Source organism: Rhizobium sp. TRM95796, from assembly GCF_025779995.1.
Classification (GTDB): domain Bacteria; phylum Pseudomonadota; class Alphaproteobacteria; order Rhizobiales; family Rhizobiaceae; genus Rhizobium_E.
In genome coordinates this window covers 1-55873 of record NZ_JAOXHE010000018.1, presented here as the reverse complement: position 1 = coordinate 55873, position 55873 = coordinate 1, and the positions used below count along the sequence as shown (strand labels likewise).

At 61.3% G+C, this 55873-nt stretch carries 54 protein-coding genes and 6 pseudogenes (1 of these 60 cut by a window edge); 33 read left to right on the top strand and 27 right to left on the bottom strand.

Annotated features, from left to right (window positions below; genetic code table 11):
- Positions 1 to 489, bottom strand: the beginning of a protein-coding gene (locus tag OCK01_RS25465; protein WP_263826392.1) for a trans-sulfuration enzyme family protein. Its footprint begins 726 nt before the window's first position; the window shows 489 of its 1215 coding nt (coding positions 1–489); its start codon is at positions 487 to 489; its stop codon lies off the left edge, out of view.
- A gap of 110 nt (positions 490 to 599) precedes the next feature.
- Between OCK01_RS25465 and OCK01_RS25460 the strand changes: the two genes are divergently transcribed.
- Positions 600 to 1475, top strand: coding sequence for a LysR substrate-binding domain-containing protein (locus OCK01_RS25460; protein ID WP_263826391.1), 876 nt, complete (start codon positions 600 to 602; stop codon positions 1473 to 1475).
- Positions 1476 to 1506: 31 nt separating this feature from the next.
- Here the strand turns inward: OCK01_RS25460 and OCK01_RS25455 are convergent, their stop codons facing one another.
- The 5 genes from OCK01_RS25455 to OCK01_RS25435 all read right to left on the bottom strand — a co-directional run bounded on the left by OCK01_RS25455 (position 1507) and on the right by OCK01_RS25435 (position 6167).
- Positions 1507 to 2283, bottom strand: a complete 777-nt coding sequence (locus tag OCK01_RS25455) for an amino acid ABC transporter ATP-binding protein (RefSeq protein WP_263826390.1) — start codon at positions 2281 to 2283, stop codon at positions 1507 to 1509.
- 3 nt (positions 2284 to 2286) lie between these two features.
- Entirely contained in the window at positions 2287 to 3132 is an 846-nt protein-coding gene (locus tag OCK01_RS25450) for an amino acid ABC transporter permease (RefSeq protein WP_182829995.1), read from the bottom strand.
- Between the two features lie 70 nt (positions 3133 to 3202).
- A complete protein-coding gene (locus OCK01_RS25445) occupies positions 3203 to 4099 on the bottom strand; it encodes an ABC transporter substrate-binding protein (RefSeq protein WP_263826389.1) in 897 nt (298 codons plus the stop codon).
- A gap of 268 nt (positions 4100 to 4367) precedes the next feature.
- The gene (locus OCK01_RS25440; protein WP_263826388.1) at positions 4368 to 5522 is read right to left on the bottom strand and encodes a Fic family protein; all 1155 of its coding nucleotides are present in this window, start codon (positions 5520 to 5522) and stop codon (positions 4368 to 4370) included.
- Positions 5523 to 5690: 168 nt separating this feature from the next.
- On the bottom strand, positions 5691 to 6167 hold the full coding sequence (locus OCK01_RS25435; protein ID WP_263826387.1) for a MarR family winged helix-turn-helix transcriptional regulator: 477 nt from the start codon (positions 6165 to 6167) through the stop codon (positions 5691 to 5693).
- A gap of 253 nt (positions 6168 to 6420) precedes the next feature.
- On the opposite strand from OCK01_RS25435, the pseudogene OCK01_RS25430 reads away from it, so the two are divergent.
- Positions 6421 to 6844, top strand: a pseudogene (locus OCK01_RS25430) (helix-turn-helix domain-containing protein); the annotation flags it as partial.
- Positions 6845 to 6922: 78 nt separating this feature from the next.
- Here OCK01_RS25430 and OCK01_RS25425 read toward each other — a convergent pair.
- Complete coding sequence (locus OCK01_RS25425) at positions 6923 to 7816, bottom strand: AraC family transcriptional regulator (RefSeq protein ID WP_263826386.1); 894 nt, start codon at positions 7814 to 7816, stop codon at positions 6923 to 6925.
- 363 nt (positions 7817 to 8179) lie between these two features.
- Between OCK01_RS25425 and OCK01_RS25420 the strand changes: the two genes are divergently transcribed.
- From OCK01_RS25420 to OCK01_RS25405, 4 genes and pseudogenes are all read left to right on the top strand, one after another.
- Positions 8180 to 8935: an SDR family NAD(P)-dependent oxidoreductase gene (locus tag OCK01_RS25420; RefSeq protein ID WP_182829968.1), complete on the top strand. Its 756-nt coding sequence runs from the start codon at positions 8180 to 8182 to the stop codon at positions 8933 to 8935.
- A gap of 165 nt (positions 8936 to 9100) precedes the next feature.
- Positions 9101 to 9217 (top strand): annotated as a pseudogene (locus OCK01_RS25415) (HTH domain-containing protein); the annotation flags it as partial.
- Positions 9218 to 9639: 422 nt separating this feature from the next.
- Positions 9640 to 9792, top strand: a complete 153-nt coding sequence (locus OCK01_RS25410; protein ID WP_263826399.1) for a WYL domain-containing protein — start codon at positions 9640 to 9642, stop codon at positions 9790 to 9792.
- The gene (locus tag OCK01_RS25405) at positions 9780 to 10238 is read left to right on the top strand and encodes a DUF1330 domain-containing protein (protein ID WP_263826385.1); all 459 of its coding nucleotides are present in this window, start codon (positions 9780 to 9782) and stop codon (positions 10236 to 10238) included. Before OCK01_RS25410 ends, OCK01_RS25405 begins: the two co-directional genes overlap by 13 nt.
- A 60-nt stretch (positions 10239 to 10298) precedes the next feature.
- Here the strand turns inward: OCK01_RS25405 and OCK01_RS25400 are convergent, their stop codons facing one another.
- Positions 10299 to 11186, bottom strand: a complete 888-nt coding sequence (locus OCK01_RS25400) for a LysR family transcriptional regulator (RefSeq protein ID WP_263826398.1) — start codon at positions 11184 to 11186, stop codon at positions 10299 to 10301.
- A gap of 100 nt (positions 11187 to 11286) precedes the next feature.
- On the opposite strand from OCK01_RS25400, the gene OCK01_RS25395 reads away from it, so the two are divergent.
- From OCK01_RS25395 to OCK01_RS25380, 4 genes are all read left to right on the top strand, one after another.
- Entirely contained in the window at positions 11287 to 12372 is a 1086-nt protein-coding gene (locus OCK01_RS25395) for an aldo/keto reductase (RefSeq protein WP_263826384.1), read from the top strand.
- A 173-nt stretch (positions 12373 to 12545) separates the two neighbouring features.
- Positions 12546 to 12854, top strand: a complete 309-nt coding sequence (locus tag OCK01_RS25390; protein ID WP_263826383.1) for a hypothetical protein — start codon at positions 12546 to 12548, stop codon at positions 12852 to 12854.
- A 2-nt stretch (positions 12855 to 12856) separates the two neighbouring features.
- The gene (ligD, locus tag OCK01_RS25385; RefSeq protein WP_263826382.1) at positions 12857 to 15490 is read left to right on the top strand and encodes a DNA ligase D; all 2634 of its coding nucleotides are present in this window, start codon (positions 12857 to 12859) and stop codon (positions 15488 to 15490) included.
- Between the two features lie 55 nt (positions 15491 to 15545).
- On the top strand, positions 15546 to 16055 hold the full coding sequence (locus tag OCK01_RS25380; protein WP_263826397.1) for a DUF4334 domain-containing protein: 510 nt from the start codon (positions 15546 to 15548) through the stop codon (positions 16053 to 16055).
- A 23-nt stretch (positions 16056 to 16078) separates the two neighbouring features.
- On the opposite strand, the gene OCK01_RS25375 is transcribed toward OCK01_RS25380, so the two are convergent.
- The 3 genes from OCK01_RS25375 to OCK01_RS25365 form a co-directional block, all read right to left on the bottom strand.
- A complete protein-coding gene (locus tag OCK01_RS25375) occupies positions 16079 to 16888 on the bottom strand; it encodes a Ku protein (protein ID WP_263826381.1) in 810 nt (269 codons plus the stop codon).
- A gap of 15 nt (positions 16889 to 16903) precedes the next feature.
- Positions 16904 to 17785 carry a Ku protein gene (locus tag OCK01_RS25370; RefSeq protein ID WP_263826380.1) on the bottom strand — a complete coding sequence of 294 codons (882 nt, stop codon included), beginning with the start codon at positions 17783 to 17785 and terminating at the stop codon, positions 16904 to 16906.
- A 227-nt stretch (positions 17786 to 18012) separates the two neighbouring features.
- Complete coding sequence (locus tag OCK01_RS25365; protein ID WP_263826379.1) at positions 18013 to 18711, bottom strand: FadR/GntR family transcriptional regulator; 699 nt, start codon at positions 18709 to 18711, stop codon at positions 18013 to 18015.
- Positions 18712 to 18865: 154 nt separating this feature from the next.
- Between OCK01_RS25365 and OCK01_RS25360 the strand changes: the two genes are divergently transcribed.
- From OCK01_RS25360 to hydA, 5 genes are all read left to right on the top strand, one after another.
- Positions 18866 to 19663 (top strand): ABC transporter substrate-binding protein, encoded by a 798-nt coding sequence (locus OCK01_RS25360; protein ID WP_263826378.1) that lies wholly within the window; start codon positions 18866 to 18868, stop codon positions 19661 to 19663.
- Between the two features lie 63 nt (positions 19664 to 19726).
- Entirely contained in the window at positions 19727 to 20398 is a 672-nt protein-coding gene (locus OCK01_RS25355; RefSeq protein WP_263826377.1) for an amino acid ABC transporter permease, read from the top strand.
- Positions 20398 to 21147 (top strand): amino acid ABC transporter ATP-binding protein, encoded by a 750-nt coding sequence (locus OCK01_RS25350; RefSeq protein ID WP_263826376.1) that lies wholly within the window; start codon positions 20398 to 20400, stop codon positions 21145 to 21147. Before OCK01_RS25355 ends, OCK01_RS25350 begins: the two co-directional genes overlap by 1 nt.
- A 30-nt stretch (positions 21148 to 21177) precedes the next feature.
- Positions 21178 to 22443 (top strand): cysteine desulfurase-like protein, encoded by a 1266-nt coding sequence (locus OCK01_RS25345; protein WP_263826375.1) that lies wholly within the window; start codon positions 21178 to 21180, stop codon positions 22441 to 22443.
- 22 nt (positions 22444 to 22465) lie between these two features.
- Entirely contained in the window at positions 22466 to 23893 is a 1428-nt protein-coding gene (gene hydA, locus OCK01_RS25340; protein WP_263826374.1) for a dihydropyrimidinase, read from the top strand.
- Positions 23894 to 23971: 78 nt separating this feature from the next.
- Here hydA and OCK01_RS25335 read toward each other — a convergent pair whose 3' ends face one another.
- Positions 23972 to 24862 (bottom strand): LysR family transcriptional regulator, encoded by an 891-nt coding sequence (locus tag OCK01_RS25335; RefSeq protein WP_263826373.1) that lies wholly within the window; start codon positions 24860 to 24862, stop codon positions 23972 to 23974.
- 105 nt (positions 24863 to 24967) lie between these two features.
- On the opposite strand from OCK01_RS25335, the gene OCK01_RS25330 reads away from it, so the two are divergent.
- The 8 genes from OCK01_RS25330 (at position 24968) to OCK01_RS25295 (ending at position 32059) form a co-directional block, all read left to right on the top strand.
- On the top strand, positions 24968 to 25837 hold the full coding sequence (locus tag OCK01_RS25330; protein WP_263826372.1) for an NmrA/HSCARG family protein: 870 nt from the start codon (positions 24968 to 24970) through the stop codon (positions 25835 to 25837).
- A 32-nt stretch (positions 25838 to 25869) separates the two neighbouring features.
- On the top strand, positions 25870 to 26343 hold the full coding sequence (locus tag OCK01_RS25325; protein ID WP_263826371.1) for an AtaL-like protein: 474 nt from the start codon (positions 25870 to 25872) through the stop codon (positions 26341 to 26343).
- A gap of 454 nt (positions 26344 to 26797) precedes the next feature.
- A complete protein-coding gene (locus OCK01_RS25320) occupies positions 26798 to 27412 on the top strand; it encodes a glutathione S-transferase family protein (protein WP_263826370.1) in 615 nt (204 codons plus the stop codon).
- 58 nt (positions 27413 to 27470) lie between these two features.
- The gene (locus OCK01_RS25315; RefSeq protein ID WP_263826369.1) at positions 27471 to 29537 is read left to right on the top strand and encodes a pyridoxamine 5'-phosphate oxidase family protein; all 2067 of its coding nucleotides are present in this window, start codon (positions 27471 to 27473) and stop codon (positions 29535 to 29537) included.
- A gap of 135 nt (positions 29538 to 29672) precedes the next feature.
- Positions 29673 to 30221, top strand: a complete 549-nt coding sequence (locus OCK01_RS25310; RefSeq protein WP_263826368.1) for a carboxymuconolactone decarboxylase family protein — start codon at positions 29673 to 29675, stop codon at positions 30219 to 30221.
- A 64-nt stretch (positions 30222 to 30285) separates the two neighbouring features.
- Positions 30286 to 30750, top strand: coding sequence for a nuclear transport factor 2 family protein (locus tag OCK01_RS25305; RefSeq protein ID WP_263826367.1), 465 nt, complete (start codon positions 30286 to 30288; stop codon positions 30748 to 30750).
- Between the two features lie 16 nt (positions 30751 to 30766).
- On the top strand, positions 30767 to 31072 hold the full coding sequence (locus OCK01_RS25300) for a hypothetical protein (RefSeq protein ID WP_263826366.1): 306 nt from the start codon (positions 30767 to 30769) through the stop codon (positions 31070 to 31072).
- Between the two features lie 96 nt (positions 31073 to 31168).
- Positions 31169 to 32059 (top strand): LysR family transcriptional regulator, encoded by an 891-nt coding sequence (locus OCK01_RS25295; protein WP_263826365.1) that lies wholly within the window; start codon positions 31169 to 31171, stop codon positions 32057 to 32059.
- A gap of 161 nt (positions 32060 to 32220) precedes the next feature.
- On the opposite strand, the gene OCK01_RS25290 is transcribed toward OCK01_RS25295, so the two are convergent.
- From OCK01_RS25290 to OCK01_RS25265, 6 genes are all read right to left on the bottom strand, one after another.
- Positions 32221 to 33219, bottom strand: coding sequence for an ABC transporter permease (locus OCK01_RS25290; RefSeq protein WP_263826364.1), 999 nt, complete (start codon positions 33217 to 33219; stop codon positions 32221 to 32223).
- A complete protein-coding gene (locus OCK01_RS25285; RefSeq protein WP_263826363.1) occupies positions 33212 to 34705 on the bottom strand; it encodes a sugar ABC transporter ATP-binding protein in 1494 nt (497 codons plus the stop codon). The genes OCK01_RS25290 and OCK01_RS25285 overlap by 8 nt, the downstream gene beginning before the upstream one ends.
- Complete coding sequence (locus OCK01_RS25280) at positions 34702 to 35688, bottom strand: sugar-binding transcriptional regulator (RefSeq protein ID WP_263826362.1); 987 nt, start codon at positions 35686 to 35688, stop codon at positions 34702 to 34704. The genes OCK01_RS25285 and OCK01_RS25280 overlap by 4 nt, the downstream gene beginning before the upstream one ends.
- The gene (locus tag OCK01_RS25275; protein WP_263826361.1) at positions 35685 to 37202 is read right to left on the bottom strand and encodes an FGGY-family carbohydrate kinase; all 1518 of its coding nucleotides are present in this window, start codon (positions 37200 to 37202) and stop codon (positions 35685 to 35687) included. Before OCK01_RS25275 ends, OCK01_RS25280 begins: the two co-directional genes overlap by 4 nt.
- Positions 37203 to 37261: 59 nt before the next feature.
- Positions 37262 to 38284: a galactitol-1-phosphate 5-dehydrogenase gene (locus OCK01_RS25270; protein ID WP_263826360.1), complete on the bottom strand. Its 1023-nt coding sequence runs from the start codon at positions 38282 to 38284 to the stop codon at positions 37262 to 37264.
- Between the two features lie 96 nt (positions 38285 to 38380).
- Positions 38381 to 39364: a substrate-binding domain-containing protein gene (locus tag OCK01_RS25265; protein WP_263826359.1), complete on the bottom strand. Its 984-nt coding sequence runs from the start codon at positions 39362 to 39364 to the stop codon at positions 38381 to 38383.
- Positions 39365 to 39971: 607 nt separating this feature from the next.
- Here OCK01_RS25265 and OCK01_RS25260 point away from each other — a divergent pair.
- Complete coding sequence (locus OCK01_RS25260; RefSeq protein ID WP_263826358.1) at positions 39972 to 41312, top strand: amidase; 1341 nt, start codon at positions 39972 to 39974, stop codon at positions 41310 to 41312.
- Positions 41313 to 41423: 111 nt separating this feature from the next.
- Positions 41424 to 42815 (top strand): annotated as a pseudogene (locus OCK01_RS25255) (IS3 family transposase).
- Between the two features lie 74 nt (positions 42816 to 42889).
- Here the strand turns inward: OCK01_RS25255 and OCK01_RS25250 are convergent.
- The 5 genes and pseudogenes from OCK01_RS25250 to OCK01_RS25230 all read right to left on the bottom strand — a co-directional run.
- Positions 42890 to 42994, bottom strand: a pseudogene (locus tag OCK01_RS25250) (IS110 family transposase); the annotation flags it as partial.
- Positions 42995 to 43069: 75 nt separating this feature from the next.
- Positions 43070 to 44015 (bottom strand): annotated as a pseudogene (locus tag OCK01_RS25245) (IS630 family transposase).
- A gap of 126 nt (positions 44016 to 44141) precedes the next feature.
- Positions 44142 to 44606 (bottom strand): hypothetical protein, encoded by a 465-nt coding sequence (locus OCK01_RS25240; protein WP_263826357.1) that lies wholly within the window; start codon positions 44604 to 44606, stop codon positions 44142 to 44144.
- A 144-nt stretch (positions 44607 to 44750) separates the two neighbouring features.
- A complete protein-coding gene (locus OCK01_RS25235; protein WP_263826356.1) occupies positions 44751 to 45662 on the bottom strand; it encodes a DNA-methyltransferase in 912 nt (303 codons plus the stop codon).
- Positions 45663 to 46044: 382 nt separating this feature from the next.
- Positions 46045 to 46337, bottom strand: a pseudogene (locus OCK01_RS25230) (IS630 family transposase); the annotation flags it as partial.
- Between the two features lie 744 nt (positions 46338 to 47081).
- Between OCK01_RS25230 and OCK01_RS25225 the strand changes: the two are divergent.
- The 4 genes from OCK01_RS25225 (at position 47082) to OCK01_RS25210 (ending at position 50867) form a co-directional block, all read left to right on the top strand.
- Entirely contained in the window at positions 47082 to 48605 is a 1524-nt protein-coding gene (locus tag OCK01_RS25225; protein WP_263826355.1) for a hypothetical protein, read from the top strand.
- Entirely contained in the window at positions 48602 to 49675 is a 1074-nt protein-coding gene (locus OCK01_RS25220) for a hypothetical protein (RefSeq protein ID WP_263826354.1), read from the top strand. The genes OCK01_RS25225 and OCK01_RS25220 overlap by 4 nt, the downstream gene beginning before the upstream one ends.
- 213 nt (positions 49676 to 49888) lie before the next feature.
- On the top strand, positions 49889 to 50431 hold the full coding sequence (locus tag OCK01_RS25215) for a hypothetical protein (RefSeq protein WP_263826353.1): 543 nt from the start codon (positions 49889 to 49891) through the stop codon (positions 50429 to 50431).
- Positions 50424 to 50867: a hypothetical protein gene (locus OCK01_RS25210; protein WP_263826352.1), complete on the top strand. Its 444-nt coding sequence runs from the start codon at positions 50424 to 50426 to the stop codon at positions 50865 to 50867. The genes OCK01_RS25215 and OCK01_RS25210 overlap by 8 nt, the downstream gene beginning before the upstream one ends.
- Before the next feature lie 28 nt (positions 50868 to 50895).
- On the opposite strand, the gene OCK01_RS25205 is transcribed toward OCK01_RS25210, so the two are convergent.
- Positions 50896 to 51114 (bottom strand): hypothetical protein, encoded by a 219-nt coding sequence (locus OCK01_RS25205; RefSeq protein WP_263826351.1) that lies wholly within the window; start codon positions 51112 to 51114, stop codon positions 50896 to 50898.
- Between the two features lie 43 nt (positions 51115 to 51157).
- On the opposite strand from OCK01_RS25205, the gene OCK01_RS25200 reads away from it, so the two are divergent.
- From OCK01_RS25200 to OCK01_RS25185, 4 genes are all read left to right on the top strand, one after another.
- Positions 51158 to 51640 carry a hypothetical protein gene (locus tag OCK01_RS25200; RefSeq protein ID WP_263826350.1) on the top strand — a complete coding sequence of 161 codons (483 nt, stop codon included), beginning with the start codon at positions 51158 to 51160 and terminating at the stop codon, positions 51638 to 51640.
- Positions 51637 to 52158 (top strand): hypothetical protein, encoded by a 522-nt coding sequence (locus OCK01_RS25195; RefSeq protein ID WP_263826349.1) that lies wholly within the window; start codon positions 51637 to 51639, stop codon positions 52156 to 52158. Before OCK01_RS25200 ends, OCK01_RS25195 begins: the two co-directional genes overlap by 4 nt.
- Before the next feature lie 258 nt (positions 52159 to 52416).
- The gene (locus tag OCK01_RS25190; RefSeq protein ID WP_263826348.1) at positions 52417 to 53061 is read left to right on the top strand and encodes a hypothetical protein; all 645 of its coding nucleotides are present in this window, start codon (positions 52417 to 52419) and stop codon (positions 53059 to 53061) included.
- 231 nt (positions 53062 to 53292) lie between these two features.
- Positions 53293 to 53613 carry a hypothetical protein gene (locus OCK01_RS25185; protein ID WP_263826347.1) on the top strand — a complete coding sequence of 107 codons (321 nt, stop codon included), beginning with the start codon at positions 53293 to 53295 and terminating at the stop codon, positions 53611 to 53613.
- A gap of 155 nt (positions 53614 to 53768) precedes the next feature.
- On the opposite strand, the gene OCK01_RS25180 is transcribed toward OCK01_RS25185, so the two are convergent.
- The 3 genes from OCK01_RS25180 to OCK01_RS25170 form a co-directional block, all read right to left on the bottom strand.
- Positions 53769 to 54359: a hypothetical protein gene (locus OCK01_RS25180; protein ID WP_263826346.1), complete on the bottom strand. Its 591-nt coding sequence runs from the start codon at positions 54357 to 54359 to the stop codon at positions 53769 to 53771.
- Between the two features lie 257 nt (positions 54360 to 54616).
- Entirely contained in the window at positions 54617 to 54931 is a 315-nt protein-coding gene (locus OCK01_RS25175; RefSeq protein ID WP_263826345.1) for a WGR domain-containing protein, read from the bottom strand.
- Between the two features lie 391 nt (positions 54932 to 55322).
- On the bottom strand, positions 55323 to 55661 hold the full coding sequence (locus OCK01_RS25170) for a hypothetical protein (RefSeq protein ID WP_263826344.1): 339 nt from the start codon (positions 55659 to 55661) through the stop codon (positions 55323 to 55325).
- Positions 55662 to 55873 lie beyond the last annotated feature (212 nt).

Sequence of the window (55873 nt, the reverse complement as noted above, 5' to 3'; positions counted from 1 at the left end):
CGGCAAATCGCTGATTTCCATCGTGGTCGATCCGGGACTTTCGCACCAGACGATCCGCGTCGATTTCCGCATCTTGGATGCGACGTCGTCTGGAGACCGCGGATCGAAGAAGTCGACCTCCACACCGAGACGATGCAGATCGGTTTCAGCCAGGTCGCGCATCGGCGGATAGGCGGTGTCGGCGATCAGAATGTGATCGCCGGCCGCCAGGAAAGGAAGAACCGCCAGTGCGTTGGCCGCCTGACCCGATGGCGTAAGAAATGTCCATGCGCCACCCTCGAGGCGCGTCAGCTTGGCCTCCAGCGTGCGCGTCGTCGGCGTGCCGTAGAGGCCATAGGAATAGCCTTCACGACCACGCTCGCCCCGGGACGCATAGGCGGCGGCGTCTTTGAAGACGATCGTCGAGGCGCGATGAACGCCCGCGCCGAGCGGCGCGAATCCCTCCGTCGGCACTTCGGGCGTGAGGACGCATTGGGTGAGATCGCTCATGGAAAGGCCTTTCGAAACAAACGCGACGCACTCACGGAAATTAATTCCGAAAATGCAAGTTTCGCGCTACTGCTATTCATTGAAGTTATTGATGTGAGAGGAGCCCGCCCGTGAACCTGAGGCAGGTGGAAGTCTTCAGAGTAGTGATGACGAATGGTACCACAGCGCGCGCCGCCGAAGTGCTGCATGTCTCCCAACCCGCCATCAGCAAGATGATCCAGGAGTTGGAGCGCTCTCTGGGTTTCGACCTGTTCAAGCGGATCAAGGGACGGCTGCAACCGACCCAAGAGGGCCAATTGTTTTTTCGGGAGGTCGAGCAGGCCTTTCTCGGCCTGTCCCACCTTCGCGGCGCGGCGGCCCGAATTCGCGACTACGGTTCCGGGGAAATCAGGATCGCCTGCCTGTCCGCCTTGTCGACGAATGTCCTGCCGCGCGCGCTTCATGACTTCATGGCCGCCAACCCGAACGTCGCCGTCACATTCCAGGCGCGCATGTCTTCGAACGTGCGCGACCTCGTGGCGTCCGGCCAGTTCGATCTCGGAATCGTTGCCGACGAGATCGACAGAACCGGCGTCGAAGTCGAAGAATTCGCCCGGTTTCGCGTGGCGATCGCGCTGCCCAAGGGACATCCGCTCGAAGCCCTCGATGTCGTTCGTCCTGCCGATCTCGCCGGACAGCCCTTCATCGCGCTCGCGCCCGAGGACACGACCCGTCGCGAAGCCGAGATCGCCTTCGCAAAGGAAGGCGTCGCCGTTCGCACGGTGATGGAGACGCCCTATTCGACGACGATCTGCGCGATGGTGGCGGCTGGCATCGGCGTCGGCCTCGTCAACCCGCTGACGGCCGAACCGTATGACGGACACGGATTGTCGCTTCGGCCCTTCGAGCCGGCGCTTCATTTCCGGACGCTTCTCATCACGCCGCCCAATCGCCTTCCATCCACAATTCTGGAAGACTTCATCCGGGTGCTGCGTCGCGCGATCTGAGCGCTTTGCCGTGTTCATGCGCATGCCCGCCTCAAAGCACCTTGGACAGAAACGCGGCCGTGCGCGGATTTTGTGGATTGGCGAGCATGGTGCGCGGATGTCCTTCCTCGACGATCTGGCCCTGATCCATGAAGACGAGATGGTTTCCCACTTCCCGGGCGAAGCCGATTTCATGCGTGACGACGACCATCGTGATGCCGCTCAACGCCAGATCCTTGATGACATCGAGGACCTCGCCGACAAGCTCGGGATCGAGCGCCGAGGTCGGTTCGTCGAACAACATCACCTCCGGCTCCATCGCCAGCGCGCGGGCGATGGCGACGCGTTGCTGCTGGCCGCCGGACAGCTGCGCCGGATAGCGGTTTCCAAAGCCGTCGAGCCCGACGCGCCGAAGCAGGTCGTCGGCCTTTCGGCGCGATTGCTCCCTCGACCAGCCCTTGACGTGCCGGGGGCCCTCCATGACGTTTTCCCGCGCGGTCATGTGCGGAAACAGGTGGAAGCGCTGGAACACCATGCCTGTCAGCCGCCGTTGCGCCGCGATCTGTCCCGGCGCAAGCGGATGAAAACGACCCTCCCGCTCGGTGAAACCCTGCAATTGACCCTTGAGGAAGACGCGGCCGGCCGAAATGCTCTCCAACTGATTGATGCATCGAAGCAGCGTCGATTTTCCGGAGCCGGACGGGCCGATGGCCACGCAGACCTCGCCGCGTCGCACGCGCAGATCCACCCCCTGCAGGGCGTGAACGGGGCCGTAGAATTTGTGAATGTTCTGCATCTCGACGCAAAACTCGGAAACTTGTGCGTTCATGGCCTACTCCGCCCGTGTCGGGTGAACGGAAACGCCCTTGCCGAAATGGCGTTCGAGGAAATGCTGGCCGACCATCAGCAGGCTGGTGATGGCGAGATACCAGGTGCCGGCGACCAGCAGCAGCGGGATCGGCAGATAGAGGCGATTTGAAATCGCATTGGTCGCGAAGGTCAGGTCCAGGGTGAAGGGCACGGCGAGGACCAGAGAGGTCATCTTCAGCATGCCGATGGTTTCGTTTCCCGTCGGCGGAATGATCACCCGCATCGCTTGAGGCATGAGGATCCGCCACCAGATCTTGGCGGGTTTCATGCCGAGCGCTTGCGCCGCTTCGGCCTGGCCGCGATCGAGAGAATTGAATCCGGCCCGAAAAATTTCGGTCAGATACGCCGACTCGTTGAATCCGAGGCCGAGGATCGCGGCCATGGCCGGCGTGACGATATATTTGGTCTCGACGCTGACGATGTCGGGCCCGAAAGGGATCGCGAGGCTCAAACTGGGAAAAAGCACCGCGAACAACCCCCAGAACAGCAACTGCGTATAGATGGGAGTGCCCCGGAAGAACCATACCCAGGCATAGGCGATGCCGCGTAGAATGGGATTGTCGCCGTCCCGCATGATGACGAGCAGAGCTGCGACCAAGATGGCCACCGTCATTGCGACGACCGTCAGAAGCAGCGTCCAGCCGACCCCGCGAATGACTTGCGGGGCAAAAAGATAGGTCAGGTAGACGTCCCAGTGGAAATTGGGATTGGCTGAGACGGCCTGAACGATCTGCAGCGCCAGAATTGCCAGAATGGCGACGGCGAGCCAACGGCCCGGATGGCGGCGCGGGACGACGACGTTGCGCATGATCGCCGCCTTTGGGGATGGAACCGGCTGAAAGCCGGTCCCGGTAGTGTCCACGGTGGAGCCCATTGGTTCAGATCTTGACTTCTGGGTTGACGAGAGCCTTGTCGACGATCACAGAACCGACGCCCCAGGTGTCGAGCAGCGCCTTGTAGGTGCCGTCGGCGATGAGAGAATTGATCGTGTCGGCAATCAGTTCGGTCAGCGCCATGTCCGACTTGGCGACGGCGATGCCGTTCGGACCATGTTTGCTCAATGCGCCGCCGTTCGGCTTCATGGTCTCGAAGGCGCCGTTCGACTGCTTCGCGGCGTAACCGATGCCGGCTTCGCCCGAAACGGTCGCGTCAGCGCCCCCGGCGGCGACGCGGGTCAGTGCTTCGGGCTGCTTCGAGAAGGGCAGGATCTCGATTTCGGCCTTGCCGGCCGACTTGCAGAGATCGCTTTCGGAGATCACCGCTTTTTCGTGATAGCTGCCCGACTGAACTGCGATCTTGCGGCCGCAGAGGTCGCCCGGATCGAACTTGGCCGGATTGCCCGCTTTGACGGCCCACATGCTGCCCGTATCGGCGTAACTGACGAAATTGACGGCTTTCATGCGTTCGGTGGTGATCGAAAACGCCGAAACGCCAAGATCGAATTTGGAGCCGAGTGCCGGCAGGATGGCTTCAAAAGCGGATGTCTGAAACTCGATCTTGACGCCGAGCTTCTTTCCGATGGCGTTCGCGATATCGACATCGATGCCCTCGGGCGTCTGGCCGTCCTTCTCGCTCAGGAACTCCCATGGCGCATAGGCGGTGTCGGAGCCGATCGTCAGGACGCCGGCGGCCTTGATCTTCTCCGGCAACCGGGCCGCCAGAGAATCCTCCACCTCGATCGTGGAGGTATCGAAACTTTGCGCGGCGCTCTGGCCGCCCATGGACATCACGGCGAGCGCGGCAAACATCGGCAGGCAAGTCAGTGTTTTGAACATTGTTGTTCCCCATTTTTGTTCGGCGACGGATTGAGGGGGCGCTTGGGAGGAGCGACATCTTGACCCGACGCCGACACTATGAAACCCGAGGAACAGTCCGTCCAATAATAAGATCCGGCTATTCTATTCTCACAGGTTATCGATGGGAGGATACAGTATCGCCGCTGACGTAGCGGTTTTCGTTTCGTCGGATGACAGGACCTCGTAGGCGCCGAAAATCCGATGAAGCGTTTCTCCGCCAGCGGAAGCGTCTCTCAGTTGAGACAGATTACCGGATCGCCGGATAGAGACGCGGAAGCCATCGCTCTATGATGTCGACCGGGAAACCGAGACGGACTTTCCCCTTGGGACTGGGCGACGTCAGCACACCACGCTCCAGGAGACCGGAAAGGACCGTGCGGGCTTGCCGTTCTTGATATCCCGTCAAAGACGGCGCCTGCGAACGCGGGAACTCCCCGGCGAGAACGGCTTCCCGCAGCAAAGGCCAGCTGCCTTTCGGGAGCCGCTGCATCTGAACCTCTTCGGCGCACCACACCTCGATGCGATTCAACAACTCGTCCGGCCTCAGAAGGCTCTCCATGAAGGTGACCTGATCCAGGCAACACCTCAGAAAGAAGGTGGTGAATTCAGCCAGGCCGGCTTGCGTCAGGTTTCCCCGTCCATCGAGATCTCCCCGTCGCGGTTGATCGGCCTGGGCAAGCAGACGCTTGTAATCCGAGACATTCCTTGCAAGGCCCCGAGACACCGACCAGAGCTCCGAACCGATCCCGAGATCTCGAAGGAGCGCATGCGAAACCAGCCGCGTGACACGGCCGTTGCCGTCGAAAAACGGATGAATCCAGGCAAGGCGATGATGAGACGCCCCAACCCCGATGATTTTCTGCAACTTTGACAGCATCTTGGATGAATAAGCGTCGACGAACCTGTCGATCAGCGGCCGGATCATATCCGGCTCCGGCGCAATATGCTCTCCGACCTTCACGTAAAGCGTTCTCAGCTGGCCGGGAAGCATTCTGATTGTTTCACCGCTGTCCGGATTGCGCATGATGAGCAGTTCATCGGGCAGCCGCCGGCAGAATTCCCCATGTATCCAGCAGATGCCGTCGAGCGACAAAACAGGGAAAGGCATTTCACCGTTGTCTATCAGCTGCTGGACTTCGATATGGGCGCGCGCCTCGAGCTGAAGGTTCCGCTTCTCCGGTTCCTGGGCATAGTCGCCGGCCATCGCACGGTCGATGTCGATGGGAAGCGTATTGTGTCCCTCGATGAGATTCGAGTAGTAACAGTTCATCGACCGCACGAGATCGCCGACCGACGCCCGCATAATCGGCTGCAGCCGCGCCGCGAATCGACTGGCCGCCGAGGTGAGTTCGATGGCGACGTCTTCCAACTCTTTGCTGCTGTCCGGAAGCAGCGGTTCCATGCTCGCAGATGTAATCATGTTTCGCCGATTTCTACGCCGTAAAATTCCTCTTTGAGAACATATCGATAGGTTGTTTCACAAGCAAACGTTTTGCCGGTATTTTCGCCGGTCTTCCAGCCTGATCTGTGCATTCGGCTCTGCTCTAGCCGCCGCTGTGGAGCGCAGCGCTCAGGTCTCGTCCGTCTCACCGGCAGCCGCCGCGACTACAGCGCCCGAGAGGCGATTCAGATTGACGATCAGCCGGTCGAGAAGCTCTACCAACCGTCGCTCATCTTCGTCCGAAAAGCCTTCCATGGCGTCTCGGTTGCCCTGGAAGAGCGTCGCGGAGGCTTGCGGCAGCCGCTCCCGAGCCGCAGGCGTCAGATCGATCCGGCTGCTGCGCCCGTCTCGGGGATCGCGGGTCCTCGTGATCAGTCCGTCGCGCTCCATCCGCGCCAGCATCTGCGCCATCGGCGGCTGCTCTACTCTAGCGAAACGAGCGAGGTCGCGCTGCGTATTCGCGACGCCGTTTCCGAGCGCGACGAGGACAGGGAGATGACCCACCCCGAAACCCAGAGGCCCGAGCCGCTCCTCGCTGAGGCGGGCGAAAGCGCGGGCCGCAAGGCTGACGAGATGGCCGGGCGTCCGGAGTACTTTTTCATCCATATCTGGTCCCCAATGCTGCTTGACCAAATTTACATATGCACATATGCATTTTGATGTCGAGCCGCTGTGCGCCTGACATCATCCATCGCTGTCTAGCGGAGACCAAGACATGAACGAAGACGACAACAGGATCATCGACGAGATTTACATCCGCTTCAACGCTCGCGACATCGATGGCGTGCTGGAAGCCCTCGACGAGGACGTGGCGTGGGCGAATGCGATGGAGGGCGGCCACGAACAGGGACACGAGGCGGTGAGAGCCGATCCGCATGGCGAGTTGGTCGTGGAGGATGGACTGGCGCAGATCGTGCTGAAGGATGCCGGATCCGTCCGCTCCGCCTTTGCCTACCGGACGTTCTGGATCATCGTGCATGGCGTCAATTGCTGGCTTGTCCGCCGTCGGCTGCCGATCCGCTGGGTGGATTTTCGTTGCGGCGCGCCGGCCGTCGGCGCCGACTTTGCGCCGCAGATTGCAGCTCGAAGGCCAGACCTATTGCTCGATCAAGGACGATATCCGGCGGTCATTGGCGACGGAGGCTCTTATGGACGGGAACACCGGCATCGCCGATCTCGCAACCGCCCTCGGATTTTCCGAACCAAGCGCCTTTCACAGCGCGTTCCGAAAGTGGACGGGTCTGACCCCGGCGCGCTTTCGCAGGGATGCGAGCAACCGTTGAGCGGTGCGACTGAAGACCATGTCACTCCGTATCGCATCCAGATAACCAGGAGCGTCGACCCTCGTCACATCGACCGTTTCATGCCGCGACGTGAACCTTGCCGAAACTCTGCCGCACATCCCGTGCGGGTGATGTCCCGAACAAGCGACCATATTCGCGCGTGAACTGGGGAATGCTCTCGTAGCCAACCGCATAAGCCGCGTTGCTGATCGGCGCTCCTTCGGACATCATGATCCGTCTCGCCTCGATCAGGCGCAACTGCTTCTGAAACTGCAGGGGGGACAGCGATGTGACCGCGCGAAAATGGTGGTGGAAGGAAGAAAGGCTCATACCGGCGACTTCGGCCAACCTATCCACCGACAGGCTCTGAGAATAGTCGCGTCTGATGAGCGCGACGGCGCGCCCGATCCGGCTGGCATGGCTGTCGGTTAGGCCCAGCGCCCGAATGCCGGCGCCGTGGCGCCCCGTCAGCAGCCAATAATGCAGTTCGCGGATCAGCTGGCGTTGCAGGACCGGGATCGACGCCGGGCGATCAACAAGGCGCATCAGCCGCAATGCGGTATCGGCGACTTCCGCTTCGGTCGGATCGACACGGATGGGAACGCCGGCTTCCGCCTGGGCGATGCCGATGTCCACCACGAGCGATTGCGTCACCGCCGGATCGATATCGAAAACCAGCGAATAATAGGGAACGCCGACGGTGGCCTGCGTGATCTGGCTGACATTGGGGACGTCGGCGGCAATCAACAGGGAGTCTCCGGCGCCGAAATCGAAGGTCGCGTTGCCTGCCGTCACGCGCTTGCCGCCCTGAAGCACGAGCGCCACGAGAGGCTTGGAGATCGCATACTGCATTTCGCTCGGCGACGTCGCCCGCATGGCGAAAAGCCCGGCGATCGGCGTGCGCGCAACGCCATATGCGTCGGCCTGGGCGTCAGCGAAACGGCGCACGCAATCTAGCAGAGTGCTGTTCATTGTGGTGCGCTCCAATCATGGCAGGCGCACATCTTAAAGCCGGTCGGCGTCTGACAGCAACCCCACTCGGCGAATTAGGCAAAGAAGCACGGTCCAAGGCAGTGATGATCGGGCTCGGCTGCAGCCTCGGCGGCGGCGGCGATCGGTCTTGCGGATGTGACCCGGCGCACCGATCCCGCCTGCGTTCATCGACGGCCCAGCTTATCATGTCGGCTCTGCCTTGCGGATCGACGCGTTCATCCAGCAGGCTCATGGATCGAATTGGAGAATCAGGCAAAAACCGCCGAGGATCCGGCAACCGTCGCGCCGAGCGCCATGTCATGACATCCCAGTCACCAACAAACGGATTGAAGGACACCAGACATGAATACAGTTTCCATCGTCACCGGCGGAAGCCGTGGCCTCGGCCGCAACACCGCGGTCAGCATCGCCCGTCATGGCGGCGACGTGATCCTGACCTACCGTAGCGGCGCTGCGGACGCGCAAGCCGTCGTGGCCGAGATCGAAGCTCTCGGGCGCAAGGCCGTCGCGCTTCAGCTGGACGTCGCCGACGTCGCCTCGTTCAGGGCGTTTAAGGACAATGTTCGCCAGGCTCTGTCGTCCACCTGGGGCCGCGACACGTTCGACCATCTGATCAACAATGCAGGCCAGGGCGAAATGGCGAGCTTTGCCGAGACCACCGAGGCTCAGTTCGACGCTCTTTTCGACACTCATGTGAAGGGCGTTTTCTTCCTCACCCAGGCGCTGTTGCCGCTGTTGGCCGACGGCGGCAGGATCGTCAATTTCTCCTCGGGCCTCACGCGGGTCTCGGCCGCGGGTTTCTCCGCTTACTCCGCCGCCAAGGGAGCTGTCGAAATCCTGACCATATACATGGCCAAGGAACTCGCGGCCCGCGGCATTACCGCCAACACGGTGGCGCCGGGCGCGATCGAAACAGATTTTCTCGGCGGGGCCGTTCGCGACATGCCCGATCTCAACACACAGTTCGCCGGAATGACCGCACTCGGTCGCGTGGGCGTTCCCGATGATATCGGCCCCATGGTCGCGAGCCTTCTGGGTCCCGACAACCGCTGGATCACCGCGCAGCGGATCGAAGTCTCCGGCGGACAGACCATCTAAATTACGGCGCCGGGACGCCGCTGCGCGATATGCGGCGGCGTTTCGGGTTACGCTCACGGTAAGGCCAATGTCTTGCCGCCTCTTGATAATTCAATCGGTCGCCATGACATTCACGGCGGCTGGTTGACGTTTCGTCACGGCCAGAACGCGAACTTGGATTGATCGATGTCGAGAACGGGTCGGCTGTTCGAATTGATAAGCCTGCTCAGGGGACGCAGAACGCCGGTCACGGCGACGTTTCTCGCCGGTGAATTGGGGATCTCGGAACGGAGCTTGTACCGGGACATCGATACGCTTCGTTTGCTGGGAGCGCCGATCGATGGCCAGGCCGGCGTCGGCTACTGTTTGAGGCAGGGCTTCTTCCTCCCCGAATTCGCCTTTTCGCCGGATGAACTGGACGCGATCGCGCTCGGTTTGGGATGGGTGCAACAGCGCGCGGACCCAGCTCTCGCCCGAAGTAGCGAAAGCGCTTTGGCAAAAATTCAGTCCGCCCGAAAAGATGGTCTCGTGACAGGCCAGGAGCCGCCCGCGCTCCTGACCGCCGCTCCCTTGTCCGGAACCAGCGATCCCGCTGACGCGGCGCAATTGCGAGACGCCATCCGTCGGCAGAGAAAGGTGGCGATCATCTATGAAGACGCGCAGGGCGCGTTTTCGGACCGAACAATCTGGCCGGTTGCGATCGTTTATTTCGACGGTGCCCGCGTGTGCTGGCGGCCTGGTGCGAACAGCGATCGGCCTTTCGTCACTTTCGGCTGGATCGATTTCACGCTTGCACGGTCTTGGAGGAGCGATATCCCGGACGACGCCACGTCATCGTGGAGCGTTGGCGACAACAGGATCGGGATTGGCGTTCCTGACAGTTTCTGACAGGCGACGATGCTATCGACCGGCTGTCGCACGCAACTCACGCGTCAAGCCAAGGGATAATCAGATGGTTTCATTGTCGCCCGCCGCCCTCGATCATTTTTTTGCCGAACCAGACGATTCCGCAGTCGTCATGCTGAATCTCATGCAGTTCCATCCCGACGGCGGGCGGGAAAGGCATCTGGAATATTTGAAGTTGGCCGAGCCGATCCTCGCACGATTCGGGGCGAGGATCCTCTTCCGCGGCAAGGGTCTGCCGGCCCTCACGGCGGGAGACCTGGAAGGATGGGACGCCGTCATGCTGGTGCAATATCCGCGTCGGTCGGCGTTTCAGGATATGATCGCGGATCCGGACTATCAGAAAGTCTTTCAAGTCGGGATCTCCGCGATCTCCGATATCGTCCTGCAGCCGCTGAAGCAGCTTCACAGCCTGGATTGAATTGCGATGACGACCAGCGCGACGCCCGAGGGCATGAAGGTGATCGAGTCTGGTCGTCAATCACGCTCTCAGCGCGGCGATCAGCGCCTTGAGCGCCGGCGGAGATTGACGCCTGCCCGGATGGTAGAGGTGAAAACCCGCGAATGGCTGACACCAGTCGGCCAGCACCTGAATCAGCCGCCCGGCCGCGATATCCGCTGAAACGTCCTGCTCCATCAGGTATCCCAACCCCACGCCGGCGCGCACAGCCGCCGCTGCAAGCCTGCCGTCATTGGCGACGAAAACACATCTGGGCCGAATGATGACCTGCTTGCCGTCTTTTTCGAACTCCCATGGCAGAAGGCCTCCGGACTTGCTCAGGCGGTAGCCTATGCAGTCATGCGCGCTGAGGTCTTCAGGCGCGTGCGGCGCCGGTCGGCGTTCGAAATAATCGGGTGTTCCGACGATCGCCGACCTCAAGGGCGGCCCCAGGCGCACAGCCACCATGTCCTTTTCGACAGTGTCGCCGAGCCGTATGCCGGCATGGAAACCTGCCGCGACGATATCGGTCAGCCCGTCATCCACATTGACCTCGACGCGCACCTGCGGGTGGGACAGCAAAAAGGCCGGAAGCCTAGGCGCCAACACCAGCTCGGCGGCATAGGCGAACGTGGTGATGCGCAGCGCGCCTGCCGGTTCGCCGCGCCATTCGGCAAGAGCATCCAAGCCTTCGCGTATCTCGGCCATGGCGGGGTTCAACGATCGGAGCAGCCTTTCTCCAGCCTCCGTGGGCGATACGCTGCGGGTCGTCCTGGCAAGAAGTCGTACGTCCAGGCGCTCTTCGAGGCTTTTCATCGCATGGCTGAGCGCTGACGGGGAGATGCCGAGCACGGCTGCGGCGCGCGTGAAGCTGCGTTCCCGCGCGACCGCGGCGAAAGCCAGGAGATCATTGAATTCACCGCGTGTCATTGCTGCAAATAATTCACAAACCCACGCGATCGGCAAGATCTAATCGGAGATGCGGCGACAGGATAGATACGGGATATCGCAGCAGGATCGGAGAATGATCATGGATCTCACCCATTACAGAACGCTCGGAAGATCAGGGCTGATCGTCAGCCCGCTCGCCCTCGGAACGATGACCTTCGGCGCCGGTCGCTGGGGCGCCGATCAGAAGACCGCGCATGCGCTCTTCGATGCTTACATTTCCGGTGGCGGCAACTTCATCGACACCGCGGACATCTATTCCGGCGGCGCCAGCGAGGAGATGATCGGAGAATTCATGGCCGACGCCGGCAACCGCGATCGCCTTGTCGTGGCTACGAAAAGCGGGTTCTCGCGGGGCGGGCCAACCCCGCTCTGGAGCGGAAATGGAGCCAAGAATTTCCGCCTGGCGCTCGAAACGTCACTTCGTCGGCTGAGGACCGAATATATCGATATGTATTGGGTGCATGTCTGGGATCGGACGACGCCTTGCGAGGAAGTGCTCCAAACGCTGGTCGACGCCGTCCGTGCCGGCAAGATCCTCCATTACGGCTTCTCCAACACGCCATCCTGGTATGTGGCGAAAATCGCCACTTTGGCCGATGCGCATGGACTGCCGAAGCCGATCGGTCTGCAATACGCCTATTCCCTGATCGATCGCGGGGTGGAGCTGGAAATCCTGCCGCTCGGCGAAGAATTCGGCCTGGGCATGGCCCCGTGGAGCCCGCTTGCCGCCGGCCTGCTCACGGGAAAATACAGTCGCGAAAAACTGAATGACGCGGGTCTCGCGCCGGCGCTTCCCGATAAGGCGAGCGATGGGCGAGGTGGAGGCGGCGACGGTCGGTTGAACGGCGACAATCCCTTTGGCGGCATGCTGTTCACGGAACGAAATTTCGGCGTGGTCGATGTGCTGAAAGAGGTCGCATCCGAGATTGGTCGGAGCCCCGCCGAAGTCGCGCTGAAGTGGGTCGTGGAACGCAAAGGCGTATCCTCCGTTCTGGTCGGCGCAAGCCGCGTCGAGCAGTTGCAACACAATATCGGGGCGCTGGATGTCGCGATCTCGGCTGAGCAAACGCGCCGCCTGAACGATGCGACGGCCCTGCCGCCCATCAATCCCTACTTCATCTTCCAAATGCCGATAGACAGCCTGTTCGGCCGTCGGGTCAACTGACGGCAACAGCAGATCGGCGCTGCGGCTCATGCGTCAACGTCCGGAAAAGCAAGGGCCTGGCTTTCCGATCTCGTCATCGGAATGATCTGGATCGAAGACGGGCATTTCAGACGGCAACCACTGTCCGCCGGATACGTTTACCGCCTGTATCTCTCATGATCAGGAGCGTTCCGATGGCCGACGACAGCACGACGACAATCCGAGCCACTTTCAAAACGCGCGAGGCGGCCGAACTCGCCGTCGAACGCCTCGTGCAACAATATGGCATATCGCGGCCGGATGTGTTCATCCAACCCGTGAGCGATCGGAACAGCGCGGGATCAGCGCCCTCGGGAGGGGACGCATCCCATGCGGACGGGGCAAGGCGCGATGCGCCGCTCCGCGGCGACATCGAGGTGTCGGCGGACATCGCGCCGGACCAACTCGCCGCCGTGCGGCGTAGCTTCGAGGAAGCGGGCGCGGTCGAACTGTCGGATCAATGACGATGGCCGATACGCTTTCGACCTATCGAAGCAAGCGCGATTTCGAAAAGACGCGCGAGCCCAAGGGCGAGGCATCCGTCAAGCCATCCAAACGGCTGCGCTTCGTGATCCAGAAACATGACGCCACCAGACTTCACTACGACCTGCGGCTAGAGCTCGACGGCGTCTTCAAGAGCTGGGCCGTAACCCGCGGCCCCTCGCTTGACCCGCACGACAAGCGTCTTGCGGTGGAGGTCGAGGATCACCCGCTCGATTACGGCGATTTCGAAGGAACGATCGCCAAGGGCCAGTATGGCGGCGGCACGGTGATGCTGTGGGATCGCGGTTACTGGCGGCCCGAGGGCGGCCTGTCGCCCGAAGAAGCCTTGGCGAAAGGCGATTTCAAGTTCACGCTTCAGGGCAAGCGGCTGCGCGGCGGCTTCGTCCTGGCGCGGATGCGCCGGGATCGCGAACATGGCAAGAGAACCAACTGGCTCCTGATCAAGCATCGCGACGACCATGCGGTTACAACAGACGGCGCCAGGATCCTGGATGAAAACGCCACATCCGTCGCCTCTGGCCGTAGCATGGAGGAGATCGCCGAAGGCCAGGGCCGCAGGCCGCGCCTCTTCATGACCGCCAAGGCCGATGTCGCCGCGGATGCGATGTGGGACAGCGCACAAGGCCTGGCGGCGGAAAAACGAAGGAAAAAAGTTCGTAAGAATGGAACGCCGACGTCGAAGACCGTTCCACAGTTCATCGCGCCGCAGCTATGCGGACGTCTCACACGCCCGCCGACGGGAAAGAACTGGCTGCATGAAATCAAGTTCGACGGTTACCGAATTCAGATGCGGGTCAAAGCCGGCGCCGTCACGCTCAAGACGCGCAAAGGCCTCGACTGGACCTCGAAGTTCGCGGACATCGCCCGCCTCGCCGCGGATCTTCCGGATTGCATCATCGACGGCGAGATCTGTGCGCTCGACGAGCGCGGCGCCCCTGATTTCGGAGCCTTGCAAGCGGCGTTGTCGGACGGCGACAGCGGCGGCCTGGTCTATTTCGCCTTCGATTTTCTTTTCGACGGAGCGGAAGATTTGCGAGCTTTGCCTCTGATGGAGCGAAAGGAGCGCCTGCAAAAACGGCTCGCCGATGCAGTCGATACTCCCGCGATCCGCTATGTCGAGCATTTCGAAACGGGCGGAGACGCCGTGCTTCGATCCGCCTGCAAGCTCAATCTGGAGGGGGTCATTTCCAAGCAGAACGACGCGCCCTATCACTCCGGACGCAGCGACGCTTGGGTGAAATCGAAGTGTCGGTCGGGGCATGAGGTGGTGATCGGCGGCTACGCCAAGACCAATGGCAAATTCCGATCCCTCCTCGTCGGGTTGCATCGCGGAGAGCAGTTCATCTATGTCGGCCGCGTCGGAACCGGCTACGGCGCTCGCATGGTCGAGATGCTCATGCCGAGACTGAAGGCTATGGAGGCGGACAGATCGCCATTCACCGGAGTGGGCGCGCCGAAGCAGCAGGCCGAGGTGGTGTGGTTGAAGCCCGAACTCGTCGCCGAAATCGAATTCGAAGGATGGACAACCGACGGGCTCGTCCGGCAGGCGGCGTTCAAGGGCCTCCGCGACGACAAACCTGCGCGGGAGGCGCAGGCCGATGAGCCGGCGTCGCCGGCGCAGGTGAAAACCCCCGAACTGGAGACGACAGCCGATACCAGACCCGCCCGACGCAAGGGCGCGAAAGCGGAGGTCATGGGCGTCTTGATCTCCAATCCGGACAAAGCCCTGTGGCCGGACGCGGGGGATGGCGAGCCCGTCGCCAAGGAAGATCTGGCGCGCTATCTCGAAAGCGTCGGCGCCTGGCTCCTCGACCATATCCGGGGGCGGCCCTGTTCCATCATTCGCGCGCCCGACGGCATCGGCGGTGAGCAGTTCTTTCAGCGCCATGCGATGTCCGGGACCTCCAACCTCGTCGAATTGATAAAGGTCGCGGGCGACAGTAAACCATATCTGCAAGTCGACCGGATCGAAGGCCTGGCGGCGATCGCGCAGATCGGCGGGCTGGAACTGCATCCCTGGAATTGCCGACCGGGCAAACCGGAGATACCCGGTCGTCTGGTGTTCGATCTGGACCCGGGCCCGGATGTCCCTTTCAGCAAGGTGGTCGAGGCCGCCCGCGAATTGCGCGATCGTCTGGACGATCTCGGCCTGATCGGCTTCTGCAAGACGACAGGCGGCAAGGGGCTGCATGTGGTCGTTCCCCTCGCCGCGGAAAGGCGCCAGTCCCTGACATGGGATGTCGCCAAGGCTTTCGCCCATGACCTTTCAAAGAGAATGGCGCGCGACAACCCCGATCGCTACCTGATCAAGATCACCAAGAGTCTGCGCCAAGGCAGGATCTTTCTCGATTATCTCCGCAATGACCGTATGGCCACGGCGGTTGCGCCTCTGTCCCCACGAGCAAGGCCGGGCGCCACCGTATCCATGCCCCTTTCCTGGACGCAGGTCACATCAGCCCTTGATCCGAAGCGTTTCACCATCCGCACCGTCCCCAAGTTGATGGAAAAAACATCAGCATGGCAGGATTATCCGGACGCTGAACGCTCGCTCGAACAGGCGATCAGGCGTCTCGCCAAGATGAAAGATGCCGGGTGACGCTTTACAGGAAATGCCGGCAATGAGTTGTGACGACATTGCGGGGGATGTTTACATGCCAGACCAGCAAAGGCGGTTGGAGGAATTTCGGAAGTTGGACGCTGTCGCGTGCCGAGATCTCATCGGTCTCTGGGCCGGTCGCGGCATCGCCGCCGGTCATCCGCTGGATGGGGTGCTTGAAAATCTCAGTTGGTTCGGCAAGCGGTTCCGACCGGATATTCGGGCCGACGCCCTTTTGTTTCGCGCCGGCGATCAGCGTCTGGTCGCCGTCGATCCCAAATGGATCCCGCTGCATCTGGCTATGCGCTTGCAGGCTTTGGGCCGGACACGCATGGCATATAACCTGTTTTCCTATCTGCAGGGTCGGCTTCGGGCGAGAGGGCCGGTCGCTGAGATCGGTATCCGGACGTTTCACGGCGTCGAAAGTGCCGCGATGATTTATGACCGTCAGCCGATCACGGATCACTTCAGACGCATCGACGACCGCAGGATCATGGGAGCGATGATGGTGGCCGGCGAAAATCTCTTCTATTTCTTCGAATTGGAGCGTGTCGAGGGAAGCTGACGCGGCAGCCGGCAAGCCGCCGCTCATCGCCTGCTCCGCGTCTCGGCGGCAATCGATTTTTTCAGCGCGTCCATAATGTTGACGACATTGGTCGGCTCGGCGGCCGGCTGCGTCCTGGCGTTGCCCCTGGCGGGTTTCTTTTGGGCTTTCTTCTTCGCGTCGATGATGTCCAGCAGCCGCTCCTGGACCGGATCGGCGACCATGACGGGGCTCCATTCCTTCGTCTGCTTCTTGATGAGCTTGCGCATCAGCGGCATCGTCTTGGGATCGGCCCTGGCGTCGCCGATGTCCTCGAAATACTCGCCCTCCCCACGGACCTCGTCGCCATAGCGCAGGGTCCAGACGACGATGCCCTTGCCGCGCGGCTCGAGCATGACGGCCCGTTCGCGCCGGGCGATCACCAATTGCGATATGCCGACCATGTTTTCCGCAGCCATGGCGTCTCGAATGACGGAAAACGCCTCTTCCCCGATGGATGCGTCGGGGGACAGGTAGTAAGGTTTGTCGAGCCAGATCCATCCGATGCTGTCGCGCGGCGTAAACAGGGAAATGTCCAGCGTTCTCGCGCTTTCGAGCGCGACATTTTCCAGTTCCTCGTCTTCGAGGACGACATATTCGTTCTCGGCCTGCTCATAGCCTCTGACTTCGTCTTCCTGCTTGACGGCCTTGCCGGTGACGCTGTCGATATAACGACTGAGGACGCGGTTGCCGGTCTTGCGATTGAGTGTGTGGAACCGGACTTTCTCCTCTTCGGAGGTGGCCGGCGTCATCTGCACCGCACAAGTCACCAGCGACAGCTTGAGATAGCCTTTCCAATAGGGGCGTTGCGCCATAGTCGGCTCCTTCGGTCAACGAGCGCGCCGTGCAGGCGTCGCGGCCTTCTTGTCCTCGCCCTGCTTCTTCCGGGCCGCCTTCTTGTTGGCGTTTGCAGCGCGCTTGGGCTTCAGCTTTTTGACGCCGGAGCCTGCGCTGTCCCGCAGCACCTGAAGCAGATCGCCGGGCTTGGAAGCGACCGGCGCGGCTCTTTTCGGCAAAGCGCGACCCTCGATCTTGGCCTTGACCAAATCCGCCACCGCTGCCTCATAACGATCGTCGAATGCGCTGGCGTCGAAGCGCCCTCTCTTGGCCCCGATGATATGCTTGGCCAGTTCCATCATCTCGCCTTCGATCTTGAGATCGGGCAAATCCTCGAACGCCGTTTCGGCCGAGCGCACCTCATAGTCGAAATTGAGCGTCGAGGCGACCAGCCCCCGCCCATGCGCCCTGATGAGCACGGTGCGCATTCGACGAAAGAGCACCGTATGGGCGATCGCCACGACGCCCTCCTTCTGCATGGCGTCGCGCAGCAACACATAGGCGTCGCGACCAACGTCGTCGGGCGCGAGGTAATAGGGCTTGTCGACATAGGCGGTGTCGATTTGCGAGCAGGGAATGAAGGCCTCGATCGCCAACGTCTTGTCGCTTTCCGGCACGGCCGCCACAACGTCCTCCGGCTCGAGGACGACATAGTCTCCGCTGTCGAGTTCATAGCCCTTGACCTGCTCTTCACGGTCGACGATCGCGCTCGTTTCGCTGTCGACGAATTCGCGTTTAACTCGATTACCGGTCTTGCGGTTGAGCGTGTGAAAGGCGATCCGTTCGGCAGTCGACGCAGCCGTATACAGCGCGACCGGAAAACTCACGTCGCCAAACCTGATATGTCCTTTCCAATTCGCTCGGTGACCCGGCATGCGACAACCCTCCAGACTGAACTCGTCAATCAAGTAGGCACAAGCGAGATCGTTCCCGAACGAGAGTGAGTTTGTTGCCCCTCCTGCGCCGCCGGGGATCGTGTCCCAGCACGTGGCGTCTAGATCCAGTTTCCAGTCGAGAAGGAGCAGTTGATTTTGCTCCTACCGCCACAAGTTCATGGGTGGACATCGAACTGGCGTGTTCTGAGCGGCAATTTGCCCGTGTGTCACGGCTCCAGGCCTGCGCAACGCGCAGTATTGCGGATATGCGCCTCCATCTCGTACTTCGCCTGCGCGCTGTCATTGGCGCGGAGCGCGCGGATGATCTTGCGGTGTTCGGCGATCGAATCCCGCATGCGCTCCGGATCGGTGATCGGTATTGGCTGACGCTGGGTTTCCGTCACCTGATCGCGCACCGTCTGGTAGAGCGCCTTGAGCATGGCGTTGGAGCAGGCGGATACGATGGCGGCGTGAAATTCGAGATCGGCCTCGACATTGGCCAAGAGGTCTTGGCTTGCCCAGCACTCCTCCATCGTCCGTGTCGCCTGTTCCATCTTGTCGAGCTGCATCTGCGTCAGGCGCCCGGCCGCCAGCCGTGCGATCTCGCCTTCGAGCAGGATGCGGGTCTGGAAGACGTCGAAGACGGAATAGCTGTCGGAGTAGCGCCAGGGCGCCATATGGCCCGGGGCGCCGGAGGATGGCGCGGCGGGACCGGAGACGAAAGTGCCCCGCCCTGCCTCGGTTTTCAGAAGGCCCAGCGTTTCCAGGGTCAGCAGCGCCTCGCGCAAGGAAGCGCGGCTGATGCCGAATTTCTGGGAAAATTCCCGTTGCGACGGGATCTTTTCTCCCGGCTTCAACTGACCGGATTGGATCATGGTCTGGATCTCGCGCGCAACAGATTGCGGAACAAGCGTCTTATTGAACATGCGGTCCCTTCTCTAGCGGCGTGCTTCGATGCGTAATCTATTTTTTCCACCAGCCCCTTGCCAAGTGCAAAGCAGCATGCTTGTTTGGCCTGACTGGTCTGACCAGTTAGACCAATGTAGATTGAGTCACGTTCAAAAAACAAGGGGAACTCTCATGACACGCCTGTCCATGCTCAAGACGACGCTATTCGCCGGCCTGTTCGGCGCATTCGCCACAACTGCGGCCCATGCCGCCGATCTCACGGTCGGCGCCAATATCGGCAACGTCCCCTGGGAATTCGAAGACGCCAGCGGCAAAGTCACGGGCTTCGAGGTCGATCTCGTCAACGAGATCGCTAAGCGTCTCGGCAAAAGCGTCGAGTTCGTCAACACGCCCTTCAACGGCCTCTTCCCAGCCGTTCAGTCCGGCCGCATCAACATGGCTGTCTCCTCGATCACCATCACGGAGAAGCGCCTTCAATCCGTGTCCTTCGCCCAGCCCTATTACGACAGCGACCAGTCGCTGACGGTAACTGCGGCCTCCGGCATCACCGGACTGAAGGACATGGGCGACAAGGTCGTTGGCGTGGACACCGGCTCGACCGGCGACATGTGGGCGGACGGCCACAAGGAGGACCACAAGTTCGGCGAGATCCGTCGTTTCGAAGGCCTGCAGCCGGCCATGCTCGATCTCGTCGCCGGCCGCGTCGACGGTTATATCTCCGATATTCCGGCGCTTCTCTACTATGTGAAGGACAAGCCCGAGCTGAAGGTGGTCGAACGTATTCCGACCGGCGAGAAATACTCCATCATGTTCAACAAGGATGATCCGCTCGCCGCCGAAGTCAACACGGTCATCACAACACTCAAGAAGGAAGGTTTCATCGCCAAGCTGCATGAGACCTGGTTCGGCGCCAAGGCCGAGGACACGACCTCGACCGTCACCGTGCTAGATATGCCTAAGGGAAAGTAACCGTCAAAACGCGACCGGCGGAACGATCTGGTTCCGCTGGCCTGTCCCGGGAGCCGCCGCGGCATGACACTCATCAACACCTTCTTCAACCTCGATGTCCTGGCGACGAGCCTGCCTGCCTTGCTCTGGGGCTTGATCGTAACCCTCGAGATCGGAGTGACCAGCATTCTTGTCGGTCTCGCCAGCGGACTGTTCCTTGCGGTGACGCGGCTTTATGCGCCGTCCGCGGTCAAGGTTCTTCTCAAGATCTATATAGACATCTTCCGCTCGATCCCGCTTCTGGTGCTGCTGATCGTCGTCTACTACGCCCTGCCCTTCATCGGCATCCGGCTGTCGCCGTTTCTTTCGGCGGTCACGGCCTTGTCGCTGGTGTCGGCGGCCTACACTGCGGAAATCTTCAGAGCCGGCATCGAGGCCATCCCGCATGGGCAGTTCGAGGCCTCGGCGGCTCTCGGTCTCTCCAACCGCGACACGATGGTGGACGTGATCCTGCCGCAGGCGATCCGCATCGTCATCCCGCCGCTGACCAACAACTGCATCAACGTGCTCAAGGACACGGCGCTCGCTTCCGTCGTCGCCATGCCGGATCTGCTCAAACAGGCGACCCAGGCCCAGGCGCTCGCAGCCAATCCGACGCCTTTGATCGGGGCTGCGCTGATCTATATCGCCTTGCTCTGGCCGATGGTCGGCGTCGTCTCGCGCCTCGAAAAACACTACAGCCGAGGAAAGCGCTGATGTCACAGCCGAGCACGCCATTTATTTCCATTCGCGGCCTCACCAAGGCCTACGGGACTTTCACCGTGCTGCACGGCATCGATCTCGATATCGCCGAAGGCGAAGTCGTCTGCGTCATCGGCCCCTCAGGTTCCGGCAAGTCGACGCTGATCCGCTGCATCAACCATCTGGAAGCCTTTGCGGCGGAAAGCCGGATCATCGTCGACGGCATCCGCGTCGAACCCGGCCCGGCGCTCGCCAAGGTCCGCGCCGAAGTCGGCATGGTCTTCCAGTCTTTCAATCTCTTTCCCCATATGACCGTGCTCAAAAATGTCATGCTCGCCCCCATGCGGGTGCGCGCCGTGGCGGAAGCTGACGCCGAACGCAAGGCGCGCGAGCTTCTGGCCCGCGTCGGCATCGCCGAACAGGCGGAGAAATTCCCTGGTCATCTCTCGGGCGGCCAGGAGCAGCGGGTCGCGATCGCCCGCGCGCTCGCCATGGAGCCGCGCGTGTTGCTGTTCGACGAGCCGACATCTTCACTCGATCCGGAAATGGTGGGCGAGGTACTAGATGTCATGCGCAGGCTCGCCGGCTCCGGCGTCACCATGGTCGTCGTCACCCACGAGATGGGTTTCGCCCGCCAGGTGGCCGATCGCGTGATCTTCATGGATGGCGGGCGGCTGGTCGAAAGCGGCGCGCCGGCGGAGATCTTCGACGCCCCGAAACATGAGCGGACGCGCGGATTTCTGCGCGCGGTCCTCAATCATTGAACAAAAACAAGAGCCGGAGGACACACCGCAATGCCAACCCCCAAGACGCTCGACCTCGATTTCGTGCGCAGCCAGTTTCCAGGCCTCTCCCGCGGCTGGACCTTCTTCGACAACGCCGGCGGCTCCCAGATCCTCAAAGGCGCCGTCGACAAGATCAACACTTTTCTGTTTGAAAAAAACGTCCAGATCGGCGGTTCCTACGAAATCTCGCAGGCGGCTGCAGCCGCGCTCCATGAGGCCCGCACGGCCGCCATGCATCTCGTCAACGCGACGCGGCCCGAAGAGATCGTCTTCGGCAATTCCACCACCGCACTTCTGCAAAACCTCGCCCGCGCCATGCAGAGCCAACTCTCGCCGGGCGATGAGATCGTCATCACCGTCTCTGACCACGAATCCAATATCGGCCCATGGGATCGCCTGCAGGAACGGGGCGTAAAGCTCAAGATCTGGCCGTTGAACAAGGAGACGCTGACGCTTGATCTCGCCGATCTCGCGCCGCTGATGACCGAGCGGACGAAACTCGTCTGCGTCACACACTGCTCGAACATATTGGGCTCGATCAATCCGATCCGCGAGATCGCCGATTTCGTCCATGCCCACAGCGCCAAAATTTGCGTCGACGCGGTCGCCTATGCGCCGCACCGCGCCGTCGACGTGCAAGCCTTCGACGTCGACTACTATGTCTTCAGCCTCTACAAGACCTACGGCCCGCACTATGCGCTGATGTATGGCCGCTATGACCTGTTGTTGGGGCTTGATACGCTCTACCATTATTTCTATGGCAAAGACAAAGTGCCGGGCAAGCTGGAGCCGGGCAATCCCAACTACGAACTCGCTTATTCCACCTGCGGGATCGTCGACTACCTGATGCGCCTCGGCGAACAGGCCGGCGAAACGGGCGAGGCGCGCCAGAAGATCGAAGCCGCGTTCGCCGCCATCACGATCCAGGAAAATGCGCTCACCGAGCGGCTCCTCGTCTATCTCCGCTCGCGTAACGACTGCCGGATCGTCGGCCAGCCCGTTAACCGCGACGGAAGCCGCGTGCCGACCATCGCCTTCCGCTTCGACGGGCGCGAAGCGGCCGATCTCTGCAAGGGGATGGACCAGGAAAAAATCGCCATGCGCTTCGGCGATTTCCACTCGCGCCGGCTCGCCGAATATCTCGGCCTGACTGACCATGGCGGCATGCTGCGGGTGTCCATGGTCCATTACAACACGATCGAGGAAGTCGATCGCTTCACCGCGGCGCTCGACCGGATCCTCGCCGGGGACGCCGGCCTCGCCAAGGCGAGCTGAACACAACGAAAAGGATGGGCTGATGCGCTTCGATACGGTGATCCGCAATGGAACGGTGGCGACGGCGAGCGATACGTTCCAGAGCGATGTCGGCATCAAGGATGGCCGGATCGCAGCGCTGGCAGCCGGGCTCGACGACGCAGACGAGGTGATCGACGCAACCGGCCTCTTCGTCCTGCCCGGCGGCATCGACAGCCATGTGCATCTCGACCAACCCTCCGGTGACGGCATCGTGATGGCCGATGATTTCGACAGCGGCACGCGTTCGGCGGCCATCGGCGGCAACAGCACGATTTTGGCCTTCTGCATGCAGGAGAAAGGCCAGTCCCTGCGCGAGGCGCTGAAGGTCTATCACGCCAAGGCCGACGGAAAATGCCATGTCGACGTGTCCTTCCATCTCGTAATCACCGATCCCACCGCCGAGGTTCTGGGCCAGGAATTGCCGGCGCTTGTCGAGGATGGCTACACCTCGCTCAAGGTGTTCATGACCTATGAGGGCCTGCGCCTCCGAGACGACGAGATCCTGGCGACGCTGGATACGGCGCGGCGCACCGGCGCGCTGGTGATGGTTCATTGCGAGAATGAAGACGCGATCCGCTACCTGATCGGCCGGCATGAGGAAGAGGGCAAGTTCGCGCCCAAATACCACGCGTCGACCAGACCCGCGGCCGCCGAGCGTGAAGCGACCCACCGCGCCCTGTCGCTCGCCGAAATCGTCGACGTGCCCATCGTCATCGTCCATGTGTCCAACCGCGAGGCGATGGAGGAAATCCGGCGCGCGCGCCAACGCGGTCAGAAGATCGCCGGCGAGACCTGCCCGCAATATCTGATGCTCACCGCAGACGACCTCGATCTGGAAGGCCTGGAGGGAGCCAAATATGTCTGCTCGCCGCCGCCGCGCGACAAGGCCAGCCAGGACGCCTGCTGGGAAGGCATCGAACAGGGCGTGTTCGACCTGTTCTCCTCAGACCACTGCCCGTTCCGTTTCGACGATCCCGAAGGCAAACTGAACGAGAAGGGCAAGCGGCATTTCCGCTGGATCCCGAACGGCATTCCCGGCGTAGGCACCCGGCTGCCGATCCTTTTCTCCGAAGGCGTGACGAGAGGCCGGATCGACATCAACCACTTCGTCGCTGTCACATCGACCAACCACGCCAAGCTTTACGGCCTCTATCCGCAAAAGGGGACGATCGCCATCGGCTCGGACGCCGATATTGCTCTTTGGGATCCGACCGCGCAGATGACTCTGACCAACGACATACTGCAGCATGGGGCCGATTACACCCCCTATGAGGGGCTGGACATAACAGGTTGGCCGGTGCGCCTTCTGGTTCGCGGCAAGACCGTCATGGAGCGCGGCGTGCTGGTGGAGCCGGCGACAGGCCGCTACCAGAGCCGCGAGCGGTCGAACCTGACCAGGAACGGCGCTGGTGGCCGCAAAACGACTTAGGCGCTCGCCAAGAGAAAACACCGCGCAAGCGCCGCCGGGAAGCTCCGTCATTCAGGACCCAGATCGGACAGCGCCCCCTTATCTGGCGATGTATGCGGCCAATTCATCGGGCGTTCCGCCGGGGAATGCGTGCTTGAGGAAATTCAAAAAGGCAGAGACGCGCGGGCTCAACAGGCGCCGTGACGGATAAAGCGCCCATAAAGCGATCTCCGACCCCTCTACATCGCCCCAGTGAACCAGCGCGCCGTCGGCTAGGTCGTGGCTCACCAACGAGATCGGCAGGCTGGCTGCGCCGACGCCCGCCCTGGCGGCATCCCGAACCATGATCAGCGACGACAAAACGAGGACGGGCTCGATCCTTATTATGGCGGTTTGTTCGGCCTTTGTGACCTTCCACGTCTGCGAACCGCCGCCTCCCCGCACGACGCCTGGCGCCGGCAGGTCGCCGACTGGCCGAGGCAGATCGGGGCTCGCTGCGACGACCAGTCGATCATGCAAAAATGCTCGACCCACCAGGGTCTCGTCCGGTTCCGGATTGACGCGAATGACCAGATCGTAGCCTTCCTCGATCATGTCTACCGCCCTGTCTTCGGTGGTTATTTCCAACCGCACTTCGGGATATTTGAGCGCGAAGCCGGCGGCGATTTTTCCCATGGCGGTCTGTGACAGGAGAAGCGGCGCACTGATCCGCAGACGGCCACGCGGTTTTTCAGCACCGGAGGCGATGGCTGCGGCCGTCTCGTCGATCTCCGTGAGCAGCGCCGTCGTCCGCTCATGAAGGGCGCGCCCCTCCTCTGTGAGCTTGAGGTCGCGCGCGCCACGCTCGAACAATCGGAGCTGGAGCGCAGCCTCCAATTCCGTAACGCGTCTGGACAGCGTCGCCTTTGGCCGCCCGGTCGCGCGCGCCGCTTTACCGAAGCCGCCATGTCGGGCGACGAGGTTGAAATCTGCAAGTGCGACGAGATCCATGTCGTTCCACCAGTGAGACGAAGCGTCTAGATTTGCGGACTATTGGATCGATACTGGGCCGTCCATAGTGAGGGTGTCAAGCAATTCCAACCTTGGAGAAAACCCATGACGATCCTTGTTACCGGCGCCACAGGCAATATCGGCAGCCAAGTCATCCAGCATCTCGTCGAGCGCGGCGCAGACGTTCGCGCGCTCGTCCGAGATCCTTCCAAAGCACGCCTTCCGGCAGGCGTAAACGTCGCAAAAGGTGACTTCCTTGACGTCGACTCGCTACGCGTCGCCTTCGAAGGAGTGTCCACGCTGTTCCTGCTGAATGCCGTCGTATCCGACGAATTCACTCAGGCGCTCATCGCGCTGAACGTCGCTCGCGCGGCCGGCGTTGAACGCATCGTCTATCTGTCGGTGATCCATCCTGATGTTTATGTGAACGTTCCGCACTTCGCCGGCAAGTTCGGCGTCGAGCGAATGATCGAACATATGGGCATGAACGCCACTATCCTCTGCCCAGCCTATTTCATCCAGAACGATCTGTCGATCAAGGACGTCGTCACCGGTCATGGCGTCTATCCGATGCCGGTCGGTGAAAAAGGTTTGGCGATGATCGACGTGCGCGATATCGCGGAGATCGCCGCCCTTGAACTGCTGCGCCGTGAGCAGGCCGCACGGCCACTCGCGCCGACCCGCCTCAACCTGGTCGGTTCAGACACGCTCACGGGCGCCGACATTGCGGCCATCTGGTCGGATGTGCTCGTTCGCCCGGTCAGCTATGGCGGCGGTGACACAGCCGCGTTCGAGCAGAATCTGAAGCAGTTCATGCCGCCCTGGATGGCTTACGACATGCGTATGATGGGCGATCGGTTCCTGACCGACGGCATGCTGCCCGAAGGCGGTGATGTCGAGCGTTTGACCACGCTTCTCGGTCGGCCGCTTCACTCCTACCGCGATTTCGCCGCGCAGATTGCCGCCTCCGCCTGAGACGCTGCACATTTCAAAGAAGGAAAAACAACATGATCTATTCGACCGCGACAGTCTTGGTCAACCCGGAAGGCGAAACGAAGCTCACTCGGGATCAGGTCTGGAAGGGCCTTGAGCTGAAGGCGCGCGATGCACGCCTTTTTCTCCCGCCCGGTCTCTGCACCCGATGCGATGTCGTGGAAGAGACCGCGACCCACTTCCTGCGCGAAGCCACGATCGCCGGTTCCGCCATCAGGGAGATCATCACGCTCGAGCCGCAGAGCAAGGTCACCTTCTTCCAGGCAACGGGGCTCCGCGAAGGCGCTATCATCAACGAGCTGTTCGAGGATGAAGACGGAGCCCTGAAGCTGAAATTCTATTGCTATCTCGGCCTCCGCGGCAAGCAGCCGAATGGTCCCGAGGAGCAGGCCGAACAGATGCAGTTCGACAGTGACAAAGGCTACAGATCGGCCCTCCTGTCCACTTTGGAACGGACTCGCGAGCTGCTCGCACAGGGCCGGCTCTGATCCCCACAATCAATCCATGGCAGGGCGACCTGTTGGGCTCGATCGACGCGATCCGACCCAGCAGCCGGCCTGTTCGAAGGATGATGAAACGATGGAGATCGATTTGTCCCCTCCGGCGGCCGGCCTGCTGGCCGACGTCATCAGCCGGGTCAATATTCCTTCGCTGGCGCGTCCAGGAGCTGCGCTGACGCGCCATTCGGCAATCTCTCCGTCAAGCAGGCGTCAACGATCTGGGGCGAATCCTGTCGCGAAGATCGAGCACCCTCTCTCAGCTCCGTTCCAGCGGTCCCTCAGCAATCTCGCCGCGGTCGCCCGCAAACGCCTGCGGCAAGCCTGGACTGTTTCATTTTCCGAAACAGTGAACTGTGAAGGTCGCGCGTTCTCAGAAACGCTGATTTTGATCATTCTCAATCGCGGATCGGGGCTCAACCCGACTGACACACAGGAGCGCATCATGAAACTCTATCATCATCCCTTGTCCGGGCACGCGCATAGAGCGCGTCTGTTTCTGTCCCTGCTGGAGCTGCCGCATGACCTGATCGAGGTGGATCTGGCGTCCGGGGCCCACAAGAGGCCTGAATTCCTGAGCCTCAACCCGTTCGGTCAGGTGCCGGTTCTCGATGATGACGGCGTCGTCGTCACCGATTCCAACGCCATCCTCGTCTATCTCGCCAAAAAGGCCGGACGAACGGATTGGCTGCCGGAAGAGCCGGCCGCCGCCGCCGCTGTCCAGCGTTGGCTTTCGGTTGCCGCGGGCGAAATTGCCTATGGTCCGGCCGCGGCTCGCCTTATCACCGTCTTCGGCGCGAAGTTCAATCCGGAGGAAGTCATCGGCCGGGCGCATACGCTTCTCGGCCGGCTCGAAAGCCGTCTCGGCGACCATGACTGGCTCGCTGGCGAGGGTCCGACGATCGCCGACGTCGCCATCTACAGCTATATCGCCCGCGCTCCGGAAGGAAATGTCGATCTTGGCGCCTATCCAGCCGTCAACAGGTTCCTCCGCCGCATCGAGGCGTTGCCCGGCTTCGCGCCCTTCGCCGAGACTCGCGCGGGGCTTGCAGCAGCATGAGCCATCAGGCGGAGAGCGCTTTCGCGCTCCCGACCCCGTCGAAACCCAGGAGTCGGACATGCGCGAAGACCTCCAAGAAATGCAGACATGGCATGAAGGCGAACGTCGCCTGCAGGAACGTGCGGGCGCCGTGGAGCGCATGGCGTCGGTCGGCGCGCGCGTGGTGCGCGATTTCATGCCGGATCAGCACCGGGCGTTTTACGCCCAATTGCCCGTCATCGTGGTCGGCAGCGTCGACGACGCGGGCGACGCATGGGCGACGCTGCTGGAAGGTGGACCCGGCTTCATAAATTCGCCATCCGCAACCCTCCTGGATATCGGCACAGTCGCCGACCCGCGGGACCCGGCGGCGGTCGGGATCTCCCCGGGCAAGTCGATCGGCCTCCTGGGAATCGAACTTCACACCCGTCGGCGCAATCGCATGAACGGTGTCGTGACGCGCGCGGATGGCGGTATACGCGTCGAAGTCGACCAGAGCTTCGGCAATTGTCCGCGCTACATCCAACTGCGCGATTTCACATTCTCGCGCACTCCGGGTCAGAGGTCCGACGGCGCATTGGAAACCCTCGAAGTCCTTGACGCCGAGGCGCGAGCCCTGATCAGCGACGCCGACGCCTTCTTCGTCGCATCCTATGCCGATCGGGAGGCGCGGCGGCAGGTCGATGTCTCGCATCGCGGCGGCAAGGCCGGTTTCGTGCGCGTCGGACAGGACGGCGTGCTGACAGTGCCGGATTTCGACGGCAATCTGTTCTTTTCGACGCTCGGCAATATCCTCCTCAACGGCAAGGCCGGGCTCGTCTTCGTCGATTTCGCAACCGGCGACCTGTTGCAGATGACGGGGGACGCCGAGATTATTCTCGATTCCCCTGATATCGCGGCTTTCCAAGGCGCCGAACGTCTCTGGACATTCACGCCGCGACGGATCCTGCGACGGCGCAACGCGCTCACGCTCCGCTGGACTTTCCAGACGGACGGCTGGTCGCCCAGCTCGCTGATGACCGGCGACTGGGATCAGGCGGCGGAACGCCTGAAAGCGGCGGCGCGTTCAAACGACTGGCGCACCTTCGCAGTCACAAGGATCGTGAATGAGACTGCGGCGATCCGCTCTTTTTATCTCAAACCCGCAGATGGCGCCGGCCTCGTTCCGCATCTTGCCGGCCAGCACCTGCCGATCCTCCTGAACATTCCCGGGATGGACAAGCCGATCCTCAGAACCTACACCCTTTCGGCCGCCCCCTCCGATGGCCTCTACCGGATCAGTGTCCGACGCGACGGGCTAGCATCGACTTATCTTCACGATGCAGTGCGTGTCGGCGACGTCATCGACGCGCGCGCGCCGGCCGGCGCCTTCACCATGGATGCGCACGCCACCCGGCCGGCCGTGCTTCTGGCGGGCGGCATCGGCATTACCCCCTTGCTCGCCATGCTGCGCCATGTCGTCTATGAGGGGCTGCGTCGGCAGCGCATGCGTCCGGTCATTCTCCTTCAGGCGGCGCGATCTCGGGACGATCGCGCATTCGACGCCGAAATCGCCGAGCTCGTGGACGCAGGCCGTGGGGCGATCCGGCTCGTCCGGGTGCTGAGCGACACGCAGGGCGCCGAAGAGGGCGCCGATTACGATGCGGCGGGTCGCATCGATATGCCGCTTCTCACCCGCTCTCTGCCGTTCGGCGATTACGACTTCTACCTCTGCGGGCCCCCGTCTTTCACGCAGTCGCTCTATGACGGGCTCCGCAGCTATGCGGTCGCCGATCATCGCATCCACGCCGAGGCCTTCGGTCCCTCTTCACTCTCGCGGCGCGCCGATCCGGGCCCCGCACCATCGATGCAGCCCGCTGCTTCGACACAGCCGGTGCCGGTTCTGTTCACCGCGTCGCTCAAGGAGGCCCGCTGGACGCCCGGTTCCGGGAGCCTTCTGGAGCTGGCCGAGGCCCGCGGTCTCGACCCAGCCTTCAGCTGCCGCGCCGGCTCTTGCGGATCATGCCGCACGACATTGCTGGCCGGCGCGGTAACCTATCCCACTGCGCCGACCGCCAGCATCGGCGCCGGCGAGGTTCTGCTCTGCTCGGCCGTGCCCGCGGCCATGGACGGCCAGGCGGCCAACCGCATCGAACTGGCGCTCTGACGGCGACGACATCGTGATTGATGCGGTCCGAGCAATGGTGACTTCCGGATTTGAGCCATTCACGGTCCAGCGGGAACAGTACATCTTGAGGGCGCCGCGGAAACGGTTCCGCCGCTGAAAAACAAGGAGAAAGACATGTCACGCATCCCAACCCCTGTCCGTATCGAGGACGCGCCTGAAGCCTCTCGCCCTGTGTTGGAAGCCATTCGGAAGCAGATCGGCTCGCTTCCCAACATTTTTCGCCTGGTGTCGAACAGCCCGGCCGCTCTCAATGGTCTGACTGCGCTGCAGGGAGCGCTCGGCAAGGGCAAGCTTCCGCCCGCGACGCGCGAACGGATCGCGCTGGCCATGGCCGAAGCCAATGGTTGCGATTACTGCCTCTCGGCCCATACCTATACTGGCGCGAAATTCGCCAAGCTGGACGACGGCGAGATCCTCGCCAATCGCCGCGGCACATCGCTTGACGCAAAGGCTGCGGCGGCCGTTGAATTCGCCCGCTCGCTGACGCTTTCGCGCGGAGCGGTTTCCGCAAGCACAATCGAAGCGGTGCGCGCCGCCGGCTACAGCGACGGAGAAATCCTCGAGATCATCGCCCATGTCGCGCTGAACACTTTCACCAACTACGTCAACGAAGCGCTGGGCACGGAGATCGATTTCCCCCGGATCTCCGCTCTCGCCGCCTGAGCACAACGAGTGGCTACGCCCACCGCAGCCACTCTTGCTTTTTCGTCTTCAAAGGATGACATTGATGTCCCGCCCGCCTCTTCCTCCCTTCAACGAACAATCCGCCATCGAAAAGGTGCGCCTCGCCGAGGATGGCTGGAACAGCCGCGACGCGGTCAAGGTCGCGCTCGCTTATACGCTCGACACGCGCTGGCGCAATCGCGCGGAGTTTCTCGTCGGCCGCGCCGAAGCGCAGGCCTTCCTGACACGCAAGTGGAACAAAGAGCTGGACTATCGCCTGATCAAGGAACTGTGGGCGTTTCAGGACAACCGCATCGCTGTGCGCTACGCTTACGAATATCGCGACGACAGCGGCCACTGGTTTCGCGCCTACGGCAACGAAAACTGGGAATTTGCCGAGGATGGGCTGATGCGCGCGCGCCACGCCAGCATCAACGAGCAACCGATCGCCGAGGCCGACCGCAAGTTCCTCTGGCCGCTCGGGCGGCGCCCCGATGACCATCCGGGCCTCAGCCATTTCGGCTTCTAAGGCGCGAGATTCCACCATGGGCCAATTCAGGCTTGATGATCGGGCAAAGCTCTCCATCGACATCGCTCTCGCCGCCGCAGGTGGCGACGGCGAGCGCTTGCGTCGCGGAGAGCAGGCCGCCCGTCTGCTCGGCCTGACCGGAGCGGAGCTCGATGCGCTCCACAACGGGTCGAGCTTCGACTTCCGCCTCTCGCGGGCGATCGGGCTGGCGATTTCCCCGGGCGCCGAAAGCCGGGGCCGCGCCCGACGCGCCGGCCTTGATGAACAAGACTGCCGGGCCATCGAAGATTATGCAGCGGGTTCATCGGGCGACCGCTCCTGAGACGGCCCGAAGCGCCACCCGGCAGCGCCGCTTTACGGCTGGCGCGAAGGGTCGATCGGTGCAAATGTGCCTTGGGGGTTTCAAAGGGAACGGATCATGGATCGATGGCAAGCGATGCGGATCTTCGTCAAGGTGGCGGAGACCGAGAGTTTCGCCGAGGCGGCGCGACACATGAATATGAGCGCGCCTGTGGTGACCCGAACGATTGCGTCGCTGGAGGACCTGATCGGCGCCCGCCTGTTCGTGCGCACAACCCGCTCGGTCAAGATGACTGAGGCGGGAAGTCGCTACCTCGGCGACTGTCGGAGGATCCTCGCCGACATCGCCGAGGCGGAGGCGACCGCCGGCGGCGCCTATGCCACGCCGACCGGCACGCTGTCCGTAACCGCGCCCGCACTGTTCGGCCAAATGTATGTGCTGCCGATCGTGATCGGTTATCTCGACGCCTATTCCGACGCGCGCGCCCGAACGCTCTTCGTCGATCGCCCGATCAACATGATCGAAGACGGGATGGACGTGGCCGTGCGTATCGGCCATCTGCCGGATTCCGGCTTTACCGCCGTCAAGGTGGGAGCGGTCCGGCATGTGATCTGCGGCGCTCCCGATTATTTCGACCGGCATGGCGTTCCTGCGACGCCCGCAGACCTGCGGGATCACCGCATCGCCGCTGCGACCAGCGCCTGGGCGTCGCCGGAATGGCGTTTCGCCGGCGACCACAAGGTGACGACCACGCCCACGCTCCAGTGCAATACGAACGAGGCGGCGATCACTGCGGCGCGTCGAGGTTGGGGCCTCACCCGTGTGCTGCACTACCAGATCGGCCCGGCTCTGGTCGCAGGCGAGCTGCAGGTCGTGCTCGGCGATTTCGAGGAGCCGCCGCTACCCATCCATCTTCTGTATCCCGAAGGCCGAAGCGCCCCCGCCAAGGTCCGGGCCTTCATCGACATGGCCGTGCCGATCCTCAGAGACAACAGATTACTGAATTGAACGGCGGATCTTGCTACGCTGCGGCCGAGAATATGGAGCGCGGTCCGGGCGACAGCAGATCATGGGCGTCGGCGGCACGGCAAAACTGGCGCCGAGCAGCACTTGAGGGATAATGATGGCGGCGCCATCTCATGCGCCGCCTTTTTCCGCAAACTTCGCTCTCAGCGGCCGCGCCGAATATCGATGAACCGGTTGAGCAGAATGGCGGCGACGATGATGAAGCCCGTCACCGTCATTTGGTAGAACGAGCCGAGACCGAGCAAATTGAAGATGTTGCGCAACACCTGCAACAGCATCACCGCGAAGAAGGTGCCCAGCACCCCGCCGCGCCCCCCGAACAGGGACGTTCCGCCGAGCACCACTGCTGCGATGGCGTCGAGCTCCAGTCCCTGCGCCGCCGTCGGCTGGCCGATGCGCAGGCGCGAGGTCAGGAGAATGCCGGCCAGCGCGCTCATGATGCCGGAAACGGTGAAGACGAGCACGAGGATGCGGGTGGTCGGCAGGCCCGACAGACGGGCGGCCTCCGCATTGCCGCCCGTGGCGTAAACCGATTCCCCGAAGACGGTGAGCCTCAGCAGGGCGCCGGCCAGAATGCAGAGCGCGACGAAGATCAGACCCATAGAGCTGACGGCGACGCCGGGAAAAACCGGCACCATGGTCGAGGCGATCGCCCCGAAGCTCGGCGGCAGGCCCGACACCGGCACACCGTCGGTCAGAAGATAGGTGACGCCGCGAAACGACACCAGTCCCGCCAGCGACACGATGAAGCTCGGCACCTCGGCGAGAGCCGTGATCACGCCGATCGTCGCGCCGGCGGCGGCACCCGCCAGGATGGTGATCAGGATCGCAGGCGCGACGGGCATGCCCGCCGCCATCATCACCGCCGCCAGCATGCCCGACAGCGCCGTGACCGAACCCACCGACAGGTCGATATTGCCGGTCAGGATGACGAAGGTCATGCCGACGGCGACCACACCGACGACGGCCGCCTGCTGGAAGAGATTGGCGATGTTGGTCACCGTCAAAAAGCTCGGCGACAACAGCGCGGCGATGGCGACAACCACGAGAAAGATAAGGATGAAGTTGTATTCGATCGCCAGATCGATCGCGCGGCGTGCTGAAATCTGCATGGGCGGCGTTCCCGTCACTGTGTCAGTCATGATGTTGTGTCCCGAGGATCTGCTGCTTCAGAATCTCGTCCTGGTCGGTTTTGGACGGATCGAAGCGGGCGATGTTGCGCCCTTCGTGAAAGACCCAGATCGTGTCGCAGGCGGCATAGAGCTCTTCCAATTCCGATGAGGCGACGATCACCGCCGCGCCGTCCGCCGCGAGTTGCTCCACCAGGCGGTAGAGATCGGCCTTGGCCCCGATGTCGAGGCCGCGCGAGGGCTCGTCGAGCAACAGCAGCCGCGCGCCCTTGATGATCCATTTCGCCAGCACGACCTTTTGCTGATTGCCGCCCGAAAGCTGGATGACCTTCTGCTCCGGTGCGCCATATTTGGTCGACAACTGCTTGAGCACCGGCACGGTGCGGGCCTTCAGCTCCGCATGGCGGGCGAGGAACCGTCCCTGCATGGCCGGAAGCGTCGCATTGCGATAGATCGGCGCGTCGAGGATGAGGCCTTCGGTCTTGCGGCTTTCCGGCACGAGGCCGAGCCCGGCGGCGATCGCATCGCGCGGCGATCTCGGCGAGAACGATTTGCCGTAGAGCCGCATCGACGCCGCGCAGGGATCTGCCCCGAACAGCGCTTTCAGGAAGGACGTGCGGCCCGAGCCGTTGAGGCCGGTCAGACCGGCGATCTCACCGCGCCGCAGCTGGAAATCGCGTATGTCGAGCCCGTGCGGCCCCGTCAGTCTGTCGATATCGAGCACGACCTCTCCGGTGACGGGCGGACGGTCCCGGCGCTCGACCAGCGTCCTGTTATTGCCGAGAATGGCCTCGACCAGCGCCGTATCGGGCGTGTCGCGCACGCCGAAGGTTTCGATCGTGCGCCCACCGCGCAGCACGGTGACTCGGTCGCCGATCTCGCGCAATTCGCCCAGGCGATGGCTGACATAGAGGATGGCGACGCCCTGGGCGGTCAGTTCGCGGATGATCCGGAAGACAGCTTCGAGCTCGGTCTCGTTGAGCGCCGCCGAGGGTTCATCCATGATGATGACCTTGGCCTCGCGCGTCAGCGAGCGGGCGATCGCGGTCAGCTGCTGGTTGGCCACCGACAGGCTGCCGACGCGGTCGTCGGGCGAAAAGCCCGCGCCGACGCGCGCCAGCGCTTCAGCCGCGCGCGCCCGGCGACTGCGCTTGTGAAGGAATCCGTAACGGGCCGGAGGGTGGCCGAGGAACAGGTTTTCGGCGACCGTCAGCTGTGGCACCAGATCGAGTTCCTGATAGATCATGGAAATCCCGGCCGCCGCCGCTTCCGACGGCTTGCGGAAATTCACCGGGCGGCCATCGATGCAGATATCGCCGCCGGTCGGCGCGAGCGCGCCGGCTATCAGCTTCAGAAAGGTCGACTTGCCCGCGCCATTTGCGCCGAGCAGGCAATGGACTTCGCCCTTGCGCACATTGAGATCGGCTTGTTCGAGGGCGATCACATTGGGCGGGAAGCGTTTGGAAAGCCCCGAAATCTCCAGAACATGGTCGGTCATGCCGCCTCCTCCAGAATACGCCGCGCCGTGCCCTCGTCGGTCACGAGGTCGGTCATGTAGCGCGCCTTGAGACAGGCGGCGGCGATAAAATGCTTGTCTTCCCCGGCGGCGACCGCGATGACCCGCTCCTTGCGCGCCAGCGCGTTCAGCCGCAAGCCGATCGTGCGGTCGTCGAGTTGGCGGTCGACGATGCGGCCCTTGGCGTCGACGAAGCGCCCCATGATGTCGCCGACCGAGTTGAGATCCTTGAGGCGGGCGATGTCGCTCTCGTCGAGATAGCCGGAGCCGAGCAGCACGGACTGATGCGTCATGCCGCCGAGACCGAAACAGATCACCGGCGCTTCCTCCGCCATAGTGAGGACGCGCTCGATGATCGGGTCCTGTTCGAGGGCGATCCGCGTCGATTTCGAACCGAGAATCGCCGGCACGGGCAGAAGCGTCGCCTGGCCGCCGGCCGATTGCGCGAATTCCTCCGCGACGGCGGAATTGCGCGTGGTCGTGGCCTTCAGCGCCGCAGATCCATTGACCAGCACCACCTGCAACCCGCGGCACCAATCCTTCGGCAGGGATCTCGCCACCGCCGCCATGGTGCGGCCCCAACTGACGCCGAGCACGGAGGGACGCGGATTGAGGCTGACGAGATGAGTGGCCGCCGCCTGCGCGACGCTGTCCATGATCAGGCTGGGGTCTTCGATCTCGCCGGTGGGCACAACGATCGCCTCGCGCACGCCGAACTGCCGCTGCAATTCGATTTCCAGCGAGGTTCGCCGCCCCGCGCGCGGTGTGATCTCGATGCGCACGACGCCGGATTCCTTGGCTTCGGTGAGCAGGCGCCCCACCTGCCAGCGCGTCAGGCCGAGCTCGGTTGCGATATCGGATTGTGTCCGGTCGAGGTCGTAATAGAGCTTCGCCACCTGCACCATCAGGTGATCGCGCTGTTCGTTGATCGGCAGACGGGCCGTGTAGGGATTGCGCGCGCTCATTGCCCACTCCTCATCTGCCGTCCCGCCAGCTTGTGCAGCACCGGCCGGGTCGCCTCGGTCGCTTCGAGATAGAGCGGCAGCATGCCGGCATACCAGTCGGCGCGGCGGGGATCGGGGAGAAGCTCAGTCGAGGGCGCGACGCAGCTTTTCGCCGCGGTCGGGAGATCCGAATAGACACCGATCGCCGATGCGGCGGCGGCGGTGGCTCCGAGGAGGCTGAGATTGTCCTCCCGCGCCACCTGCACCGGCATGCCCAGAGCATCGACGGTGGCTTGCAGCCAGGCGGCGTTCTTGACGATGCCGCCGGCCATCATGATCCGGTCCACCCCTACCCCGCGCGCCTTCAGCACCGACAACACATTCGCGGAGCCCAACGCCAGGCTGTCGACGGCCGACGAATAGATGTCGGCGCGTCCATGGCCGAGGGTCAGTCCCATCATCGCCCCGCGCAGGGACGCGTCGCGGAAAGGGGTGCGGTTGCCCATCATATAATCGAGCGCGAGCAGACCATCGGACCGGCCGGGATGGGCGGCGACCTCGGCGATCAGCGCCTTGTGACCGGCGGGATCGAGGCCGAACATGTCGAAGGCCAGCCAGTTGAGCATGGAACCCGCGGCCACCTGCCCGCATTCGACCAGCCATCGGCCCGGCGTCAGGGCGTTGGGATAGGGTCCCCAGAAGCCAGTGACATCGGCTTCTTCGGCTAGCTGAACCAGTTGCACGATCGAGGTCCCGCCGATGAACAGCATGCCGCCCGGCTCCACCGTGTCGGCGCCGAGGATGCCGATATGCGCGTCGATGCCGCCCTGGGCGATGATCGGTCTGTTGTCGAGCCCGAGCTCGGTCGCCATCTCGGCCCGCATGGGGCCGATCGCGCCGCCCACGGGGACGACGCGTTGCGGCAGCTTGTCTGCGAGCTCGGGGATGCCGAACGCCTCATAGATCTCAGGAACGAAGCGGCGGGCGTCGCTGTCGTAATTCCATTTGCAGGCCGCGTTCATCAACGACCCTGTCCATTCTCCGGTCAAATGGAAATTGATATAGTCCAGCGCCTCGCAGACGATGTCCGCCGAAGCCCAGATCTCCGGCTGATTGCGCTTGAGCCACATGGATTTCGGCACCAGCCATTCGACGGCGTCTGAGCCGCCGCAGAAACGCATGACGGGATGGGAAAACTCCGCAGTCTGGCGGGCTTCGGCGTCGGCGCGGCAATCCATCCACAACAGCGCGTCGCGCAAGGGCGCGCCACCCCTATCGCAGACGGCCACGGTGGAGGCGGTGGTGGCCACACAGACGGCGTCGACGCTGCGGCGGCCGGCTTCGGCCAGCACCGCGCGGCCCGCGGCCCGCAGCGCCGCGAGCCATTCGCGCGGCTGCTGCTCCGCCCAACCGGCGCGGGGATAATGCGTGGCGTAGGCGGCGTCCGCCTGGGCCAGCATCTTTCGCTGGTCGGTGTCGTAGAGACCTGCACGCACGCCGCCGGTGCCGAAATCGAAACTCAGAATATGAGCCATATATCCTCCTCCTGCCTGCCCATTCTCGCGCCCCGGCCTCCTGTCTCCGGGGCGTTCCGTCAGGGCCGGAACATGATCTTGGAAAAGAACAGGCCGCGATCGGTCTTGAGCGTCTCGAACATCGCCGGAAGCTCTTCGAGATCCAACTCATGGGTGATCATGAATTCCCACTTCAGGGCGCCGGACGCAAGCTTGTCGAGCGTCACCGTCCACTGCGGACCGGGATAAGGCGCGCCGAAGGAATTCCAGGATCCGTGGAGAGAGACTTCCTGCCGCAGGAAATGCTGGAAGGCGGCGTTGGTTAGCGGCACGTCGCCGACGGGAATGCCGATGAACACGACATGGCCGCCCGGCGCCGCCAGGCGCACGGCCGTATTGACCGAGCTCGGATGACCGGCCGCTTCGACGATGACGTCGGCGAGCAGCCCCTTCGGCAGCTCGGCGCCGGACAAGAAGGCATGGGTCGCGCCGGCCTGGCGGGCGAGTTCCAGCTTCTCTTCGGACACATCGACGGCCACGACCTCGCGGGCGCCCATCAACAGCATCCACTGGATGGCGAAGAGACCGATCGGCCCGCAGCCGATTACGGCGCCGCGATCACCCATGCGCACGCCGCCGGCTTTCCAGATGGCGTGAAGCGCGATCGAGGCGGGGTCGACCATGGCGGCGGCGCGGGGATCGCAGCCTTCAGGAGCCTTGAGCAGGTTCTCGACCGGCGCGCAGACCCATTCCGCATAAGCGCCGTCTCGGCGAGAACCGAAATAATCATAGTTGCGGCAGCGGGAGAAGTTGCCGGTGCTGCACTGGTCGCAGACGCCGCAGGGCAGCATCGGCGGGACGGTGACGAGATCGCCGAGAGCGAAGCCCGAAACGCCAGCGCCAAGTTCCTCGATCCGGCCGGAGAATTCGTGGCCGCAAATGATCGGCATGCGATGGGCGCCCTTGATCAGCATGCGCGGCAGATCCGACCCGCAGACGCCGACAGCGGCGACGCGCAGCAGAACCTCTCCGGCGGCCGGCGTGGGTTTAGGGCGATCTTCGAGGCGAATGTCTCCGGGAGAATAGAGAACGGCAGCGCGCATGAGGCAATTCCTTGGCGATGGAAAACGGTCCGCCGGCGCGGCTGCCGGCAGGGGAAATGGGAGGGGCGATCCGCCCCTCCCGTTCTGGCGTGGAGGTTACTTCTTGAGAATTTCCGGGCGATATTCGGCGAAGAGCGCCGTATGCGGGAATTTCGAGACGTTTTCGGGCGTCACGAGGGACGTTCCCGCATCGACAAAGGCCGGCACAGACTTCTTGGCGGCCGCTTCACGCGCCACCTGGATGGTGACGTCGCCGAGATATTGCGGATCGTTGAGGGCGGTCGCGACATATTGCTTGCCCGACGACATGGTCTCCAGCGCCTCCGACAGGCCGTCGACGCCGGCGATTAGCACGTCGGTGCGATTGTTCTCCGTGAGAACCTGCAGCGCGCCCAGCGCCATGTCGTCATTGTGCGCGTAGACCACCTTCACGTCCGGATTGGCCTGCAGCAGGTCCTGCATGGCGGTCACGGCGTTGGCGCGGATATATTCGGCATAGGGGCCTTCGGTGATGGTGTGGCCGGAGCCTTCGATGGCGGCATGGAAACCGTCGCGACGGTCCATCATCACGGCGCCGCCGGCATCGCCCTGGATTTCAATGATCTTGGCGTTGGTCACGCCATCGACCTTGAGACGGGCAACGACCGCTTCGCCGACCAGCTTGCCCATTGCCTTGTTGTCGCGGCCGACATGGGCGACGACCTGGCCGCCCTTGACCGGACGGTCGACGGTGATGACCGGAATGCCTGCCGCTGCTGCAGCTTCGAGCGAGGGCGCGACAGCTTCCGGATTGACCGGATTGATGATGATCGCGTTGACGCCCTGGGTGATCAGGTCCTGGATGTCGTTGTTCTGTTTGCTCACATCGCCATTGGCGTCGAGAAAGACGAGCGTGTCGCCGGACGCCTTGGCGGCGGCCTCGGCGCCGTTCTTGAGCTGGACATAGAAAGGCGACTGCAGGGTCACCTGGCTGAAGCCTATTTTCAAGCCTTCGGCATAGGCTGGCGCGGAAACGGCCAAAGCGGCGATGAGCGATCCTGCGGCCATCAGACCGGCGATGAAGTGGCGACGCGTATTCATTGGAAAACCTCCCGGTTGAAACAGAGACGAATTGCCCTCCTCAGCAATCCAGCATTTGTGATATTAATTCACTTCTGCTGTTTCAAGGTCACCATGAGGCGGCACGATCTGTCAACCGCAGCGCTCGGGCAAAAGTAAGAAAACTTATATCCATATATTTTCACTTGCTTTTTTCACACCGTTCATCTGATCCACCGACCATTGGAAGATCAGCCTCCGGGGGAGAACAAAGTTCAAATGACCGACGAGCCAACGGGAGCTTCCTTCAGATGCAGGAATTTCCCACCAATGCAGCGTGTGGATCACAGCGAAAAGCCATGCCTCCCGAGACTCGGTTTTCTCGTCCGATTTCCAACGGACAATCGCGCCGTCGCGAATGCCTGTGGCAGCCCCTTTTCACAATGAAGGAAGCTTGGGAACAAGGACGCCGCCTGGCATGGACCGCGACCGCGGGGTGACGGATGACCAACGCCCTCGGCATCGCTTCGCGTCGACGGGTTAATAACAATTGGTAATTAACCGCGCGCTTCACGGAATTAGGGCGCTAACGAGCTTCCTGTTAGCTTGCATAGGAAGGTCGCTTGGACCGGCAGATGGACCGAAAGCAATGGCAGACAACATTCCTCCGTCGATTGCCGAGTTACAGCAGCGCTACGACGCTGGCCTGTCTCCAGTCCGCGTCATTGAAGATTGCCTGGAGCGGATCGCGTCCAGCAACGATCGGATCAATGCGATGATCTTCGTCGGTGGCGAGGAGGCTCTCGAACAGGCATATGCTCTCGAAGCGGAGCTTCGATCCGGCCGGTCGCGCGGGCCTCTGCATGGAATTCCCGTTGCCGTCAAGGATGTCATCGACGTGAAGGGCTGGCCGACGACTTCGGGTTCGCGTCTGTTCGGCGATCATGTCGCTGCCGACGACGCCATCTGCATCCAGAACCTTCGCGCTGCAGGAGGCGTGATTGTCGGCAAGACAAATCTGCATCAGCTGACGGCTGGCGGTCACGACAATCCATGGTTCGGCAAGGTCGTCAATCCTTTGAACCCAACGCATGGAACCGGGGGCACCAGCAGCGGCTCGGCCGCCGCCGTCGCCGCCGGCTTTTGCCTTGCAGCGCTGGGCACGGATACCGGTGGGTCAAACGGCTCGACTGCAGCGGCGACCGGACTCGTTGGGTTCAAGCCGACAAACGGGTGTGTCGACACGCGCGGGGTTCGACCGACCGCTCCGAGCCTCGACGTCATCGGCCCCATCGCGAGCAGCATAGAAGATGCGCGGCTCGTTCACTTCGCCGCCCTCGGGGGCGCAACACCAGGCGCAGAGACGATCCCGCTTGCCGGGCTGCGCATCGGCCTCTGTTCCGATCTTTATGCCTCCCGCGTCGATCCGGTCGTGGCCGGGGCCCATGAAAGACTCCTCCGCGCATTGACGGCGGCGGGCGCGCGATCGACTCCGCTTGCATTTCCTCTTGCCGGGGCGGTCAAAGACGCGGGCCTGACCATCCTGCAATATGAATTCGCGGCCTGCTATGCCGATCGCATCGAGGCCGCCCCGGACGCTGTCGGATCTGCCGCGCGCGACTTCGCGGCAGGCGGTCGCGCCATCTCCTCCGCCGCCTATGAGCGCGCGTTGATGTTACGCCGCCAGGCGCGCGTGGAGTTTCTGGAGCTGATGTCGTCGGTCGACCTCGTGCTCGCGCCCGTCGCGCCCGGCCTGGCGCCGCGCCTGTCCGACGAGATGAGCGCCGTCGGCGATACATGGACGCCGTATGGCCCGGCAGGCGGCAGCTTCCGTCGCTGGGCGAATTTCTTCGGTCTTCCGGCGCTCGCTATGCCCTTGCCGACACCGGGCGACCTGCCCGCATCCATTCAAATCTCCACGCTGCCCGACACCGACGCGTTGCTGTTCTCGCTGGCCGAGGCAGTGTTTCGCGCGGAGGAGGCGCGTTGAGGTGTGAAACCACGACGTCCACTGTCCGACATCAGCGCCCATGAGACAGAAGTGGCTTAATTGAGAAGAGAGGATTTTCGGCTCATCGTAGCTCACTCAAAGGAAGCGAAGATGAGACAAAAATCCGGGCCGCAGACATCGGCAGCAGAGAAGACGATCAAGGACATCCGCCGCGCCACGCGCAAGCACCATTCAGCCGAGGACAAAATCCGCATTGTGTTGGAAGGGTTGCGTGGTGAGGACAGCATCGCCGCGATATGCCGCCGTGAAGGGATTGCCGAGAGCCTGTATTATAGCTGGTCCAAGGAATTCCTCGAAGCTGGCAAGAAGCGGCTCGCCGGTGATACCGCTCGTTCAGCGACCAGTGACGAGGTCAAGGCGCTGCGCCGTGAAAGCCGCGACCTGAAAGAGGCGCTGGCTGATCTCACCCTGGAAAACCGCCTGCTCAAAAAAAGCGTGATCGGGCCCTCTCGGTGAATGCGCTGCATTCACCTGCCGGGTGAGAGATGGGGGCGACGACGAATGAGATACCCCGCCACCGAGAAGCTTGAGATCATCCGGTTGGTCGAGCAATCGCACCTGTCGGCCAGACAAACCCTCGACCGGCTCGGCATTCCAAGGCCGACCTTCTATCGCTGGTATGATCGTTTCCTAACCCACGGTGTCGAGGGGCTGGAAGACCGGACATCCGCGCCGTCACGGGTGTGGAACCGCATTCCCGACGATGTCCGCGACCGTATCGTCACCATGGCGCTCGACCATGCCGATCTGTCGCCACGCGAGCTGGCGGTAAAGTTCACCGACACGGAAAGCTATTTCGTCTCAGAGGCTTCGGTCTATCGCCTGCTCAAGGCCCATGACCTGATCACCTCGCCAGCCTATATCGTCATCAAGGCCAATGACGAGTTCAAGGACAAGACCACGCGGCCGAACGAGATGTGGCAAACCGACTTCACCTACCTGAAGGTCATCGGCTGGGGATGGTTTTACCTCTCGACCATTCTCGATGATTATTCCCGCTACATTATCGCCTGGAAGCTGTGCAGCAGCATGAAAGTGGACGATGTCACCGACACGCTCGACCTGGCTCTGGCCGCTTCAGGCTGCGACAAGGTCAGGGTCGAACATCGACCGCGTCTGCTGTCCGACAACGGCCCTTGTTACGTCGCTTCTGATCTCGGCGAATGGCTGGAGAAATACAAAATCAATCAGGTCCATGGCGCTCCCGGCCATCCGCAAACGCAGGGCAAGATCGAACGCTGGCACCAGACGCTGAAGAACCGCATCCTGCTCGAAAACTACTTCTTCCAGGAGGACCTCGACGCTCAGATCGCGGCCTTCATCGAGCATTACAACCATCGCCGATACCACGAGAGCCTCGACAATCTCACGCCCGCCGACGTCTACTTCGGGCGCGGCGCGACCATCCTGCTCCAACGTGAAAGGATCAAACGAGACACCATCAGACAGCGCCGCTTGAACCACCAAGCCAAAGCGGCTTAAATCAACCCGCTAACAGAGCCGGAAACTCCATTCTTCCAAAGCCTAAAAAGTCTCAAATCATTCGACGACGGACACTGTCGCTTCAAGAGCAAGTTGGACAGGTTCTTCGACCTGTTCTTTGCAGCAGTCCTGTCCTTGATGAGGGCCAAACGCGCCACATGCAACTCCTTCAGGTCATTGGAGATTTGCGTGTTGGCGTCAAGAATGCGGGCGGACGAAAATTTGGACCACCAAGGCTCTAGAGCAGATTCGACTTATTCCGGGTCATAACCTGCGGCTTCGAAATAGTGGGCGCATTCATCCGGTTTAAAGGCTTTAAGGCATGCTGCCACGGCGGACCACAGTTCATCGATCGTTCGAGCGGCGGCCTTCCTCAACAGGGCCTTGAGTTTGGAGAAGGCCATTTCGATGGGATTGAAATCGGGCAAATAGGGCGGCAGGTAAAGCACTCTTGCTCTGGCGTTTTCGATCACGTTTCGCACGCCGGCGATCTTATGGGCGGGCAGATTGTCCATGATCACGATGTCGCCGGGTTCCAGCGTCGGCGCAAGCACCTGATCGACGTAAGCAAGGAAGGCAGGGCCGGTCATCGGGCCGTCCAGCAGCATCGCCGCTGTCATGCCGTTCAGGCGCAGACCCGCCGTGAAAGTGGTCGTCTTCCAATGCCCATGCGGCACGGACGCCCGGCATCGATAGCTTTCGGGCTGCGACCACGAAGCCGGGCCATCTTCGTCGAGGCAGCCGTTTCATCGATGAAGATCAGTTTAGCGGGGTCGAGGTCTGGCTGGTTGTCGAACCAGTCCCTGCGGGCGCGCAGGACATCGGCGCGTTGCTGTTCGCTGGCATGCGCCGTCTTTTTTTGAACGTGATGCCGCGCTTGTCGAGGAACATCCAGATCGTCGAGCCGACGACCTGGACCCCGTGTTGCGACATCAGCCTTTCGGCGATCTCTGCCAGTGTCATGTCCGGAGCGTCCTCGATCAGCCCGAGGATGAAGCCTTCATACGGGTCCAGCTTGGAGCGTGATGGCTGGCCCTGCTTGCGTGCGACCGTCTCACCGGTCTGGCGATAGCGGCGATACCAACTCCCCGCCGTGGCGATCCCTATCCGGAAACGTCGCGCCGCCTCCCGCGTCGATAGGCCCTCTTCGATCGCTGAAATCACACGGCTGTGGAGATCGGAACTCAGGCTGCGAGACATCTTCATCCTCCTGGCAAATAACCACGACAATGAATCAGATCGCGTCATAAAGGGGAACCCCACCGACTCAGGGTTCAGACAAAATGCTCTAGAGTTTGTAGTCCCGCTTTTTTTCCGGCAATCGACTCAGTGCGGTCGCACGTTATCGCCGGTTGATGGCTCTCGCCCGCGGCGGCGATTGGTTTGCACCTTGATCGCCGCGGACAATCCATCGGCAGCGACGCGAATGAGGGCGTCAGTCTCCTGCGGACGGATCACCGTATCATCAATGGCAAGAAGCGCCATAAGTACGATACTCCAGCCGCTGTCTCGAACGGCCGCCGCAAGGTCAGCCGCTGTAGCATCGCATGGGAGCGAAACGATTTTCTCGTCCCGGCGCTTACTTGCCGAATCAACGATGTCCATCCATCCGGGCCGATCTATCCAAAGCTCCATCCCACTTTTTACGAGCGACATCGATCGAACACGCGGAGGCAGGCGCTCGAGGTACTCAACAAATTCGTCGAGAGCTTCGGCAAGCGGCATCATGAACGCGCGGTTAATCTTCGTTCTATCGTCCTGAAAGTCGGAAAGGGATTCGACGTGGGTCATGCAACTTATCCTTATAGTGAGAGGGTGTGGTATGCTCCGTTTGCTGACATCGGAGCGAAAAATTCCAAGTTGGCCATTCGCTTGGCAGTTGAGCCAACGCAAAGAGACTACCTTTGGGGCGGCCTCAAAACGCTATCGTCGTTGTTATCCCGCGCACTGAAGAGTTTCGCGAGGATTGTTCACTATTTCCGTGTCGCTCGGGTGCTTCACCAATCCAACTCGCGCATCCCGTCGCGATGACGATCGCTTAAGTGGACCCACGATATCGCCCTCGGCTTTGATGACGGACTTGGCAAGTCTGCGGCTCGCGATCCCGAAATACGCCTCAGCGATCTCAATGCCGACGAAATCGCGACCGTGAGCAAGCGCCATCTTTCCAGTAGTTCCGCTGCCCATGAACGGGTCGAGCACGAGGTCACCCGGTTGCGACCAAGACAAGATGTGGTCCCGCGCGAGAGCTTCCGGAAATATTGCCGGATGATCATAAACATAGTCCTCGGTTGCAGATTTTCGGTAGCCGGTGGAATACCCCCAGACATTTGAGCGGGCACCCATCCTTGCCACTGCCTTATCCTTGCCGGTGGCGTGAGACGGTAACATGGTTCCATCTGTCTGTCGGACCGTGCCGCTCAAGACTCGGCCCGCGCTCTTGTTGAAGCGGTCGCGGATAAGTTCAAAGGTGCGGATCGGGCCTTTCGACAAAACGAACATAAAGTCGAAGGCTCCGGGATATTTCTTGTGACCGCTGCGTGGAAAAGCCATGTCGGTCTTTTGGTAGATCATCGTGTCCGCGAGGTTGAAGCCGCACGCGTCTCGCAGGAAAAGAGCTTGGCGAAAACTGGTGCCGGTCTCGCATCCTTTGATCGTCGCATCACCGGCGATCCATACAACGACTCCGCCGGGCTTCGTCACGCGATAGAGTTCTCGAGCGACGGTCTCGAAATCGAATTCGAAACCCTTGTAGCTGCGGAGATTGTCATACGGCGGGCTCGTCACGGTAAGGTCGACGGAGTCTGTGGCAAGTTCGGAGAGGCGTTTCGCGCTGTCCCCGAGCATGAGCCTGGCTTTTGGTGTCGTAACGTCTATGCGGCAGCTGCAATTCATGCCGATCCCTTCTCAATCTTTGGACAGCCGACGGCATGCTCCGTTGCGCAAGGCAATGAAGTTTGACATTCGACTTTGGTCATCTGGTGAATCGAGATAACGAGTCATTGGTCGTTCGGCAGGACATGCCGTCAGGTGAAACCTTAGATGGTCGTTTTCGATTTTGTCGCCGGTTATTGCCGACAAGAATTATGGTTGCCCGGCTTTGCGTGGACGTCTAGCCAAAAAATGCGGTGCGTTGATTTTTTCCGATCACGCCCAGGACACTAGTCGTTCCACTGAAGATGGACTTGAGATCAATTACTCCCGCTTGTCGCTACTGCTAAACTGATCCGAGCTTACTCCTGCGCGCCGCCGACACGCGCTCGGCGCCCAGTCGGGTGCCCCTCTCGTTGAGGGTGATGCCCTTCGACGCGTCCCGATGATGAACGTCTCATGCGTGTCCAGCCTCGACCCGCCTGGCCGACCCTGTTTGGCGGGAGACAGTCCCTGACGGGCGCTCGCTATTTAGGAGATCGCGGTCGAAATCCCAATCCCGAACCGCGCCGCCGCCGAACGGGCTGGCATCCCTTCTGCGGAAGCCGCCAAGGCCCGGCTGTGAATATCACTACTCAGCGCTCTTGCCATATCACCCAACTGCCAAATTAACAGCAGGAAGGAAAATCCCCGCACGATCCCGGGATCTGTAGAGCGACGGAAACTGCCGCGGCGATAGCAGTGTCGACATGACATGCCTCTCGGACTGCGCACAGCCGCAGTCCGGCTTTCGAGCGTTCTGTCGCTGCGGCCCAATGCATTGCTCGGATCATCTCGCCTCGGCATGACCGCTTCCTTCCTTTAATCACTGCGTGAAGTTTTGGCCGTGGGCTTGCAAGCGACAAAACCAGGCACACGGCCGATTGGTGAAAACGTGGAGATGTTCGAGCATAGCGCCCACGAGAGACGCAAGTCTCATCTCCGTCTGTGCAAGCGCATGCGCGCACGCGTGTACGCACTATCTTCTAGGATTGTGCCAAAGTTGACAATTTGGACACGGCTTTAGTCCTTGCACTGTCAAGCGTCGTCAACAGTGTTTTGCACCCAAGAATCCCAGAACAACCCTTTCACGACACACGTCTTAAACCCACAAATCCCGTACATTTTTCGTGTTTTAGCCCAAAATCACGAATACCGTGGATCTATAGCATCACTACTGTCCCGATTTGCCATAAATATCAGTGTTTTGCATCATAGACCCAAGCCGAGAAATTTTGGGTTCATAACATCACTACGAACAATTGTCCGTCTTGAACCCAAACACAAAAATCTTGGGCCTAAGAACTTGCTTCGCGCTCCGCCGGCGACAATCATACTTATAGCGGAGGACAGAAAATGAATTTCCACAGACGCAATTTCCAGCCGAAGAACCGCGGCGACATAGCTAAGTCTCTCGACAAGCCGACGGCTCTGTCTGTCGTTGCTCCGGAGTCGCCGAGACCCTTGGAGCTGCTGCTCGGCGTGACCTACGACCGCGAGGCCACGCTGACTGCCGACGACGCCGCGTTGCACGAGCTGCTGATGACTGTCGCGCTGCACTCCGACGCCGAGCTGCAGCAAGAGACACACTCCGTCCCCATGCGGCATGTTCTACGCTACCTGGGCACTGAGGCTCGCCGCGACGCAGTTAAGGACAGTCTTGGACGTCTCATGAGGAACACCGTGTCCTTCGGCCCTTACGAGCAAGTGCCGCTGCTCTTGTATTGGCTTGAGCGTGCCGACAGCGAAAAACTCGTTCATTTCGCGCTCCCGGCTCCGATTAAGACCGCGCTGACGGCTCAGTCAGCGTATGCATATGTCGAAGTCGCCGCGCTGCCTGCTATGCGCTCAAAATTCATCACCCGTCTTTATAAAGCCCTCGTCGCCGCGCTGAAGGCTACTGGCCGCCGCTGGGTAAAGAACGGAGACAATAAGGTGACCGTGACCGCGACGGTCGAGCAGGTTGCTGACTGGATTTGCTTTCCCCGCGAGAAAGATGGCAGCGTCCGTCCAGGGAAGCTCCGGGAGCGTGTCCTGGACATCGCCGCCGCTCAGTTCCAGGACGTACAAGCTTTCGGACTAAAAGTCGTCCCGGTCTCTGCGAAGACCCGCGGCAATCCGCTCGTCGAAGTCCGCTTCGAGTTGTCACTGAATCCTCCGTCTCATCACCACAGCCGCGCATTATTTGACGCAAGCGGAATCCGCCAGTTCGGTGGCGTCGACGCTCCTGAATACCGTGTTCGTCAAGACGTATGGCTGAAGGTTTCAGGCTATTTCCTGTCAGATTTTCCCGACCTGTCGCACGGTGTTCTGTTCGGACTTTGGACAGCATCTATCAAAGAAATGCTTGATGAGATGCCGCTGTCAGACGGTTACGCGACCCGCAGATATCGCGGGGACAGGCTGCGCCAGGAAATCGCCAAGCGCGGCGCCGATGAGGCGGCTTGGCAGTGGGCGATGGAAGAAGCCGAAAATCCAGATCTCGTCAGGCTGTCGAAATCGGAGCGCAAGGAGCTTGCAAATGCTGGCGAGGCCGCACGCCGTAAACGCGTGTGGGGTGATAATGCGCGCAAGATCGAACCAGTCTTCGTTGAGACGAAGCCTGTCGAAACACCTTCTGTCTCTTTCGACGAGGCGTCTGAGATTTGGATCAATGTCGGCGACGAGCTTCCTCTGCAGACGATAGATGACCTCGTGCTCGAGCAGCTCGACCGTTACCGGGACTGGCGCGGCACCGAAGACAAGACGATCCAGGTACGCTGGTGGCTGCGAGGAAATCTGGATTTCATGACTTTCAAGAAGCCAGCGACCGCGGACGATATCGAAACCATAATGAGTCGCGTCGGCAGATACGTCGACAGCGTGGAGTACGTAGCATGAGACACAATGAGAGAGCGACTCCAAAGACCGTGAAGCGTCCTGCCGACCCGTCCGAAATCCGTCCGAAGTTGCGCTTTCTTCTTTCCGACGAAGCCCGGAAAGAAGGAAAAATGATGGTCAGGAATTTCGGCGGCTACACATTGAGCCGTCCGGCTGATGACACGCGCTCCCAGTTTTCAGCAATCGCCCGTCAGATCAAAGAAGGCCGCTATCCCAACATCGCTGCTGCTGACTCGCTCATGGGCGGTGTCCTCATTCAGTCCGTTGAGAAAATCGCAGGCGGATTTAGGCAGCCAGAATGGATGCTTTGGCACCAGAGCTGGGCGAATGCCTTGGCTAACGGCTGGCCGAGTATGATGGAAGGTGCCGCGAAGCGCATGATGACGCGTGACGAGCGGTTCTTGCCTCGAATGATTGACGACGAAACGGCTATGCTACCGAGCACGACTGTCGACGCGGTGCGCGCTGGCGGCGGGGCGTACGCAAGGGGCTCCGCAGACTGGACCCCGTCGCGCGAAGTCGCTGTATTTCGCCGCTACCGTGAATTCGTTTCGTACCTCGAGGACTCCGCTGACGGCGACGATACAATCCGCGTCGTGGAAGACCCGCGCGTGACAAAGAATTATTCGGTTTACCTCGCGCTGGAATCTGGCCAGAACGGCGGAGTTGCCGTCATCGTAGCTCGTAAAGGCATTACCCCTGCAGCGAGAGCGGGGACGACTGTTGCACTCGACCCTACGACTTCGAAAATAGCTCTTGCAGCCGCGATGTCGACGGAAAGAATGATGGAGCTTGGACGCCTTATTCTCACACCGGGCGCAGCCGATCCAGCAGCCGTCATCGAATTCACAGCGGGTCTAAGCGGACTCCAGAAGACTCCGTATGACGCTAATTCAGGATCTGCGTCTCGCCCGGCGCCAGCAACAAAGCCACCGTCGCTCGACGATGAGCTTTGGGATCGGATCCCCCGCGACAAACGCCGCGAGTACATCAGAGCGATGGCTCTCGGCCTGCGCCGAGGCGTCCATCCCGATCACACTGTCGAAGAGTTGCTCGCCGCCGCCGCGTGAATTCTCATGGACGAATCCATGTGATCGATCGCGCATTCTTAACCCTGCCGACGCCTTTGTTTGTCGGTGGAGCTCTCAAAGACATCGGGTCCTGCTATCTAAGGATACGAACAAGGACGCTACCGATGACTGCAGGACTCCGAATAGCCATAGCCGTCGCCTGATCCGCCCTGCGCGGAGCCGCACGCTCATGCCTATTCCAGGAGTCTTCTCATGTCCTTTACGCGCAAATTTTACACTGCCGATCTGCATTTCGGCCATTCCAAAATCCGAGATTACTGTCCCGCCACGCGCGATTTCGCGAGCGTGGAGGAGATGGACTCCGAGATCTTTACTCGTGTCCAGGAGCGCGTCTCCGCATCCGACCTACTCTATATCCTCGGCGATTTCGCAGTGTGTCCAGATCCGGAGTACGTCCGACACTGTTTTCACATGCTGCCCGGCCGTAAACGTCTGATCCTTGGAAATCACGACATCGATAAGAAAGGCCGCGTACGAAAAGATCTCGCCGATCTCCCTTGGGATCGCCCTCCGACGCACGCGCTCGGGACGACGGACGTAGGCTGCCGTCTGTATTTGCATCACTACGCATGCCGGACTTGGCCTGCAGCGCACAACGGCAGCTATCATCTCTACGGCCACTCGCATGGCAATTTGCCGCCTCTTGGACGCTCCCGTGACGTCGGTATCGACTGCGCCGACACCCACTTTGCCCCGATGTCCTTTGCCGAAATCAAGGAGACGCTCGATGTCTGACCGCTTTCCGCTCCGCCCCGACGAAACCTGGCACGCTGAAATGCGCGCACGTTACGGCGATGCTGTCCCCGCGCTCGAGCACATGCGATTCCGCCGCGGCCTTCAGACCCTAGTCGCCGATTTTTTCGAGCAGTTTCACGACCGCGAATACCAGCGCCTGGTTGCCGTTCACAGCATCGTAACCCGAAACGCGGGATTCGTTGTCCTTGACGCTCGCGGCCATTTTGGTTTGCCGTATGGTGAGTACGGCGCCGTCGATGCGCTGCTGTCGACGACTCAAGAGCGCCTCTCCGAAGCTTGCGAGCACTGCGGTGCGGTCGGCGAAATCGTTGCGAAGACCGGATTGGAGGCGCTGCTCGATGACCCCGACGCTGCCCTCGGCGACCGCCTTTTGTGCAACGAGTGCTATGAAAAGTGGAGACACCGCGATGATTGAATCTCCGATGCCGCCGGGTTGGCGCGCTCTAGTCGCCGAAATGCACATCGCTATCCAGCGCAATTTTCCCACCGTCCGCGTCACTGAGCTGTCCTCCGCGCGCGGCTGGCTGCATGTCCGCGTTGCCGACAGAAGCCTGGATCACGACTCCCGAAATCGTCTCGACCGAATGCTTCAAAAATTCGTCAGCCAGTCGCTTTCGACGTGCATGTGTTGTGGCTCCGACCACGGTCGCGACCGCGTTCATCGAAACCGCGTGACGTGTGACGAATGCGAAGAGAAGTGCTGCGATGCCTGATTTTAACCGGATCCAAAAAGACGACCTTGTCGCCGAATTACCCGGCGTTTTCGACGACGCTCGATACACCGATGTCGGTGTTGGCTGGCTCGGCCTTGTGCGCGAATTCGTCGCCGAGGCGCTGCCGCACGATTCCACGCTCACTGTCTACGAACTGAAAGAAAAGTGGGGCAGCCTCAGAATTTGGGCTGACACCGATGTCCTCGGCTCACGTCTGGCGAAGGCAAAGGCCGAGATTAAGAGCGCGTGCACATGCGAGGCCTGCGGCGCCGAAGGATTCATCCGTCGCCCGCCGCCGACCCGTATGGCGTGGTGGAAGTGCCTTTGCGACGAGCATGCGTCCGAAGACCAGCGTGCATGGGGTGCGCGGCGCCGGGAGAGCGATGGGATGATGCAGATCGGTGGGCAGTGGTATCGCTACGACGCGGAGACGGATTCGATGGTGCCGTGCGAACCGCCGGAGAGGTTCCGATGAACGGAATTTCGCATCGCCGCCGCCGCCAAAGTCTCGGTGTTCCCAACCGTGTTTCCATCGAATCCATGGACCGCGAGAGCCTGCTTTGCGAAGCCATCATGCGCGACAAAGAAGTCGAGCGCACGCTTTCTGTCGTGTGGGAATCCGACGACGAGACGTGTAGACGCATCGGCTGGCATCTCGTCAAAAATACGGGAATGCTTTTCCATGTAGGCCGCAGACTTCTCGAACTCACGTCTCCCGGCAGCGCTCTCCTGCCACCGCCCGAATTCCGGCTTTGCAGAGAAACGGAGCCTACTGATGACGAAATCTTCTCGGCGCCGCTGTTGCAGCCGTGGAGCTTGCTGCTTTTTCAGAGCGGATCGTCGCCGGCGTACTGGCGGCTCGGCGGGACTGTGTATCATCCCGATCACGACTGCGTTTGGGTGACCGCCCGGCTGCTGTATCTCAACAGGGACAAGGCGATGGCGCAGACTGCGGAAGGCTGGGTGCGTTTAGGCAAAAGGATGAGCGCATGACGAGAGAGGAGAGGAAAGCGGAGTTGGCGACGATGTGCGCCCTGGAAATCCGTAGGACGCTGACGCTCATCCGGATGACTTTGAATGACGGCGTCCACGATATCGATGAAGCCATAGACATTGAATTCTGGTCTATGCTCACTCGGCTCCGGGGGAAGGCATTGAGCGAAAGGGACCTGCCGCTTCTGCGGGGACTTGTCGTCATTGAGATGTCAAGAAAAATTGGCCGTAGCAGCCGTGACGTCGAGAATTTCCGCCATGAGCGAACGCGGAGGGACGATGACACGAGGGATTAAAATCGACGTCGGCGCCGGATGGTCGGCAATCGCTCTCAATCTCATTGTTGTCGGATCTCGATACCCGGAGCAATGGAATTTTCGATTCCATCGTGCATGGCGCAACTGCGGTAGAATGAGAATCGCCGCCACGACAGACAGCGACGATCCCGTGGCTATCGAAGCCACGGTCGCGCTTGCGCAATTAGCATGGCGTCGAAGCGGTGAGACCTGTGAAATCTGTGGTCGCGATGCGCATCTTCGGCTCGGAAAACGGTACGCGCTGACGCTCTGCCGTGAGCACGAGCACCTTATTGGCGAGCGACACCCGGATGACGGCCGCATACGCGATCCCTGGGCTCGTCATGTCGGCAAAAGTCCGCTGACGGAAGGATATGACGATCCGGCGGCTGTGCGGGACGAGCTTCTGCAGATGTGGTCGCGCGGAGAAGCGGCAATGAGCGATGTCCAGGAGCTTCTCCAGATGTCGCGCGCGGAGGTTATGACGACGGCGATGGAGGCGGGCTATAGGCTGCATCTTGATGACGACCCCGACGCCGAATATGAGAAGGGCGCCGAGTTTGCGCGGTTGATCGCGGCTGCGGCTGATGATGGAACGCGACACTGAAGCAAGCATGATTGAGTGAACCACGGGTGACGGGTCCGTCGAAAACGGCGCGGAGGATGCGGTGCAATGGCTGCGTTAGCAAGTAACATGTTTTGGGCTGCCCAAAGGACCGAAGTTCGATGCCTTCAACGATCGCAAGTCGTTAAGCTTGCCGGCAATTGCGGGGCTCACATCGAATGTGGGTCCGTGTAGTGTCCTGTTCGGTTAGGCAGATAGGCAGAGGAACATGCAATGACGATTTTTACCAGTCGGAATCCAGCTGGCCAGGCCGCCATGGAGCTATGCCTGTTGACCGCGGGAATCGCGACGACGCTTGCTGACGCCCATGCCGCCGGCAGACAGGCTGCAGAACGTGCCCGCGAGCGCCGCGCAGCATACAGGTTTGCCTGCGACTTGGCGGAGGCTCGCGGTCGAGCAGACAACCTGGGCCAGGTGGCCATCGCGGCTGTTCGTCATGTCGCAAACTTGGAAGCCGAAGTTCGTCGTCTGCAGGCCGCACTTAATCAGCGCCAGGCCCACATCGACCGGATGCGCGCACGAGGCAACGCATGAGCACAATTGAGGATATTTCTGACGAGGGCTTGGTCCGCAAGTTCGGCGACGTCATGCACGAGTTGCCGGAATTATATCAAGCACTTCGGCGGGCAAAGATCGAACACCACCTGCGACTTGACCCTGGTGGTTTTAATATAAAGAGCGGCGCGGTGTCAGTGCAGCATGTAGGAATCGCTATGCGAATTCGCGTTGGCGGCGCCAGGCGCCAGCAGTAGCTCGCGGAAGCGGGTCGCTACCACTTGCCGCTTAGTCTCATCAGTTTCTTGGCAGGTTGGGATTTTTAAGATCGCGGGCGGTACTGCGTCCGGTCTGGGCCGGGTATAGGCGGGCTTGACACTTTTCGCCTCAAGGCTGCGCGCACAGGCTCTTATACTCGACATGCCAAGCTTAACGAGATCATCGTCGCTCAGTTGTAGCAGCCAATCCTGCTGCGCTACATTTAAGATAGACAAATCCATCGTAGCGCGTCCTGTAGCATCGGCACGGGCGTAAAGGCGCACCACCTCAGCCGGAGACATCGTGCTGGCGGCTGCATCGATGGCGGCCTGCCGTTGTTTTGCGGATCGTTCTGCGTATTCCACGTCCGAAATTTGGGTGTTTTTGAAACCCTCCGTGCGCGGCGGCGGCATGTGTCCGAAGACCCGTAAAATCGTCCCAAATATTGCCACGAGCAACCCCATGGCAGCCTCGAGCCACGTGGCTGGACTAAACAAGTCCCATGCAAATTTCTTTGGCTGTACCATTTTTGGTCTCCGGCTATGAGACTGAGTGTTTTGCCGGCGACTGCAAGCAACAAACGGCCGAACCACGGCCGGTTACACCTCGCTGACATGATAATCGGCAAGCATCCTGGATCGGCCCGCGTCAAAACGGCGAATCATGTTGCGCCGGGTCTCACTTACGCGAGACATACATGAACTCCACTGGCGCTCCAGCCGGCTAAGACGGACACTGGGTTCCAGCAGCGATAAATCTGTGACAACGGCAGTCCCTGGCGACATCAAGGCCGGAGATTGGACTCTTTCAGTCGTTGTAGTTCCCCCACGCGACAGTCGCCAACAGATTTGCTGCTTGCGACCGGCCGATAACCCCTCTGTCGTTTTTTTCGCGCCAGTTCGAGAAAACGGAAAACAGCATCTCGCTCAGTGGCGAATATCTCGCTTTTCTGTCCGCCGCACTTTCCGATCCTTCCCCAATTGCGCACGACAGCCACGTCACCGAGTAAAGTCGGCTCAATCGCGAGCGTATAGTAGCGCGCCAGATTCCTGGAGCGGTCGATTTTCTGACAATAAAGACGGTAAGGATAGAGAGGCATGCAGGCAGCATTGCTCGCTCGTCCCCTAACGTCCAACGACACTTATGAATCGATCGAGGCGCTCCGATTCATGCATTTGATGAGTGGATTTTGCGATCTGGCGTACCGGAATTGCTGGAGTTATAATGGGGCATTTCGTCGAGGATGCAGCCGAAACATCATGGCTCGCCTGCTCATTCAGCCAGACCAAGTCCTGCACATGCGAGCGATGAGCAGACCGCATTCCCGGCGCTCAGGCGTCACCTGTATACAGGCGCGCCATTTGGCTTCGGCACAAAAGATTTTGAAGGTGCCGACGACGATAGAAACGCCAAGTTCGCGCGGCTGATGGCGGCAGCAATGTACAAGGCACTGATATCTGCTCCGTTCGAGTGCAAATGAAAACGCCGTTTCATGTAGTAATGGGGGGAGGGGCTTCAGGAAACAGCAAATGCGGCTTGCGGCGGAATGACCAGGACTCATCGACATATTTGTCGATCAGGCCTCCAAAGACCTCGAAAGCCTCAGCTCGCGCGAAGCCTTGGTCGACAAGACGGTCAATCAACACGTCCCCGATTTTTTCCAAATGACCCAACATGTCGGTCTCGGCTGCCCGGGTCAGCATCCAATGCAGTGCTACCCTTGCAATGTCATCGCGCCCCGGACGTTTCCGTTCTCGCTGATTGTGTCGATAGCACTTTTGCCGTTTGCGTTGCCGCTCCAGCGTCTCGTCATATCCTGGTCTGGCCATCGCGCTCTCCTCGGTCTCTTCGATAATGTTAGGCGCACCGGCCCGCCGGCGCAAACGCCGTTATGCCCGAATCGGAACAATTGAGTCCCGAATCAGGAAATTCGGGTTCGGAATCAGAACAGCGCAATTTGTTTCGTAAGCGCGTAGGCCATCCCACGTATCTTTGAGCGTGCCGAGAGGGCATTTTCTGCATGAATCATGCGGGGAATCCT

Coding starts and splice junctions, on each gene's coding strand:
- OCK01_RS25455 (WP_263826390.1), bottom strand. CDS start 2,283: ATGAACGCACAAGTTTCCGAGTTTTGCGTCGAGATGCAGAACATTCAC.
- OCK01_RS25450 (WP_182829995.1), bottom strand. CDS start 3,132: ATGCGCAACGTCGTCGTCCCGCGCCGCCATCCGGGCCGTTGGCTCGCC.
- OCK01_RS25445 (WP_263826389.1), bottom strand. CDS start 4,099: ATGTTCAAAACACTGACTTGCCTGCCGATGTTTGCCGCGCTCGCCGTG.
- OCK01_RS25440 (WP_263826388.1), bottom strand. CDS start 5,522: ATGGAACCGCTGCTTCCGGACAGCAGCAAAGAGTTGGAAGACGTCGCC.
- OCK01_RS25435 (WP_263826387.1), bottom strand. CDS start 6,167: ATGGATGAAAAAGTACTCCGGACGCCCGGCCATCTCGTCAGCCTTGCG.
- OCK01_RS25425 (WP_263826386.1), bottom strand. CDS start 7,816: ATGAACAGCACTCTGCTAGATTGCGTGCGCCGTTTCGCTGACGCCCAG.
- OCK01_RS25420 (WP_182829968.1), top strand. CDS start 8,180: ATGAATACAGTTTCCATCGTCACCGGCGGAAGCCGTGGCCTCGGCCGC.
- OCK01_RS25400 (WP_263826398.1), bottom strand. CDS start 11,186: ATGACACGCGGTGAATTCAATGATCTCCTGGCTTTCGCCGCGGTCGCG.
- OCK01_RS25395 (WP_263826384.1), top strand. CDS start 11,287: ATGGATCTCACCCATTACAGAACGCTCGGAAGATCAGGGCTGATCGTC.
- OCK01_RS25390 (WP_263826383.1), top strand. CDS start 12,546: ATGGCCGACGACAGCACGACGACAATCCGAGCCACTTTCAAAACGCGC.
- ligD (WP_263826382.1), top strand. CDS start 12,857: ATGGCCGATACGCTTTCGACCTATCGAAGCAAGCGCGATTTCGAAAAG.
- OCK01_RS25380 (WP_263826397.1), top strand. CDS start 15,546: ATGCCAGACCAGCAAAGGCGGTTGGAGGAATTTCGGAAGTTGGACGCT.
- OCK01_RS25375 (WP_263826381.1), bottom strand. CDS start 16,888: ATGGCGCAACGCCCCTATTGGAAAGGCTATCTCAAGCTGTCGCTGGTG.
- OCK01_RS25370 (WP_263826380.1), bottom strand. CDS start 17,785: ATGCCGGGTCACCGAGCGAATTGGAAAGGACATATCAGGTTTGGCGAC.
- OCK01_RS25365 (WP_263826379.1), bottom strand. CDS start 18,711: ATGTTCAATAAGACGCTTGTTCCGCAATCTGTTGCGCGCGAGATCCAG.
- OCK01_RS25360 (WP_263826378.1), top strand. CDS start 18,866: ATGACACGCCTGTCCATGCTCAAGACGACGCTATTCGCCGGCCTGTTC.
- OCK01_RS25355 (WP_263826377.1), top strand. CDS start 19,727: ATGACACTCATCAACACCTTCTTCAACCTCGATGTCCTGGCGACGAGC.
- OCK01_RS25350 (WP_263826376.1), top strand. CDS start 20,398: ATGTCACAGCCGAGCACGCCATTTATTTCCATTCGCGGCCTCACCAAG.
- OCK01_RS25345 (WP_263826375.1), top strand. CDS start 21,178: ATGCCAACCCCCAAGACGCTCGACCTCGATTTCGTGCGCAGCCAGTTT.
- hydA (WP_263826374.1), top strand. CDS start 22,466: ATGCGCTTCGATACGGTGATCCGCAATGGAACGGTGGCGACGGCGAGC.
- OCK01_RS25335 (WP_263826373.1), bottom strand. CDS start 24,862: ATGGATCTCGTCGCACTTGCAGATTTCAACCTCGTCGCCCGACATGGC.
- OCK01_RS25330 (WP_263826372.1), top strand. CDS start 24,968: ATGACGATCCTTGTTACCGGCGCCACAGGCAATATCGGCAGCCAAGTC.
- OCK01_RS25325 (WP_263826371.1), top strand. CDS start 25,870: ATGATCTATTCGACCGCGACAGTCTTGGTCAACCCGGAAGGCGAAACG.
- OCK01_RS25320 (WP_263826370.1), top strand. CDS start 26,798: ATGAAACTCTATCATCATCCCTTGTCCGGGCACGCGCATAGAGCGCGT.
- OCK01_RS25315 (WP_263826369.1), top strand. CDS start 27,471: ATGCGCGAAGACCTCCAAGAAATGCAGACATGGCATGAAGGCGAACGT.
- OCK01_RS25310 (WP_263826368.1), top strand. CDS start 29,673: ATGTCACGCATCCCAACCCCTGTCCGTATCGAGGACGCGCCTGAAGCC.
- OCK01_RS25305 (WP_263826367.1), top strand. CDS start 30,286: ATGTCCCGCCCGCCTCTTCCTCCCTTCAACGAACAATCCGCCATCGAA.
- OCK01_RS25300 (WP_263826366.1), top strand. CDS start 30,767: ATGGGCCAATTCAGGCTTGATGATCGGGCAAAGCTCTCCATCGACATC.
- OCK01_RS25295 (WP_263826365.1), top strand. CDS start 31,169: ATGGATCGATGGCAAGCGATGCGGATCTTCGTCAAGGTGGCGGAGACC.
- OCK01_RS25290 (WP_263826364.1), bottom strand. CDS start 33,219: ATGACTGACACAGTGACGGGAACGCCGCCCATGCAGATTTCAGCACGC.
- OCK01_RS25285 (WP_263826363.1), bottom strand. CDS start 34,705: ATGACCGACCATGTTCTGGAGATTTCGGGGCTTTCCAAACGCTTCCCG.
- OCK01_RS25280 (WP_263826362.1), bottom strand. CDS start 35,688: ATGAGCGCGCGCAATCCCTACACGGCCCGTCTGCCGATCAACGAACAG.
- OCK01_RS25275 (WP_263826361.1), bottom strand. CDS start 37,202: ATGGCTCATATTCTGAGTTTCGATTTCGGCACCGGCGGCGTGCGTGCA.
- OCK01_RS25270 (WP_263826360.1), bottom strand. CDS start 38,284: ATGCGCGCTGCCGTTCTCTATTCTCCCGGAGACATTCGCCTCGAAGAT.
- OCK01_RS25265 (WP_263826359.1), bottom strand. CDS start 39,364: ATGAATACGCGTCGCCACTTCATCGCCGGTCTGATGGCCGCAGGATCG.
- OCK01_RS25260 (WP_263826358.1), top strand. CDS start 39,972: ATGGCAGACAACATTCCTCCGTCGATTGCCGAGTTACAGCAGCGCTAC.
- OCK01_RS25240 (WP_263826357.1), bottom strand. CDS start 44,606: ATGACCCACGTCGAATCCCTTTCCGACTTTCAGGACGATAGAACGAAG.
- OCK01_RS25235 (WP_263826356.1), bottom strand. CDS start 45,662: ATGCTCGGGGACAGCGCGAAACGCCTCTCCGAACTTGCCACAGACTCC.
- OCK01_RS25225 (WP_263826355.1), top strand. CDS start 47,082: ATGAATTTCCACAGACGCAATTTCCAGCCGAAGAACCGCGGCGACATA.
- OCK01_RS25220 (WP_263826354.1), top strand. CDS start 48,602: ATGAGACACAATGAGAGAGCGACTCCAAAGACCGTGAAGCGTCCTGCC.
- OCK01_RS25215 (WP_263826353.1), top strand. CDS start 49,889: ATGTCCTTTACGCGCAAATTTTACACTGCCGATCTGCATTTCGGCCAT.
- OCK01_RS25210 (WP_263826352.1), top strand. CDS start 50,424: ATGTCTGACCGCTTTCCGCTCCGCCCCGACGAAACCTGGCACGCTGAA.
- OCK01_RS25205 (WP_263826351.1), bottom strand. CDS start 51,114: ATGAACGCGGTCGCGACCGTGGTCGGAGCCACAACACATGCACGTCGA.
- OCK01_RS25200 (WP_263826350.1), top strand. CDS start 51,158: ATGCCTGATTTTAACCGGATCCAAAAAGACGACCTTGTCGCCGAATTA.
- OCK01_RS25195 (WP_263826349.1), top strand. CDS start 51,637: ATGAACGGAATTTCGCATCGCCGCCGCCGCCAAAGTCTCGGTGTTCCC.
- OCK01_RS25190 (WP_263826348.1), top strand. CDS start 52,417: ATGAGCGAACGCGGAGGGACGATGACACGAGGGATTAAAATCGACGTC.
- OCK01_RS25185 (WP_263826347.1), top strand. CDS start 53,293: ATGACGATTTTTACCAGTCGGAATCCAGCTGGCCAGGCCGCCATGGAG.
- OCK01_RS25180 (WP_263826346.1), bottom strand. CDS start 54,359: ATGGTACAGCCAAAGAAATTTGCATGGGACTTGTTTAGTCCAGCCACG.
- OCK01_RS25175 (WP_263826345.1), bottom strand. CDS start 54,931: ATGCCTCTCTATCCTTACCGTCTTTATTGTCAGAAAATCGACCGCTCC.
- OCK01_RS25170 (WP_263826344.1), bottom strand. CDS start 55,661: ATGGCCAGACCAGGATATGACGAGACGCTGGAGCGGCAACGCAAACGG.